At 65.8% G+C, this 40,902-nt stretch carries 40 protein-coding genes; 28 read left to right on the forward strand and 12 right to left on the reverse strand.

All coding sequences use genetic code 11. The features are described 5' to 3' along the window. Window positions 1-100: 100 nt before the first annotated feature. Window positions 101-775: a cutinase family protein gene (locus tag A5648_RS12930; RefSeq protein WP_082947178.1), complete on the reverse strand. Its 675-nt coding sequence runs from the start codon at window positions 773-775 to the stop codon at window positions 101-103. Between the two features lie 430 nt (window positions 776-1,205). On the opposite strand from A5648_RS12930, the gene A5648_RS12935 reads away from it, so the two are divergent. Further along, a complete protein-coding gene (locus A5648_RS12935; protein WP_065024935.1) occupies window positions 1,206-2,735 on the forward strand; it encodes an Hsp70 family protein in 1,530 nt (509 codons plus the stop codon). A 2-nt stretch (window positions 2,736-2,737) separates the two neighbouring features. Here A5648_RS12935 and A5648_RS12940 read toward each other — a convergent pair whose 3' ends face one another. Beyond that, window positions 2,738-3,817, reverse strand: a complete 1,080-nt coding sequence (locus A5648_RS12940; protein ID WP_082966470.1) for an SAM-dependent methyltransferase — start codon at window positions 3,815-3,817, stop codon at window positions 2,738-2,740. Between the two features lie 108 nt (window positions 3,818-3,925). Here A5648_RS12940 and A5648_RS12945 point away from each other — a divergent pair, with 108 nt between their 5' ends. Beyond that, on the forward strand, window positions 3,926-4,615 hold the full coding sequence (locus A5648_RS12945) for an SHOCT domain-containing protein (protein ID WP_065024936.1): 690 nt from the start codon (window positions 3,926-3,928) through the stop codon (window positions 4,613-4,615). Between the two features lie 62 nt (window positions 4,616-4,677). Here the strand turns inward: A5648_RS12945 and A5648_RS12950 are convergent, their stop codons facing one another. The 3 genes from A5648_RS12950 to A5648_RS12960 are packed head-to-tail and all read right to left on the reverse strand — an operon-like array spanning window position 4,678 to window position 8,193. Then, window positions 4,678-5,304 (reverse strand): MBL fold metallo-hydrolase, encoded by a 627-nt coding sequence (locus A5648_RS12950; RefSeq protein ID WP_065024937.1) that lies wholly within the window; start codon window positions 5,302-5,304, stop codon window positions 4,678-4,680. Next, on the reverse strand, window positions 5,301-6,386 hold the full coding sequence (locus A5648_RS12955; protein WP_065024938.1) for an S-(hydroxymethyl)mycothiol dehydrogenase: 1,086 nt from the start codon (window positions 6,384-6,386) through the stop codon (window positions 5,301-5,303). Before A5648_RS12955 ends, A5648_RS12950 begins: the two co-directional genes overlap by 4 nt. A gap of 4 nt (window positions 6,387-6,390) precedes the next feature. After that, window positions 6,391-8,193 (reverse strand): N-acyl-D-amino-acid deacylase family protein, encoded by a 1,803-nt coding sequence (locus A5648_RS12960; RefSeq protein WP_065024939.1) that lies wholly within the window; start codon window positions 8,191-8,193, stop codon window positions 6,391-6,393. Window positions 8,194-8,288: 95 nt separating this feature from the next. On the opposite strand from A5648_RS12960, the gene A5648_RS12965 reads away from it, so the two are divergent. From A5648_RS12965 to A5648_RS12975, 3 genes are all read left to right on the forward strand, one after another. Continuing rightward, complete coding sequence (locus tag A5648_RS12965) at window positions 8,289-9,320, forward strand: AraC family transcriptional regulator (protein ID WP_065024940.1); 1,032 nt, start codon at window positions 8,289-8,291, stop codon at window positions 9,318-9,320. A gap of 11 nt (window positions 9,321-9,331) precedes the next feature. Beyond that, complete coding sequence (locus A5648_RS12970) at window positions 9,332-10,174, forward strand: serine hydrolase domain-containing protein (protein ID WP_065024941.1); 843 nt, start codon at window positions 9,332-9,334, stop codon at window positions 10,172-10,174. A 126-nt stretch (window positions 10,175-10,300) separates the two neighbouring features. Then, on the forward strand, window positions 10,301-10,813 hold the full coding sequence (locus A5648_RS12975; RefSeq protein WP_064855248.1) for a DUF3145 domain-containing protein: 513 nt from the start codon (window positions 10,301-10,303) through the stop codon (window positions 10,811-10,813). 73 nt (window positions 10,814-10,886) lie between these two features. Here the strand turns inward: A5648_RS12975 and A5648_RS12980 are convergent, their stop codons facing one another. Together A5648_RS12980 and A5648_RS12985 are read right to left on the reverse strand one after the other, a co-directional pair. After that, on the reverse strand, window positions 10,887-11,783 hold the full coding sequence (locus tag A5648_RS12980) for a diacylglycerol kinase (protein ID WP_065024942.1): 897 nt from the start codon (window positions 11,781-11,783) through the stop codon (window positions 10,887-10,889). Continuing rightward, window positions 11,780-13,360, reverse strand: coding sequence for an FAD-linked oxidase C-terminal domain-containing protein (locus A5648_RS12985; RefSeq protein ID WP_207511695.1), 1,581 nt, complete (start codon window positions 13,358-13,360; stop codon window positions 11,780-11,782). Before A5648_RS12985 ends, A5648_RS12980 begins: the two co-directional genes overlap by 4 nt. Window positions 13,361-13,416: 56 nt before the next feature. Here A5648_RS12985 and A5648_RS12990 point away from each other — a divergent pair, with 56 nt between their 5' ends. Both A5648_RS12990 and A5648_RS12995 read left to right on the forward strand, forming a co-directional pair. After that, window positions 13,417-13,995: a TetR/AcrR family transcriptional regulator gene (locus tag A5648_RS12990; RefSeq protein ID WP_065024944.1), complete on the forward strand. Its 579-nt coding sequence runs from the start codon at window positions 13,417-13,419 to the stop codon at window positions 13,993-13,995. After that, entirely contained in the window at window positions 13,992-15,530 is a 1,539-nt protein-coding gene (locus A5648_RS12995) for a glycerol-3-phosphate dehydrogenase/oxidase (RefSeq protein ID WP_065024945.1), read from the forward strand. Before A5648_RS12990 ends, A5648_RS12995 begins: the two co-directional genes overlap by 4 nt. A 66-nt stretch (window positions 15,531-15,596) precedes the next feature. On the opposite strand, the gene A5648_RS13000 is transcribed toward A5648_RS12995, so the two are convergent. Continuing rightward, entirely contained in the window at window positions 15,597-16,163 is a 567-nt protein-coding gene (locus A5648_RS13000; RefSeq protein ID WP_065024946.1) for a methyltransferase family protein, read from the reverse strand. 542 nt (window positions 16,164-16,705) lie between these two features. Between A5648_RS13000 and A5648_RS13005 the strand changes: the two genes are divergently transcribed. The 19 genes from A5648_RS13005 to A5648_RS13095 all read left to right on the forward strand — a co-directional run bounded on the left by A5648_RS13005 (window position 16,706) and on the right by A5648_RS13095 (window position 35,323). Then, on the forward strand, window positions 16,706-17,473 hold the full coding sequence (locus tag A5648_RS13005) for an MlaE family ABC transporter permease (RefSeq protein ID WP_065024947.1): 768 nt from the start codon (window positions 16,706-16,708) through the stop codon (window positions 17,471-17,473). Continuing rightward, window positions 17,470-18,321 carry an ABC transporter permease gene (locus A5648_RS13010; protein WP_065024948.1) on the forward strand — a complete coding sequence of 284 codons (852 nt, stop codon included), beginning with the start codon at window positions 17,470-17,472 and terminating at the stop codon, window positions 18,319-18,321. The genes A5648_RS13005 and A5648_RS13010 overlap by 4 nt, the downstream gene beginning before the upstream one ends. Window positions 18,322-18,323: 2 nt before the next feature. Continuing rightward, complete coding sequence (locus A5648_RS13015; RefSeq protein WP_065024949.1) at window positions 18,324-19,688, forward strand: MCE family protein; 1,365 nt, start codon at window positions 18,324-18,326, stop codon at window positions 19,686-19,688. A gap of 62 nt (window positions 19,689-19,750) precedes the next feature. Continuing rightward, window positions 19,751-20,779, forward strand: coding sequence for an MCE family protein (locus tag A5648_RS13020; protein ID WP_065024950.1), 1,029 nt, complete (start codon window positions 19,751-19,753; stop codon window positions 20,777-20,779). Next, on the forward strand, window positions 20,764-22,143 hold the full coding sequence (locus tag A5648_RS13025) for an MCE family protein (RefSeq protein ID WP_082966471.1): 1,380 nt from the start codon (window positions 20,764-20,766) through the stop codon (window positions 22,141-22,143). Before A5648_RS13020 ends, A5648_RS13025 begins: the two co-directional genes overlap by 16 nt. After that, on the forward strand, window positions 22,140-23,465 hold the full coding sequence (locus tag A5648_RS13030) for an MCE family protein (RefSeq protein WP_065024951.1): 1,326 nt from the start codon (window positions 22,140-22,142) through the stop codon (window positions 23,463-23,465). The genes A5648_RS13025 and A5648_RS13030 overlap by 4 nt, the downstream gene beginning before the upstream one ends. Then, window positions 23,462-24,616 (forward strand): virulence factor Mce family protein, encoded by a 1,155-nt coding sequence (locus A5648_RS13035; protein ID WP_065024952.1) that lies wholly within the window; start codon window positions 23,462-23,464, stop codon window positions 24,614-24,616. The genes A5648_RS13030 and A5648_RS13035 overlap by 4 nt, the downstream gene beginning before the upstream one ends. Before the next feature lies 1 nt (window position 24,617). Beyond that, window positions 24,618-26,075, forward strand: a complete 1,458-nt coding sequence (locus tag A5648_RS13040) for an MCE family protein (protein ID WP_065024953.1) — start codon at window positions 24,618-24,620, stop codon at window positions 26,073-26,075. Continuing rightward, on the forward strand, window positions 26,039-26,635 hold the full coding sequence (locus A5648_RS13045) for a mammalian cell entry protein (protein ID WP_065024969.1): 597 nt from the start codon (window positions 26,039-26,041) through the stop codon (window positions 26,633-26,635). Before A5648_RS13040 ends, A5648_RS13045 begins: the two co-directional genes overlap by 37 nt. Before the next feature lie 76 nt (window positions 26,636-26,711). Next, window positions 26,712-27,362, forward strand: a complete 651-nt coding sequence (locus A5648_RS13050; protein ID WP_234787418.1) for a hypothetical protein — start codon at window positions 26,712-26,714, stop codon at window positions 27,360-27,362. A 90-nt stretch (window positions 27,363-27,452) separates the two neighbouring features. After that, window positions 27,453-27,788 carry a DUF732 domain-containing protein gene (locus tag A5648_RS13055; RefSeq protein WP_082966474.1) on the forward strand — a complete coding sequence of 112 codons (336 nt, stop codon included), beginning with the start codon at window positions 27,453-27,455 and terminating at the stop codon, window positions 27,786-27,788. Window positions 27,789-27,949: 161 nt separating this feature from the next. Next, a complete protein-coding gene (locus A5648_RS13060) occupies window positions 27,950-28,576 on the forward strand; it encodes a CAP domain-containing protein (RefSeq protein ID WP_065024971.1) in 627 nt (208 codons plus the stop codon). A 236-nt stretch (window positions 28,577-28,812) separates the two neighbouring features. Beyond that, complete coding sequence (locus A5648_RS13065) at window positions 28,813-29,724, forward strand: alpha/beta hydrolase-fold protein (RefSeq protein ID WP_065024955.1); 912 nt, start codon at window positions 28,813-28,815, stop codon at window positions 29,722-29,724. A gap of 193 nt (window positions 29,725-29,917) precedes the next feature. Next, on the forward strand, window positions 29,918-31,102 hold the full coding sequence (locus A5648_RS13070; RefSeq protein WP_065024956.1) for a lipid-transfer protein: 1,185 nt from the start codon (window positions 29,918-29,920) through the stop codon (window positions 31,100-31,102). A 2-nt stretch (window positions 31,103-31,104) separates the two neighbouring features. Then, a complete protein-coding gene (locus tag A5648_RS13075) occupies window positions 31,105-31,563 on the forward strand; it encodes a MaoC family dehydratase N-terminal domain-containing protein (protein WP_065024957.1) in 459 nt (152 codons plus the stop codon). Continuing rightward, the gene (locus A5648_RS13080; protein ID WP_065024958.1) at window positions 31,560-31,970 is read left to right on the forward strand and encodes a MaoC/PaaZ C-terminal domain-containing protein; all 411 of its coding nucleotides are present in this window, start codon (window positions 31,560-31,562) and stop codon (window positions 31,968-31,970) included. Before A5648_RS13075 ends, A5648_RS13080 begins: the two co-directional genes overlap by 4 nt. A 25-nt stretch (window positions 31,971-31,995) precedes the next feature. Next, on the forward strand, window positions 31,996-32,826 hold the full coding sequence (locus tag A5648_RS13085) for an SDR family NAD(P)-dependent oxidoreductase (protein ID WP_065024959.1): 831 nt from the start codon (window positions 31,996-31,998) through the stop codon (window positions 32,824-32,826). A gap of 1 nt (window position 32,827) precedes the next feature. Beyond that, a complete protein-coding gene (locus tag A5648_RS13090; RefSeq protein ID WP_065024960.1) occupies window positions 32,828-33,607 on the forward strand; it encodes an enoyl-CoA hydratase/isomerase family protein in 780 nt (259 codons plus the stop codon). Between the two features lie 165 nt (window positions 33,608-33,772). Then, the gene (locus A5648_RS13095) at window positions 33,773-35,323 is read left to right on the forward strand and encodes an acyl-CoA synthetase (RefSeq protein WP_065024961.1); all 1,551 of its coding nucleotides are present in this window, start codon (window positions 33,773-33,775) and stop codon (window positions 35,321-35,323) included. Window positions 35,324-35,342: 19 nt separating this feature from the next. On the opposite strand, the gene A5648_RS13100 is transcribed toward A5648_RS13095, so the two are convergent. The 4 genes from A5648_RS13100 to A5648_RS13115 are packed head-to-tail and all read right to left on the reverse strand — an operon-like array spanning window position 35,343 to window position 39,740. Further along, window positions 35,343-36,650, reverse strand: a complete 1,308-nt coding sequence (locus tag A5648_RS13100; RefSeq protein WP_165607342.1) for a PucR family transcriptional regulator — start codon at window positions 36,648-36,650, stop codon at window positions 35,343-35,345. A gap of 35 nt (window positions 36,651-36,685) precedes the next feature. Beyond that, window positions 36,686-38,062 (reverse strand): flavin-containing monooxygenase, encoded by a 1,377-nt coding sequence (locus A5648_RS13105; RefSeq protein WP_065024963.1) that lies wholly within the window; start codon window positions 38,060-38,062, stop codon window positions 36,686-36,688. Then, window positions 38,059-38,961: an alpha/beta hydrolase gene (locus tag A5648_RS13110; RefSeq protein WP_065024964.1), complete on the reverse strand. Its 903-nt coding sequence runs from the start codon at window positions 38,959-38,961 to the stop codon at window positions 38,059-38,061. The genes A5648_RS13105 and A5648_RS13110 overlap by 4 nt, the downstream gene beginning before the upstream one ends. Beyond that, window positions 38,958-39,740, reverse strand: a complete 783-nt coding sequence (locus A5648_RS13115; RefSeq protein WP_165607343.1) for an enoyl-CoA hydratase/isomerase family protein — start codon at window positions 39,738-39,740, stop codon at window positions 38,958-38,960. The genes A5648_RS13110 and A5648_RS13115 overlap by 4 nt, the downstream gene beginning before the upstream one ends. A gap of 177 nt (window positions 39,741-39,917) precedes the next feature. On the opposite strand from A5648_RS13115, the gene A5648_RS13120 reads away from it, so the two are divergent. Both A5648_RS13120 and A5648_RS25095 read left to right on the forward strand, forming a co-directional pair. Then, entirely contained in the window at window positions 39,918-40,754 is an 837-nt protein-coding gene (locus tag A5648_RS13120; protein WP_065024966.1) for a mycofactocin-coupled SDR family oxidoreductase, read from the forward strand. A 73-nt stretch (window positions 40,755-40,827) separates the two neighbouring features. Continuing rightward, window positions 40,828-40,902, forward strand: a 75-nt coding sequence (locus A5648_RS25095) for a hypothetical protein (RefSeq protein WP_428844308.1), incomplete at its 3' end; no start/stop codon positions are given.

Consider the following 40,902-nt stretch of genomic DNA (forward strand, 5'->3'; position numbering starts at 1 on the left):
CATGCCGCCGGCTCGCGACGGGCCCGCGGGTCGAAATTCGGTGCGACCCGCAGGCCCGACAGCAAACCACCGCGGCGGTGCTGCATGGCAAACACAGTGGTTACAGCCGGTTTGCCGCGTAGGCGGCGCCTTCCTCGACGATCCCGTCGTAGGCGCCCGGGTAGTGCGCCGAGAAATTCATTCCCTCGGAGCAGACCGGGTCTTCCGGCACGCACAGCTGGATGGTCTTCGCGGCGTACGCGGGACCGATGACCAGAGGCGGCTGGCCCAGGAAGTTCATCGCCCGCTCATTGGGCGTGCCGAAGAGCACCACCGCCGCGACGTGGTCGGCCACCTCGGGGGCCATCGGCCGTGGTACATCCACGCCGACGACGCCGTCGGGGATGGCATTGGCGGTGGAGAATCCCATCACCGCGGCGCCCTGCGAGAAGCCGCTGAGCACCATCTTGGTCTTGGGGCAATTCGCCGCGGTGGCCTCGATGTGGGCGGTGGCGTCGCGGATGCCCTGAATACCGGTCGGCCAGTCGTTGGTGGCCGGGTAGTCGACTGCGTAGACGTCCATCGAACGCTCGCCGATCCGGGGCCGCAGCGCGTCGACGAATGCTTGCCCGGTCTCACCGACCCCGATGGCCTCGTCGGTGCCTCTAGCAAACAAGACTTGGACGTCGGGACAGGGTTCGGCGAAGGCTGAGGGAGGGGTGACGGCGGTGCTCTGCAGCAGCCAGGTCAGCGCTAGCACCACACCGAGGGAGCGAAGAATCCGACGTGTGTTCACCCGTACATGGTGGCATAAGTCGTGGCGCGACGTAAGCAGATAGTGGTGGGAATTCACGCATTCGATGAATCGCGAGCGATCGTGCGACGCGCCGCTGTGCAGGTCATATCGAAGATATGAATTTGGACTGAGTTCCGCTGCGGTGAGCGTGCGGTTACCGTGAGGTGTCTGCCGGGTGTCGTCGGGGCGAGCACCCGGTGGCGGCACCGGAGCAAACTCACACCCGGACGGCCCGGCCGGCGCCGCTGCCCTGGTCCGGGCGAGGCGCCACCGGGTACCGGCGCGCGCCGGCTCTCAGGCGTTCGACGCCCGTCGCGGGCCGTTCGGCGCACCAATGCCGCTGCAATGCCGGGTAAACAGGACACTCCTCGATAAAATTGCCTACGATCCGGTGCGTTCGATCGCCGGTAAACATCGTGGACGGGACAGCATGGCGCATGACACGGGCCCCGCGATGGGCATGTCCGTCGGAGCGACCACCCTGGCGGCGGTCACCGCCGATCGTGCGATCACCCGGCGGCCGGTGCTGACGCTGTTCCGCGACCGCCCCTCCCAGATCGGCATGCCCTCGGAGAATTCGGCGGTCAACGCCGCTCTCGACGAACGCGGCCTGGTGGTGACCGATTTCGTGGACCGGGTCGGCGGCGGCGGGCCGGTGGTGGCCGGCGACGGGTCCACCCACCGCGCCGAGCAACTGCTCGGCGACGGACTGCACGCACTGGCCTACGCCGCGACCGAGGGGCGCCCGATACCGCCCGCGGTGGCGGTCAGTCACCCCGCCCACTGGTCGCGGGAGGCCGTCGGCGCGCTGCGCACCGCGCTGGGCCGGGTCTCGGAGTGGGCGCAGCATCCGGTGACACTGATCTCCGACACCACGGCGGTGCTGACCGCCCTGCAGTCCAATCCGGGTCTGCCCGACCACGGCACCATCGCGGTGTGCGACTTCGGCGGCAGCGGAACCACCATCAGCCTGGTCGACGCCGGGCGTGGTTTCGAACCGGTCGGCGCACCCCGCCGCGTCACCGCGTTCTCCGGTGATGTGATCGACCAGGCGCTGCTGGACCATGTGGTGGCCGATCTGGGCGGCAACGGCGACGGACCCCCGACCGTGGGGTCGCTGACCAGGTTGCGCAGCCAGTGCCGCGACGCCAAGGAGCAACTGTCAACCGAGACGGTCGCCGAGCTGGCGGGATTCCACGGCGGCGTCTGGCTGACCCGCGCCGAACTCGATGAAGCGCTGCGCCAGCCGCTCGACGGCTTCTTCACGGTGTTGCAGAACACCTTGGACGACAACGATATTGTGCCCGACGACCTGTCGGCGATCGTGTCGGTCGGTGGCGGGTCCAACATGCCGACCGTCACGACCGGCCTGTCGCAACGCTTCGGGGCCCCTGTCATCAGCTCGCCGCGGCCACAGCTGACGGCCGCCATCGGTGCCGCGCTGAGCGTCGCGGGCAACGTGGTGGCCACCCCGAAGAAAGCACCGCTGCCGGCCGAGCCACCACCGTTCCCCGAGCCCCCCGCGCCGCCGGTGGAGCCACCGCCGCCGGCAGACACTCCGCCGAACGCGGCGTTGAAACCACTGATCACGCCGCCGCCGGTCCGCCCGGCGCCGGTATCGCCGCGCCAACCGGCCGCGCCGGAGCCCGACGAGATCGACGGCCGTGGTGACGTCCAGTGGTACCGGCGGCCGGTTCCGGTGGTCATCGTGGCCGCATTGGTCGCCATGCTGTTGGGCACGGTGGCCGTGCTGGTGCTGCGGCACGCCGCCGATGGCGAACCGGATTCCGGTGTGCCGGTGTCGGCCACCACGACCACCGTGTCGCCGACCGTTGAGCTGCCACCGGCGTTCGCGCCCCACCCCGCGCCGACTCCACCTGCTGCGCCGGCGGTTCCGGAGGCTCCGGCAGGCCCGGCGTACCCGGCTCCCGAGCACCCCGAGACCCCGGCTAGCCCGTAGCGTTACGCCGCTCGTTTGGCCAGCACCACCAGCGCCAGCGGAATCTGCACCTGTTGTGGGCTGCTCGCCAGCCGAGCGGCGACCCCGGCCTCCAGGCGCTGCACGAACTCGGCCGCCCGCGGGTCGCCGGCCCCACCGGCCAAAGCGGCCGCCAGGGCCGGAAAGACCGCGGCGCTGGTGAAGGCGGACCACTGGGCGCCGAGAGCGCCCGCGTCGCCGTCGAGCAGATAGCGGTCCCAGAACCGGTCCTCGGCGTCGAACACGTCCAACCGCTCGATCGTCAGCGCTTCGAATCTTCCAGCGGGGGCGAACGGTGCGCGCAGTTCCTTCTCGCTGCGCGCGAGCACGGGGATGGTCATGTGGGTGACCTCGTCGCGGCTCATGAAGCCCTCGCCGACCAGTTCGTCGAGCACCGCCACGATCGCGTCGAGCACGGGCCGGTAGCCCGACCGGCCCTGCGCGTCCACCGCAGCGGTCAATACCAGCAGCTTGCCGCCCGGGGCCAGTTCCCTTCCGCGGAAGGCCAGGAAGTCCTGCCAGTCCTGGGCGGCCCGACGGGCGTACTCCTGCCGGGCGGCCGCGTCGTCGCTGTGCTCGACATGGACGTGATCGTCGAATTCGGGCAGTTCCGCTGCCGGCCGGCGCAGCCACATCGTCGCCCAGGACGTCCAGGCCAGGTTGACGCTTTGCGACGGCAGGATCTGGGCGTAGAACGAGCGGCCTATCGCCGACGGGAAGCTGGCCGCGTCCTTGCGGGTGTAGCTATCCGGATCATCGGCCAGCGTGCGGAACAGTGCGGTGAAGTCGTTGTCGGGCAGGTCGGTGTGGGTCACCAGGACGGCGTGGTCGGGCCGGGTGCGCCGGCGGAAGGCCGCGATAGCGGCGCCGATGGGGAGCAGCGAGTTGTAGCCGGTGGCGGCGCCGTAGTCGGCGACGACGATCGGACGCGGCGCGGGAGGCAGCGGAACCGTCGCCGCCAGCTGCTCGAACACCGCGGTGGCATGGCCCAACCCGGCCGCTTGCAATCGCCGCGAGGGGGTTCCGGCGGGCTCCGGGCGGACGACGATGCTCGACTCTGGCATGGACACCTCCGACCGGTTTCGGCGATACCTCCGACGGTAGCGAATGCGGCGGCAGCCGGTCCGGCGCCGGCGGGATCGGCTCGGGGCCAGGCATGGCACACTGCCCGAATGAGCGCGGCACGGCCGGTCCGACGGCTTGCGGTCCTGGTCTCGGTGGCCCTGATAGTGGTCGGGGTCGTCGGTTTCGTGGGCGCGCTGGTCCTCAACGTGTTCGTGCTCGACCGCTACAACGCCTACGGCGAGGTGCCGATCCCGGGGACCGGCACTATCAGGCTGCCGGCCGGGGAGGTGACGGTGAGCCTGCATACCCGGGTGATCTCCAGTCCCAGCGGCGGTGGCCTGCCGGTCCCGCCGCTGAGCCTGCGTCTCGAGCCGCCGGCCGGGGTGGCCGACCCGGAGTTCACCGAGAGCATCGGTGGCACCACGACGGTCAACAACGACGCCCGGCGGCGGTTGTGGCGGATGCGAGTGGCGGCGGCGGGCGACTATCAGATCAGCACCGACGGGCAGGTCGGCGGCTTCATCGCTCCGCGACTGGCTTTCGGGGCGCCCAGTGCCTACGGGTCGCTGGTGTGGGTGTTCCCGGTGGTGTTCGCGATCGGCATCGTGGGCCTGATCGCAGCGCGGTACGGGCCGGTCCGTGGTCGCAGCCCCGCGCCGGCCGGCGCGGAGTTCATCCCCGATGGCGAGGGCGTTCGTATCGAGCAGCTCAAAACCATTACGGCACTGCGCGACTGCGGGGCGTTGACACAGGCGGAGTTCGAGGCCGAAAAGCGGCGAATCCTCAACGAACGCTGAGGGTCAGTGGCTGGGCTGGATTGGCCACTTCCTCCGCACCGCTCGTTCCTCGCGGTGCATCGTCAGTGGCCGCGCGCCACCCACTCGTCGTAGTTCACCAGCTCATCCCCGATACGGGTGCTGTCGCCGTGGCCGGTGTAGACGACGGTGTCGGCCGGCAGTTTTCCGAGCTGCTCGGAGATCGACGCCAGGATCGTCGGGAAATCCGAGAACGAGCGTCCGGTGGCTCCCGGGCCGCCGGAGAACAGCGTGTCGCCGCTGAACACCGCGCCCAAATCCGGTGCGTACCAGCATACCGAGCCCGGCGAGTGGCCCGGAGTGTGCAGTGCCCGGATCTCGGTACCGGCCACCTGCAGCGTCTGGCTCTCCGAAATCGGCTCAAAGCTCTTGTCCGGGTGCGTCATCCGCCACAGCATCTCGTCGGCCGGGTGCAGCAGCACCGGCGCATCGAGGGCTTCGCCGAGCTGCGGCGCCACCGTGATGTGGTCATTGTGGCCGTGCGTACACACCACCGCCGTCACCTTGCGACCGCCGACCGCGTCGAGGATCGGGGCCGCGTCGTGGGCGGCGTCGAAGACCACCACCTCGGAGTCGTCACCGACGATCCAGATGTTGTTGTCGACTTCCCAACTGCCGCCGTCGAGTTCGAAGGTGCCGCTGGTGACCACACGCTGGATCGGGCTGCTCACAGCACCACCACCGAGCGCAGCACCTTGCCGTCGTGCATCTTGTGGAATGCCTCCTCGACGTCGTCGAGGCCGATGCGTTCGGAGACGAATCTCTCCAGCGGCAGCCGGCCCTGCAGGTACAGGCTGATCAGGGTGGGGAAGTCGCGTTCGGGCAGGCAGTCGCCGTACCAGGACGACTTCAGCGACCCGCCGTGCGAGAAGAAGTCGATCAGCGGCATCTCCAGGCGCATCTCCGGTGTCGGGACGCCGACCAACACCACGGTTCCGGCCAGGTCGCGGGCGTAGAACGCCTGCTTCCAGGTCTCGGGTCGCCCGACCGCATCGATCACCACGTTCGCGCCGAAGCCGTCGGTGAGCTCTTGGATGGTCTCGACCGGGTCCTGGGTGCGGGCGTTGATGGTGTCGGTGGCGCCGAAGTCGCGGGCCCAGGCCAGCTTGGTGTCGTCGGTGTCGACGGCGATGATCTTCTTCGCACCGACCAGGGCAGCGCCGGCGATCGCGGCATCACCCACACCGCCGCAACCGATCACGGCCACGGTGTCATCGCGCGTCACCGCGCCGGTGTTGACCGCCGCGCCCAGACCGGCCATCACTCCGCAACCCAGCAACCCGGCCACCGCCGGATCGGCGGCCGGATCGACTTTCGTGCACTGGCCTTCATGCACCAGGGTCTTCTCGGCGAAGGCGCCGATGCCCAGTGCCGGGGTGAGCTCGGTGCCGTCGGTCAGCGTCATCGGCACCGAGGCGTTGAAGGTGTCGAAGCACAGGTGCGGCCGGCCGCGTTTGCAGGCCCGGCACTGCCCGCACACCGCGCGCCAGTTCAAGATCACGAAGTCGCCGGGAGCGACCGCGCTCACCGCCGAGCCGACCGCCTCCACGGTGCCGGCGGCCTCATGGCCCAGCAGGAACGGGTAACTGTCGTTGATGCCGCCGTCGCGGTAGGTCAGATCGGTGTGGCACACCCCGCAGGCGCTGACAGCGACGACGACGTCGTTCGGCCCCGGATCGGGAATCACGATGTCGGTCACCTTGACCGGCTTGCCCTTTTGCCGCGAGATCACCGCGCGCACCGTCTGACTCATGGGCTCAACCATAGGTGGCCGGGGCGGCGCCCGGCGCGGTGGCTTGCGCGGCGACTGCGGGGGTGCGGGTATCGGCGCGCAGGAAGCTGCCGGTGCGTTGCGTGCCGAGCACATCGGTGGGCCGGCCGTCCAAGACCACCGCGCGACCCGAGATGAACACGGCCGCGACGGTGTCGTCATTGCGGTTCACCATGCGTGACATTCCGCCGTACTGCGCGAAAGACTCCTCGGCGTAGGCGTCCAACGTGGCGTCGAGGCGGTCGGGGTCGACGACCACGACGTCGGCGCGGTCGCCGACCCGCAGATGGCCGGCGTCGATCCGGTACCAGTCGGCCAGTTCGCCGGTCAGCCGGTGCACCGCCTGCTCGACGGTCAGAAACGCCTGCCCCGCTCGTTGGGCGTCGACGACGTGGCGCAGCAGCCGCAGGCCCATGTTGTAGAACGCCATGTTGCGCAGGTGCGCGCCCGCGTCCGAGAAGCCCATCTGGATGCCGGGTTCTGCGGCAAGTTGCTTGAGCACCTCGGGCCGGTCGTTGGAGATCGTGGTGTGCCAGCGCAGCGCGGTCCCGTGTTCGAGCACCAGGTCGAGGAACGCGTCGACGGGATGCACCCCGCCGCGCTCGACCCCGACCTGCCCGAACGACTTTCCGATCACCGAGGCGTCGGGGCAGTCGACGATCTCGGCGTCGAAGAAGTCGCGGTGCCAGACCCGGGGCCCGTACTTGTTGGCGTAGTCCTTGCGGAAGCGCCGCCGGTAGGACTCGTCGCGCATCAGCTCGTCACGCTCGACCGACTCCCGCAGATGCAGCGCTTCAGCGCCCGCGCCGAACTCCTCGAAGATCACCAGGTCGATGCCGTCGGCGTACACCTCGAACGGCACCGGCAAGTGCTGCCAGCGGAAATCGGCGCCCAGCTTGGTCAGCATGCGTGACGCCTTGACCATGGCCGGAATCGCCAGCCGGTTGCTCTTGACGTCGGCGGCGGCCAGCAGCGTGGTCTTGAGCGGCCGGCGGAAGATCCCCAGGGCCTGCGCCAGTTGCGAGATCACGTCGAACGGGTTCTTGACGTCGGGGCCGGCCTGCAGAATCCGTCCGCTGCGGCGCAGCTTCGACTTGAGCCGGCGCAGTTCTTTCGCCTTGGCATAGGTCGACGGCAATGTCCGTGACCGGCATACGTCGCCGTCCATCTTGTCGAAAAGCAGCTGCTGGGAAGACATTCCGACGAATCCCGCCTGCAATGCCTCGTCGAGCATCTGTTCCATCCGGGCCTGTTCGGCCGCGGTGGGCCGGACATCGGAGCGGGTGGCGCGGTCCAGCCCCATGGTCGCCGAGCGCATGTCCGAATGTCCGATGAACGCAGTCACGTTCGGGCCGAGCGGCAGTTTCTCGAGGCTGGCGATGTAGTCCGCACAACTCGACCAGGTCTTGAACCGGTCGATCGTGTCGACCACGTACTGCCGCGGGATGGCCTCCACCCGCCCGAACAGGTCGCCGGCATCCGGGCCGTCGACGTGGATGGTGGACAGCGAACAGGAGCCCACCAGCACGGTGGTCACGCCGTGGCGCACGGATTCCGAGAGCGATGGTGCGGTGAGGATCTCGACGTCGTAATGGGTGTGGATGTCGATCAGGCCGGGCAGCACCCATTTGCCCGCCGCGTCGATCACCTGGGGGCAGCCGGTCTCGTCGAGCGGTTCGGCGCTGATGGCGGCGACGTGCCCGTCGCGGATGCCGATGTTGCGGATCGCCGAGGGGGCGCCGGTGCCGTCGAACCACCGGCCGTCGCGGATCACGGTGTCAAAGCTCACGGGGAGGTCCTTTCAAGCGGGATGCTGTTCCCAGCATGGCCCTCGGCCGGCCCGAAGTCTTGACAACAGCGGACATTTCTTTGACAGTTGCGGACATGTCGGTGGTGCGCGGGACGGCGCTGTCCGGTTACCCGGAACTGGTCAGCGAACTCGGCGGTGATCCGGCCGAGTTGCTCGCCGCTGCCGGGGTGCCGCCCGCGGCGGTCGGGACACACGAGGTGTTCGTGCCGTACCGCGCGGTGATCCTGGCCGTTGAAGGGGCGGCAAGTGCGACCGCCACACCGGATTTCGGGCGGCGGCTGGCGCTGCGCCAAGACATCGGCAACTTCGGGCCGCTGGGGGTGGCGGCGCGCACGGCCGCCACCGTCGGTGCCGGCTTCGCGATCGTGGAACGCTTCCTGTCGGCCTACAGCCCCGCGATCTCGGCGCGGATCCAGCCGGGTGCGAGGCGCACCGAGTCGTTCTACGCCTTCGAGGTGCTCATCGAGCGGTCGCCGCCGCACCCGCAGACCACCGAGCTGTCATTGGGGGTGTCGCTGGGCATCATGCGGATGATGTTCGACGCCCCGTATGCGCCGCTGTCGGTGCACCTTCCGCACGAGCCGCTGACCCCGGTGCGCGAGTACCTGGCCTACTTCGGCTGTCGGCCGTACTTCGCCCAACAGGTCGCGGGTTTCACGTTCCGCACCGCCGACCTGGACCGCCCGCTGCACCGCGACGACCACGCCCATCAGGCCATGGTGCATTACCTGCGCGGCATCACCGCCGAGTCGTCGGGCCTGGCCGCATCGGTACGCGCCATCACCCGGCAGCTGCTGCCCACCGGCACGGTGACCCTGGAGCTGATCGCGGGCGAACTGGGCTTGCACCCCAAGGCGTTACACCGGCGGCTGGCCGCCGAGCAGACCACGTTCGCCGCCCTGGTCGACGGGGTTCGCCGGGATGCCGCCGACCGCTACCTGCGCGACACCGACATCAGCCTGTCGCACCTGACCCGTGAACTCGGCTACGCCGAACAAAGCGTGCTCAGCCGGTCCTGCCGGCGTTGGTTCGGGTGCAGCGCGACCGGTCACCGCAAGGCGGTTCGCGCCGCGATACGTGCGGAGGCCGGGCTCGGCAGGCTCTAGGCTGGCCTGCGATGTCCGCCCTCGACGCTCCCGGAGCCCTCGCTACCCTCGACGACTGGCCGGTCGGTCACGCGGCCGCCGCGGTGATCGGCCCGCAAGGCGTGTTGGCCACCCACGGCGACACCGAGCGGCCGTTCTATCTGGCCTCGGTGACCAAACCACTGGTGGCCCGCGCGGTGCAGGTCGCGGTCGAGGAGGGGGCCGTCGAACTGGACACGCCGGCCGGGCCGCCCGGGGCGACGGTGCGGCATCTGCTCGCGCACGCCTCCGGGCTCTCGGCGGACTGCGACCGGGTACTGGCCAAGCCGGGCACTCGGCGGGTCTACTCCAACCACGGCTTCGCGGTACTGGCGGCGGCGGTGCAGGACGCGTCGGGCATCGAGTTCGGCCGCTACCTGGCCGAAGCGGTGTTCGAGCCGCTGGGGATGGCGGCCAGCCGGCTGGACGGCGGTGCCGCGGCGGCCGGTTTCGGGGTCACCTCGACCGTCGCCGACCTGGCCGCCTTCGCCGGTGACCTGCTGGTACCGGCCACGGTGTCACCGCAGCTGCACGCCGAAGCCACCAGCGTGCAGTTCCCGGGACTGAACGGCGTGCTGCCCGGTTATGGGCCGCAGCGGCCGAACGACTGGGGGCTGGGGTTCGAGATCCGGGACGGCAAGTCGCCGCACTGGACCGGCGCGGCCAACTCGCCTCGGACCTACGGTCATTTCGGCCAGTCAGGTACCCTGATCTGGGCAGATCCGGCGATCGAGCGGGTGCTGGTGGTGCTCACCGACCGCGACTTCGGCGACTGGGTGACGGGCCGGTGGCCCGAGCTGGCTGACGCCGTCGTATCGGAGTACGCCCGGGACTAGCCAACAGGCGTCTCACAAGGCACAATAGACCCATACGACACTAGAATATGCAGCAGTATCACTGCTCAGCTCGGTTCCGCCAGGCCGTTGGGGAAGACGTCCCTCGTGGATCCGAAGGAGCAACTGATGCGCGCGACGAATCAATTCGCCGACGTGACCAGCGGCGTGGTGTACATCCACGCGTCGCCCGCGGCGGTGTGCCCGCATGTCGAGTGGGCGCTGACCTCGACGCTGAATGCCCAGGCCAAGCTCAATTGGACGCCGCAGCCGGCCATGCCCGGACAGCTGCGCTCGGTGGTCAACTGGGTCGGGCCGGTGGGCACCGGTGCCCGGCTGGCCAGCGCGCTGCGCTCCTGGTCGGTGCTGCGCTTCGAGGTCACCGAGGACCCCAGCGCCGGGGTCGACGGCCAGCGGTTCAGCCACACCCCGCAACTGGGGTTGTGGAGCGGGGCGATGAGCGCCAACGGTGATGTGATGGTGGGCGAGAATCGCCTGCGCACGATGATGGCGGCCGGCGCCGACGCGTTGGCCGCCGACCTGGAAACCGTGCTGGGCACCGCCTGGGACGAGGCCCTGGAGGCCTTCCGCGACGGCGGCGACGGCGCCGAGGTGTCCTGGCTCAGCCGCGGCGTGGGCTGAGTTCTCCTTCCGCGAGCAGACGTGAAAGCCCCCTTTTGAGCACGTAATTGGGGGCTTTCACGTCTGTTCGGCGTTATTGGGGCCGCAGGATCTGCAGCGCGCCCGGCACCGCCGATACCGTCACCGGCAGTGGGGCGACGAAGTCGCCGTCGGCGTAGGCGTTGATGCCCGGGCACTCCACCCGAATTGAGGCGGCCCGCCGGGTGCTCACCTCGTCCAGGCTCACATGGGTGCCCTTGAACACGGTGGGGAACAGCCGGATCAGCTTCGTGCGCGAATCCGAGTGCACCATGGTGACGTCCAGCAAGCCGTCGGAATGATCGGCGCCCGGGCAGATCTGCATGCCGCCGCCATAGCTTCGGGTGTTGCCGAAGGCCGCCAGCGTCAGATCGATGTCGAGCGGCTCGTCGTCGTCGAAGGTCAGCCGGAACGGCAGCAGCCGCAGCTTGGAGATCTCCGCCACCATGGCCACGTTGTAACGCATCCGGCCATGCGGCCACCGCATCCGGTTGACGCGGTCGCTGACCAGCGAATCGAAGCCGGCCGCCATCACGGTGCCGAACCAAGACGGCCCGGCACCGTCCGGGACGATCCGGCCCAAATCGACCGTCTCGGTCCAGCCGTCGGCGACGACGTCGGCGGCGGCCTCGGGATCACCGGTGGGCAAACCGTATTCGCGGGCGTGATCGTTGCCGGTGCCGGCCGGGATGATGCCCAGCGGTACGTCGCCGAGGGCCAGCGCCTGCAGCGCCAGTGAGATGACGCCATCGCCGCCGGCCACCACCACCGCGTCGGTGCCCGCGGCCAGCGCCTCGTCGAGCAACTGCCGGGCGTGCCGGGCATCGGCGCCGACGATGTGGTTGACGTCGACGCCGCGCTGCTGGAAACGGGCGAGTGCCCGCTCGGCGGCGTGCCGGGCGTTGCCGTGCCCGGCCGCCGGGTTGGTCAGCAGCGTGATCCGCTTGTTCACGGGATGAGTTTGCCGGGATTGAGGATTCCGGCCGGGTCCAGGGTGGCTTTGACCGCCCGCAGCACCTGCACACCGAGTTCGCCCACCTCGTCGCGCATCCAGGGCCGGTGGTCGGCGCCGACGGCGTGGTGGTGGGTGATGGTCCCGCCGGTGCGCGTGATCGCTTCGCTGGCAGCGGTTTTGGCGGCCCGCCACTGCTCGATCGGGTTGCCGCGCTGGCCGGCGACGACGGTGAAGTACAGCGAGGCGCCGGTGGGGTAGACGTGCGAGATGTGGCACATCACCAACGCCGGGGTGCCGCTGTCGGCGAGCGCGGTGGTCAATGCCTCGGTGACGGCGGCCTTGAGGGTGGGCAGGTTGGACCAACTCGTGGCGGTTTCCAGCGTTTCGCACAGCGCCCCGGCGGCCAGCAGTGAATCCCGCAGGTATGGCGCCGAGAAGCGGCCGTGTTCCCAGGCGCGTGCCGGTTGCTCGCCCAGCGAGGTGCCGCCCTGGGCGGCAAGCAGCGCCCGGGTTTCGGCGTGCCGGCTCTCGGTGTGCTCGGCGGTTCCTTCGAACAGCGTGATGGCCAGGCAGCCGCCGGTAATCTGCTGTTCGCCGATCTGCTCGGTGCTCGCCAGGTTGACACCGGTCTCGGCTTCGTCGGAGAGGCGGACGACGGTGGGGCCGGTGCCGGTCTGGGTGATCGCCCGCAGGGCCGCGGCGCCGGTGGCGAAGTCGGGGAACGACCACGCCTCATAGCGGGTGGTCGCCGGCACCGGGTGCACCCGCACCCGGACGCGGGTGATGACGCCGAACACGCCCTCTGAGCCGATCAGCAATTGACGTAGGTCCGGGCCGGCGGCGGAGGCCGGGGCGCGGCCCAGATCCAGCACGCCGGCCGGGGTGATCGTCCGCAGGCCGCGGACCATGTCGTCGAATCGGCCGTAACCGGCCGAATCCTGGCCGGATGACCGGGTGGCGGCAAATCCGCCGAGGGTGGCGAACTGGAAGCTCTGCGGGAAGTGACCCAGTGAGAAGCCGTGCTCGCCGAGCAGGCGTTCGGCGTCGGGACCGGTGACGCCGGCGCCGAATTCTGCTTCGCCGGAGATCTTGTCGAGGCTGATCAGTTCATCGAAGCGCCGCAAGTCCAGTGAGATCACCGCGGCGAAGTCGCCACGGATCGGGTCGAGGCCGCCGACGACGCTGGTGCCGCCGCCGAACGGCACCACCGCGATCCCCTGTTGGGTGCAGTAGCTCAAGATCGCGGCGACTTCGTCGTCGGTCGCGGGCAACAACACGGCATCGGGCGCATCCTGGGACCCGGAGGCGTTGCGCCGCAACAGGTCCAGGGTGGACTTGCCTCCGGCGCGCAACAGCCGGCCGGCCTGATCGATCCGGCAGAACTCCTCGCCGACGATCGCGGCCAGTGCCTGGTGGTGGGTATCGGTAAGCGTCGACGGGCGCAGCGGCACCTGATCGGGGGCGACTTCGGCGACCGGGGTTCCCTCGATGCCGAGCGCCGCCTTCAGCAGCTGGCGGATGCCGTCGGACAGCGGTATGGCGGCCGACGGGTCGCCCCAGGCGTTCCACTTCATCGGGGGAAGGAGGGCATCCTGGGCATCGGGCGCAGTCATGCGTTACAGTATTACATATGCTGTCAACTAGTAATGATGAGCAGCTCGATGTGGGGGAGCGGATCCTCGACTCCGCGGCGAGTTGTCTGCTCGCGCTCGGCGTTGAGCGGGTGACTTTGGCGGCGATCGCGCGCCGCGCCGGGGTCAGCCGTCCGACCGTCTACCGGCGCTGGCCCGACAGTCGATCGGTGATCGCCGCGCTGCTCACCGCGCGGGTCGCCGAGGCCTGGACGGACCTGGCGCGCCCCGGAACCGGACGTGAGGCGCTGGTGATGCGGATCGTCGCGGTGGCCGCACGGCTGCGACGCGACGAGGTGGTCATGCAGGTGCTGCATCACGCACCGGACCTGGCGATGGTCTACATCGCCGAGCGCATGGGAGCCAGCCAACAGCGGCTGATCGACCTGGCGGCCGCCGAGCTGGCCGATGCCCAGAAGACCGGCAGCGTACGGGCGGGTGACCCGCGTCAGCTCGCCGCGATGTGCCTGCTGATCACCCAGTCGGCGATCCAGTCCGCCCAGATCGTCGCGCCCCTCTTGGATGAGGATGCCCTGGCCGCCGAACTGTCCTACACGCTGAACAGGTACCTGTCGTGACAGCCAATGCGGCCCTCAACGCCGCGCGCCGCACCGCCGAGCTGACGGCCCTGGCGGAGGGCCCGGCTGTTGATGTCGTCGTGGTCGGCGGCGGGATCACCGGCGCCGGAATCGCCCTGGACGCCGCCACCCGGGGCCTGCGGGTGGTGCTGGCCGAAAAGCAGGACCTGGCGTTTGGCACCAGCCGGTGGAGCTCCAAACTGGTGCACGGCGGGCTGCGGTACCTGGCGACCGGCAACGTCGGCATCGCGCGGCGCAGCGCGATCGAGCGCGGAATTCTGATGACCCGCAACGCACCTCATCTGGTGCGGGCGATGCCGCAGCTGGTACCGCTGCTGGGCTCGATGCGCGGGCGCGACCGGGCCCTGGTGCGCGCCGGGTTTCTCGCCGGTGACGCCCTGCGCCGGCTGGCGGGCACCCCGGCGACGGTACTGCCGCGCTCGCAACGGATCTCGCGCGAACAGGTCATCGACTTGGCGCCGACCGTGCGCCGCGACGGACTGGACGGTGGGCTGCTGGCCTACGACGGACAGTTGATCGACGACGCCCGGTTGGTCACGGCGGTGGCCCGCACCGCGGCCCAGCACGGCGCGACGATCCTGAGCTATGTGGCCGCCTCGCAGGCCACCGGCGAGTCGGTTCGCCTGACCGACCAGCGTTCCGGTGAGTCCTTCGACGTCGCCGCGCGGGCCGTCATCAGCGCGGCCGGGGTGTGGGCCGCCGACCTCGACCCGGCGCTGCGGCTGCGGCCGAGTCGCGGCACCCACCTGGTGTTCGACGCGGCGGCCTTCGGCAACCCGACCGCCGCGCTGACCGTGCCGATACCGGGCGAGCTGAACCGTTTCGTGTTCGCCATGCCCGAACAGCTCGGCCGGGTCTATCTGGGTCTCACCGACGAAGAGGCTCCGGGGCCGATTCCCGATGTCCCACAACCCACTTCGGCGGAGGTGTCCTTCCTGATCGACACCGTCAACACCGCGCTGGGGACCACCCTGGGCGCCGGTGACGTCATCGGCTCCTATGCGGGTCTGCGGCCGCTCATCGACACGGGGGAGGGCCGCACCGCCGACGTCTCGCGCAACCACGCCGTCGTCGAATCGGAGTCCGGGGTGCTCAGCGTGATCGGCGGCAAACTGACCGAATACCGGCACATGGCCGAAGATGTGCTGGATCGCGCGGTGCGATTGCGGGCGCTGAGCGCCACATCCTGCCGTACCCGCGACCTGCCGCTCGTCGGCGCGCCGGATAACCCGGGATCGCAACTGCCGCTGACGGCCGACCTGCCCGAGTCGCTGGTGCTGCGCTACGGGGCGGAGGCGGCCAACGTGCTGGCCACCGCCACCTGCCGGCGGCCGCAAGATCCGGTCGTCGACGGGATCGACGTGATCCGCGCCGAATTCGAGTATGCGGTCAGCCACGAGGGTGCACTGACCGTGGAGGACATCGTGGATCGGCGGACCCGTATCGGGCTGGTGGCCGGAGACCGGGAGCGCGTAGTCGAGGTGGCGCGGGAGTTTCTCGCCGCGGCCGATTGAGCCGAGCTGAGACCGACACCGAGCTGCAGCGGGTGCTGTCGGCGATTCTCGCCCACAGCTGAGCGCCTACAGGTACCGGCGAACCCGGCCGCAATACTCGGCATATTCGCGGCCGTAGTGCTCACGCATGAAGGCTTCCTCCCGCAGTACCTGACGGTTGAACAGCCACGTCGCGGCGAGCAGGTAGAGCAACGGGATCCAGGTTGGAAACACCAGGAACTGGCCGAGTAACACCAGGGCGAATCCGACGTAGATGGGGTTGCGGCTGATCGCGAACACACCCGAGGTCACCAGCTTGTCCGGGTGATCGGTGTCGATACCGACGCGGAAGCTGGTGCCGAAGGCCAGCAGGCTCAGTAGGACGAACAGCAGGCCCCCGAAGCAGAGCGCGACACCGGCCCAGGCGATCGGAGCGGAGTTGAAGAACCGGTCGGCGGCGACCAGCGGCCAACCGAACGCACCGGCAAAAATGACGTAGAAGTAGATCAGCGCAAAGGGCGGGATCAAGAAGTCCTTCTTGTCGATATTCCCGAAGTGCAGCGCGTCGGTTCCGCTGCGCCGCAGCATGATCAGGCGAGCGGCAACGAGCACAGGACACAGCGCGAGCGCCAGGGCGGCCAGATATCCGGGCATCGCAATCCCTCCGGTTCCGTGCGTTGGAAGACAGGTAATTCATCGTCTGATGAATTGTCTCGGGTTGGGTGTGAGTTGTCAAGGGCGTCGACGGGATGGCGATACCCGCGCCGCGGCGCGCGGACCCGGTTGCTGTGTGCGCCCATGTCTAAATTTGATTTTAGCGGCCTTGAATGGATCCGTCTGACCGACAGCGGATGACGGAGTGGCCGGAGCGAAAGCATAGCGAAAAGTGAGAACCGTTGGCATACAAGGCTATACAAGCATATCGCTAGCGACGCCGCCCAACATTTTTAATCGCGGATCTGGCGATCCTTGCCAACCCTGCAGGAATATAGTTTAATCTCGATTCGAACGCTGAACCGCGCCGCTGGTCCGCAGCGGCAAAGGCAGTCCGACGGCTGGGGGAAGTGGCTTGGACGCTCCGAATCCTGCGAGACGGCTGACTCGGCCCTGGGCGAAGCGGATTTCCCTCATGGATCGACCCGTGGTGTGCGCGGTACCTCGTCAGGCGAGCCCGTCCGATCGGTGGGGAAGGCGCGATGCGTGACGTAGCGGTCGTCGGCAAGCCGATGCGGGCGCTCGGAGGATTCTTCGCGATGGCGCTCGACACTGTCGTTCAGACGTTCAGGGGACCGTTTGCCTGGCGAGAATTCTTGGCACAGGCGTGGTTCGTTGCACGGGTCTCACTCGTGCCGACGCTGGTCCTGTCGATCCCGTTCACCGTGCTGGCGGTCTTCATGTTCAACATCTTGTTGACGGAACTCGGGGCGGCGGACTTCTCGGGTACCGGCGCAGCTCTTAGTGCTGTGTTGCAGATCGGCCCTGTCGTCACGGTGTTGGTGGTGGCGGGCGCGGGAGCAACTGCGATGTGCGCGGACTTGGGGGCGCGCACTATTCGCGAGGAACTTGACGCGTTGCGGGTGATGGGCATTGATCCCATTCAGGCGCTGGTGGTTCCGCGCGTGTTGGCAGCGACCCTGGTCGCCTTCCTGTTGTCCCCCCTTGTGGTGTTGGTCGGCCTGGCCGGTGGGTTCGTCTTCTCGGTCTACTTCCAGCACGTCACGCCCGGGGCCTTCGTCGCCGGCCTCACCTTGATCACCGGGCTCGCCGATGTGGTCATTTGCCTGGTCAAAGCCACGCTGTTCGGTCTCACCGCCGGCCTGATCGCGTGTTATATGGGTATCTCCGTCGGCGGTGGTCCCGCGGGAGTCGGTAACGCGGTGAACGAAACCGTGGTGTTCTCGTTCTTGGCACTGTTCGTCATCAATACGGTGGTCACCGCTGTCGGATTCCGAGTGACGCTATGAACCGCGTGGCGAAGTTCAGGTCTACCGGTTTTGAGCAGAAGATCAACCAATGCGTGGCCGGCTGGGATCGGATCGGCAGCCAGATCCAATTCCACGTGAAGACGCTGACGTCCATCCGAGAGGTGTTTCTCTACTATCGCGTCGAGTTGATCCGCCTCGTCGCCCAGATGAGTATGGGTGTGGGTGCGTTGGCGATGATCGGGGGAACGGTCGCGGTCATCGCAATCTTGACGCTGTCCACAGGTGCGCTCATAGCAGCGCAGGGCTTCAGTCAGCTCGGTCAGATCGGCGTGGAAGCACTGACCGGGTTTGCATCGGCCTACTTCAACGTTCGGATCCTTGCTCCGCTGACCGCCGAATTCGCCTTAGCGGCGACCATCGGTGCCGGTGCGACGGCACAGCTTGGAGCGATGCGGATCAATGAAGAGATCGATGCGTTAGAGGTAATCGGGGTACGGGCGATCGCGTACCTGGCATCGGCAAGGGTATTGGCGGGCCTCGTCGTCGTGGTGCCCTTCTACTGCGTGGCCGTGGTCATGACGTTTTTCGCCGCTCGTTTCGGGACAACGGTGGTCTACGGGCAGTCGTCGGGCGTTTATGACCATTATTTCCATACATTCTTGAGCCCCACCGACCTGATCTGGTCGTTCGCGCAGGTTTCCATAGCCAGCGTCGTGATCATGGTGATTCACACCTACTACGGGTTCACCGCTTCTGGCGGGCCCGCTGGTGTAGGCGAGGCGGTGGGAAGGGCTACGCGGGCCTCGGTGCTCGCGGCAGTGCTGGTCACAGTGGCGATCACATTGGCCGTCTATGGCCAATCGGGCAACTTCCACCTGGCGGGGTAGCAATGGAGATCGGGCACGAACGGACGCGTGTTCACCCGCGTTGGTGGACACTGATATTCACCATCGTCGTGATGTTGGCTGCCTGGCTGGTGGGCCAATCGTTCAACCGATCATTCCGGTCCTATGTACCGGTGACCCTGATGTCGGATCGGACCGGCCTGGTCATGGAGACAGGCGCCAAGGTGAAGCTGCGCGGTGTCCAGGTGGGCCGCGTCGGTCAGATCTCGGGCGGCAAGCAGCCGGCGAGCTTGAAACTCGAAATCGATCCGGACAAGGTCGCTCTCATCCCCGCCAATGTGGGGGCGCGAATCGCCGCTACCACTGCGTTCGGCGCCAAGTATGTCGAGCTCGTCTACCCGGTGGATCCGAGCAGCAAGTCGCTGACGACCGGTCTCGTACTCCGGTCGGACAATGTGACGACTGAGGTCAACACGGTTTTCCAGAATCTGGTCGGCGTCATTCGGCAGGTGGATCCGACAGAGCTGAATGGCGTCCTCTCGGCGCTTGGCGAGGGCCTGGGCGGACAGGGTGCGCGCATCGGTGAGGCGATCAGCGGTGCAAATACCGTGCTGGTGGCACTGAACGCGCGCAGCAAGGCGATTCGCGACGATTGGCGAGCATTGAAAGACGCCAGCGATACCTACGAGGCCGCGGCCCAAAATATCGTGAATATCTTTTCATCCGCGAGCACCACCAGCACCACGATCATCGACAATTCGCGGGATCTCGATGCACTGATGCTCACGGTCGCCGGGTTCGCCAACAGCGGGATAAGTTTGATCGGCCCGAACAGGGAGAATTTCGTCCGGTCGGTCAACGATCTCCAGCCGACCACGGCATTGCTGATGAAGTACAACCCGCAACTCACCTGCACTCTGGTGGGGGCGAAGACGGCCCTGGACGACTATGGACTGGCCGACTACATGGGCGGCGCCAATGGTTCATCGCTCATCGTGGATGTCGCGTTGCTCCTGGGCGACGACATCTACAAATACCCGGATAATCTGCCGATTCACGCCGCCAAAGGCGGCCCGGGCGGAAAGCCGGGTTGCGGATCCCTGCCTGACGTGGCGGACAACTTCCCGGTGCGTCATTTGATCACGAATACCGGTTGGGGCACGGGACTCGATGTCCGGCCGAACCCGGGAATCGGGCAGTCCTGTTATGCCGACTGGTTCCGCGTCACGCGTGGCGTGCCGTTACCGCCGGCCATCCGCCAGTGTCTGCCCGGTCCGGCGGTCGGACCCCAGCCTGAACTCGGATTCGGGACACCGCCGTATGGAGCGCCGCAGTACGGGCCGGGAGGTGTGCCGCTGTTTCCGGGTGTGCCTCCAGCGCCGCCACCACCCACACCGCCGGAACCGTGATCCGCTGTGCCGCCGTGCCGCCGTGATGGAAGAACGAGACAGTCAGGAAGGGGTCGATCGCGATGAAAGTCAATCTGCGACACACCGTGTGGCGACTCGGTGTCTTTTTGATTGTCACGATGCTGGGGTTGTTCGCCCTGCTGACGATATTCGGGCAGTTTCGGTTCGACACGGCCCGCAACTATAGGGCCGAGTTCCTCGACGTTACTGGATTGGCGAACGGAAATTTCGTGCGGATCGCCGGCGTAGAGGTCGGAAAGGTCAGGAATATCTCGCTGAAAAGCGATGGGAACGTGGAAGTCGAGTTCAGCGCCGATGATTCGGTCGTGCTGACGGAAGGCAGTAGGGCAGTGATCCGGTGGGGAGACGTAATCGGCGGCCGCTACCTTGCCCTCGAGGAGGGCGCCGGTGGCATGAAGATATTGGGTGCGGGCGCAACCATCCCAGTGGACAGGACCGAGCCCGCGTTGGACTTGGACGTCCTGATCGGCGGTTTCCGGCCGCTGTTTCGAGCCCTGGATCCTGAGCAGGTCAACGCATTGGCGGGTCAACTGATCGCGGCGTTCCAAGGGCAAGGCGTCACCATTGGCTCGTTTCTGAACCAGACGGCCGCCCTAACCGCCACGCTGGCCGACCGTGATGTGCTGATAGGTCAGGTGATTGCCAACTTGAGCACCGTCCTGGGGTCCTTGGGAGACCGAAGCGACCAGTTTGCGACCGCAGTTGATTCGCTGTCGGAACTGATGAGTGAGCTGGCGGCCCGAAAGGAAGACATCAGCAACGGTGTAGCGCATATCAATGCGGCGACGTCCACGATCGCCGACCTGTTGCAGCAGTCGCGTGCGCCCATGAAAAAGGCCGTCCAGGAAGCGGATCGCACTGCCGCCACCGTGTTGGCCGATCAGCAGTACGTCGACCAGGTGCTAGAGAATCTTCCTGCGGCCCTGCGCATCCTGAACCGGCAGGCGCTTTACGGCGACTACTTCACGTTCTACTTCTGTGAAGTCGCCCTCAAACTGAATGGCAAGGGCGGTCAGCCGATGTACGTGAAGGTGGCCGAGCAGACTTCGGGGAGGTGCACACCGAAGTGAAGCCCTTTCAAGAACGCAATCTGCTGACGATAGGAATCGTCGGGTCAGTGTTGACGGCCGGCATCGCTGTCGGCGCCTGGTACTACGACGAACTTCCATTCGTTTCGCCCGCTGAGTCCTACTCGGCGTACTTCGCCGAGGCGGGCGGCCTGACCGCTGGTGCCCAGGTACAGGTTTCGGGAATGCGTGTCGGCAGCGTCAACAGCGTCACGCTTGACGAAGGGCGGGTGCTGGTCAGGTTCAAGGTAGACAGCAAGATCCGGCTCGGGGATCGAACTGAGGCGGCGGTGAAGACAAAAAGTCTGCTGGGCACCAAGATGCTCGGTGTCACCCCACGCGGTGACGGCCGGCTGACGGAGACCATTCCGCTGCAGCGCACCACACCCGCCTACCAGTTGCCCGACGCGCTCGGAGACCTGACCGCGACCATCAGCGGCCTCGACACCGAGCAGTTGTCCGACTCGCTGCAGACACTGGCGCAGACATTCCAGGACACCCCGCCGGATCTGAGGATCGCCGTAGCCGGTGTAGGGCGCCTCTCCAAGGTCCTCAACAAACGTGACGCCCAGCTCCGGAATCTGCTTTCCAACGCCCGAAAGGTGACATCGGTACTTTCTGCGCGAAGTGACCAGATTGTGCATCTGGTCAACGACACGAACGAACTGCTGAGCCAGTTGAACAGCGAAAGTGCGGCGCTGGACCAGATTTCGACCAATATCTCTCATGTCAGCCGGCAACTCAGCGGAGTCGTTGCCGACAACGGGCAGACCCTGAAGCCGGCGCTGGACAAGCTGAATGGCGTACTGGCCACCCTCGACAATCGCAAGACGGAGGTGCAGGAGTACCTCAAGAGGTTCAGCTGGTATGCGATCGGATTGGGGGAGTCGCTGTCGTCGGGTCCGTTCTTCAAAGCCTATGTCGCGAATCTGGTTCCGGGACAGTTCATTCAGCCCTATATCGACTCGGCGTTCTCCGACCTGGGTCTCGATCCGAATGTCCTGTTGCCGTCCGAGCGCACCGATCCACAGATCGGCCAGCAGGGGACCCCGGCCTTGCCGATACCGTATCCACGGACCGGCCAGGGGGGCGAGCCGCGGCTGTATCTCCCGGATGCGATCACCGGTAACCCCGACGATCAGCTGTGCGGTTCGCCCGGCAGCGCGCTGCCGGGCACCGGGTGCTACCCGTATCGGGAACCGCCGCCCGCGCCGCCGCGCGCCGGACCGCCTCCGGGACCGCCGGCGCAGGCCCCGGCTGGTTCGGAGTCGGTTCCCGAACCCACGCCGAGCCCGGTTTTCGTGCCGGCGCCCGGTGAAGTACCCGCGACCGAAGGGGCACATACCGAATCGGGGGCGGGAAGATGACTGTCGAGCGAATCCTGAACCGGTGGTTGGCTATTGTCCTGGTGGCCGTGCTGGCCGGCGGCGCTGTTGTGTTGACGCAGTCGGGTCTCGGCGGCGGTCGGACGCACGTAGTCGCCTACTTCGAGAACAGCAACGGAATCTTTGTGGGCGACGAGGTCCGCATCCTGGGGGTGCGGGTCGGCGAGATCGATGCCATCGAGGCACAACCCGAGCGGGTGAAGATCAGCTTCTGGTTCGACGACCACCACCGGGTGCCGGCCGACGCCAAGGCGGTGGTCCTGTCGCCATCGCTGGTGACCGCCCGCGCCGTCCAGCTGACACCGGCCTACGCCGGTGGTCCTGTCCTGACGGATGGAGCGACCATTCCACGAGAGCGAACCGCTGTACCTGTCGAGTGGGATGACTTTCGCACCCAGCTGCAGCATCTCACCGAGATGCTGGAGCCCACCACGCCCGGCGGGGTCAGCACACTGGGGCAGTTCATCAACACCTCGGCCGACAACCTACGCGGTCAGGGCATGAATATTCGCGACACGATCCTCGAAGTCTCCGAGGCGATTTCAGCGTTCGGTGACCACAGCGGCGACATCTTCAGCACGGTGAAGAGTCTGTCGATGCTGGTGACGGCGCTTCAAGGCAGCGACGAAGTGTTACGACGCCTGAACCAGAACCTGGCTTCCGCGTCCTCGTCATTGGCCAATAGTCCCAATGAGGTTGCCTCTGCAGTCGTGGATCTCAACACTGCGGTGAAGGAGGTCAAGACTTTCGTTGCCGACAACCACGAGGCGTTGGGTACCACGTCGGACAGGTTGGCGTCGGTGTCGCAGGCCTTGGTGGACAGTGTCGATGACCTCAAACAGATCCTGCACGTGATACCCACCGCCGCGCAGAACTTTGTCAACATCTATCAGCCCGCTCAGGGGACTCTGACCGGTGCCTTGTCGACGAACAATCTGAGTGATCCCATCTCCTTCGTCTGCGGAGCCATACAGGCCGCGTCGCGACAGAATGCCGCGCAGTCGGCGAAGCTCTGTGTGCAGTACCTCGCGCCGATTGTGAAGAACCGCCAGTACAACTTCTTCCCGTTGGGAGAGAACCTTTTCGTCGGAGCCAGCGCCCGGCCGAATGAGGTCACCTACAGCGAGGACTGGATGCGCCCGGACCATGTTCCACCGTTGCCCGATGGCAATCCGTCCGCCGGCGCTTCGGCGCCGGAGGCCGACGCGCGACCGCCCGCGGCTGCCGGTCCGGCGGCAGCCCAGGCCACCGACCCTGGCGCAGGCCTGCCCGGGCTCATGCTGCCCAGTGGGGCGGGATCATGAGCAGGTGGTGTCGCCGCGCGGCGGCTGCAATGGCGCTGGTAGTTGTGGCCGTCACTGCATCGGGCTGCGGATGGCGCGGGTTGAACACACTGCGCCTACCGGGCACGGAGGGTCGAGGCCCCGGGGCTTACACGATCCTCGCGCAGTTGCCCGAGGTGAACCGCCTCGAGCCGAACTCGCGGGTGCGAGTCGGTGACGTCACAGTGGGCACCGTGGCCAAGATCGAGCGCCAGGGCTGGCACGCGCTGCTGACGATCAGGCTCAACGGCGACGTCGACTTGCCGGCCAACGCCACTGTTGGGCTAGGCCAGACCAGCCTGCTGGGGTCGCTGCACATCGAACTGGCGGCTCCGGCGAACGCGGCCCCGGAGGGGAAGCTCGGCCAGGGATCACTGATCCCGCTGTCCTCCGCGAGCAGTTATCCGACCACAGATCAAACCCTTGCCGCGGTCTCGATGTTGCTCAACGGAGGTGGGATCGGCCGGATTCAGGAGATCACCACGGCCCTGGGCACCGCATTCGCCGGACGCGAGAAAGACCTGCGGAGCCTCATCGCGCAGCTGGACACGTTCATCGCCGACGCGAACGAGCAAAGTGACGACATCATCGCGGCAACAGACAGTTTGAACAACGTCGCCCGCAAGTTCGCCGAGCAGAAGCCAGTGGTGGATCGGGCGCTGCAGACTCTTCCCAAGGCGCTTTCGGTGCTCAAGGACGAGCGTGATCAGTTGGCGGATGCCGCGGACCGGCTCGGGAAGTTCGGCGCCTTGGCCACCGACTCGATCAACCGGACCAAACACGCACTGGTCCAAGAACTGAAGGACATCGGACCAGTGCTGGAGTCGTTGGCCAACGCGGGCCCTGCGCTCACCCGCGCACTGGGCTTGTACCCGACGTATCCGTTCGCGACCGAGACAATCCCGAAATGGTTTCGCGGCGACGCCGCCAACCTCACGGCGGTTATCGACCTCACCCTGAGCAGATTGGACTCGTCGTTCTTCACCGGGACCAAGTGGGAATGCGATCTGACCGAACTCGAAATGCAATGGGGCCGGACCATCGGCCAGTTCCCCAGCCCGTGTACGGCGGGCGGCCCGTTCAATCCGGGTAATCCACTGGTAATTCCCTACCGCTTCGATCAGGGGCCGTGACATGTTGAACAGACGGATCCTCAGTCAGTTGGCGATTTTCATCGTCATCAGTGTGACCGGCGGCTCGATCATGGCCTTCGGCTACATGGAACTGCCGAATCTCTTGTTCGGCGTCGGGCGCTACCAGGTGACCATGCAGCTGCCCGAGACCGGTGGCTTGTACAAGAACGGCAACGTCACCTACCGCGGCGTCGAAGTCGGTCGCATACAAGACGTCTCACTGACCCGCGGAGGAGCTGTTGCGGTGTTGTCGTTGAAATCCGGGATCGACATTCCCGGCGATCTCGACGCACAGGTACACAGTCAGAGCGCGATCGGCGAGCAGTTCGTGGCGTTGGTGCCACGCAATGGTGACAGCCCACCGCTGAAGAACGGCGACGTGATCCCGATCGAGCGGACGGTCATCCCGCCGGACATCAGTGATCTGCTGGATGCCACAAACCGCGGGCTGCAGGCGATCCCGGGTGATGCCCTGCGTACCGCAGTCGGTGAGGCATTCGTCGCGGTCAGTGGCCTCGGTCCGGAGATCGCGCGCATCGTGAAGGGTTCGAATAGCCTGGCCATCGAGGCAGGCGAGAATGTCGGATCGCTGACCACCTTGATCGATCAGTCCAAACCGTTGCTCGACACCCAGATCGAGACCGGCGACGCGATCCAACGGTGGGCGGCAAACCTGGCCGGCGTCACCGAACAACTTCACGCCCAGGACGCTGCGGTCGCCGAGCTGATCAGAACCGGGCCCTCGGGCGTTGATCAGGCTCGCCAGTTGTTCGACCGCCTGCAGCCGACCCTGCCGATCGTCTTGGCGAATCTGGTCAGCGTCGGAGGTGTTGCCGTCACCTACCAGCCCAACCTCGAGCAGCTCCTGGTGTTGCTGCCGCCGCTGACCGAAATCCTCCAGGGGGCGGGACTGGCCAATCGGAACACCAAGCAGGGATACCGCGGCGCCTACCTGAGTTTCAACTTGAACGTCAACCTGCCACCACCGTGCCTGACGGGATATCTACCGGCCCAGCAGGTACGAGCGGCCAGCTTCGAGGACTTCCCGGAACGTCCGGAGGGCCAACTGTACTGCCGGATTCCGCAGGACGCGATGTTCAATGTCCGCGGCGCTCGCAACCTGCCCTGCGCGACCCGGCCGGGCAAACGTGCACCGACGGTGAAGATGTGCGAGAGCGACGAGGAGTATGTGCCGCTCAACGAGGGATGGAACTGGAAGGGCGACCCGAACGCCACCATTACCGGCCAAGACATCCCACAGCTGCCGCCGGGCGCGCTCAGTTCTACCGAGGTGCAGCCGGACCCAACGCCGGCACCAATGGTTGCCGCTGAGTACAACCCGAGCACGGGCCGCTATATCGGTCCCGACGGACAGGTATACACCCAGACCAACTTATCCCGTCCCGCGAATCAGGAGCAGACATGGCAATCGATGATGATGCCCCCGAACACCAACTGAGCACGGCACCCGAATCGGGAGACCTCGACCAGGAGGGCTGCCCGGAGGAGGACTCCGTGCCGACCGCGGCGAGGTCGGCAATACCGGGCCGGGCGGCGATGCTGGTCGGATTGGCCATCGTCGTGGCGTTGGCGGGGCTAGGTGGCTGGTGGGGAATCCGGTCGTACCAGGCACATCAGGCTGAGCTGCAGCGAGGGATCCTGCTTCAGGCGGCGCGGCAGGGCGCGGTCAACCTCACAACCATCGACTACGAGCAGGCCGAATCAGACGTTCAACGTGTCCTGGACTCGGCGACAGGCAACTTCTACGACGACTTCAGCCGGCGTTCACAGCCGTTCATCGAAGTCGTCAAGGCTGCGCAGGCGAAGTCAGTCGGCACGGTCACCGAGGCCGGGATCGAGATCGATGGCGCCGAGGAGACGAATGTACTCGTCGGCGTCACGGTCAAGACCACTAATGCCAGTGGGGCAGACCAGGTTCCGCGTTCGTGGCGAATGCGCATCTCGCTGACGCGGGTCGACTCGCAGCCAAAGATCTCGAACGTCGCATTCGTGCCCTGACGAGAAGCCGGACCATTGAGCAGCTCAACCGTTGTACCCGACAGTAGATCGACGACAGCACAAGGAAGTGATTACCGTGACGGTCCTCACCGACGTCGTCTCCGACGACCCCGGCTTGGATGCTGCGACGCCGCCTGCGGCCGAGAAGGACAATTCCGAAGGGGGTGCTGCGGAGGCCGTGCAGCTCGAGGATCCTCCGGGTCAGCCTGAAACTGTCGCCCGGCCGAACCCCGCAGAAAGGGGCAACGCGTGGCGACCGATACTTGCCTACGGAGTTCTGCCCGCGCTGGTGATGATGTTTGCGATGGCGGCGGGGCTGCTCAAGTATTGGGATGCATCGGCCACTGCTTCCGCGGTTGCTCGCGTTGAATCAGTTCAGGCGGCCAAAGATTCCACGATTGCCATGTTGTCGTACCAACCCGACAGTGTCGAAGCTGATCTGAAGGCGGCCCAAGAACGTCTCACCGGAGATTTCCGGGACGCATTCATCGAGTTGACGAACAATGTCGTCATTCCGGGCGCCAAGGAGAAGCGGATCTCGACGGTGGCGAGCGTGCCCGGCGCCGCCTCAGTGACGGCTACTCCCAACCACGCGGTAGTCGTGGTGTTTGTCAACCAGTCCGCGATCGTCGGCAGCGACGCCCCTACCGATACCGCATCCAGTATCCGAGTGGCTTTAAACAAAGTCGACGGCCGGTGGCTCATCTCCGGTTTCGATCCGATCTGACGCACCGCGATGAGGGACAAGCTGTTGCCGCCACATCGTGGGCCGCGGATATGGCCGATCAGAACGGGATTCGCCTGCGCGGTGCTACTGATGGTCGCGGCCGGAGCCGCCAATCCCTGTGCTCGGGCCGATGTGGAGCCGGACAAGGAGCTGGCATACCTGATCGGTGTGACGACAAGACCGGGCTACAACTTCACCAGCGCGGATGAGGCACTCGACTATGGGTATGGCATCTGCGCGAAGGTGTCGCGCGGCCTCGGCTACGCCCAGCTCATCACCGAGGTACAGGGCGACTTCAACACCTCCGACGATTACCAGGCCTCTTACCTGATCTCGCAGGCAGCCAACGAACTGTGTCCCGAGTTGATCTGGCAGTTGAGGAATTCCGCCGCGCATTACCGCCCGCCGGCCAGCGCGGGCCCCTAGGCATAAGGAGACTCGTCATGTCCAAGCGAAATTGGGTGTTGGATGTGCTGCTCCACCAGCACCCTGCGGGGGGCGTCATCGATGTGGGGGACGGCGCTCCAGATCAACGGATGGGCGCTTGGTGGCTGCGACGGCGGCGGCGTGGGGCCCTGCCAGTCTCGATGATTGTCATCGCTCTGGCTCTGGTGGGCACTCCCACCGGTCGGGCCGACAATGACAACAACACGCTGATACCGAACAACAAGCGTCTCAACGACGGGGTCGTCGCCAACGTTTATACGATGCAGCATCAGGCTGGGTGCACCAATGACATCAGGATCGACCCGCGGCTGCAACGTGCGGCTCAACGGCACACCGACGACGTCTTGAACAACCGGCATCTCGATGGAGATATCGGTTCAGACGGATCCAACCCACAGCAGCGTGCTGACGCCGCGGGCTTCCGCGGTCAGGTGGCCGAGACGGTGGCGATCCATCCAGCGCTGGCAATCAGCGGCATCGAGTTGATCAACCAGTGGTACTACAACCCGACGTACTTCGAGATCATGTCGAAATGTGCCCACACTCAGATCGGTGTGTGGTCGGCGAACAGCCCGGACCGAACCGTCGTGGTGGCAGTCTACGGTCAGCCTCTGGACCCGATCGATATGTCTCAGAGGGGAACTCATCCAGTACCACTGGATCCGAGCCCCGACTATGACGCCAGCGACGAGGTTGAGTTCGGAAACAACTGGTGGGCGTGGATTCTGCGGGGGGTCTATCCGCCGCCCGGCTATCCGGCGAGTTGACGGGTGTGCGGTGCTGCACGTGGCAACGGGCATCACCACCGCGCACAGGCACGGAACGCAGGTCCCGGACATCCGGTGCCTGGTTCGGGGGAGCCCGCGAATCTCCGGGGGCGGCCGTCGAACTGTGGCCGGCCGGCTGCCCGGCTGCCAGCTATTGAATATTGATTAAAAAATGGGTAACGTCGTCGACGAGGAGATGCGATACCGATGAGCGGCGTTCGCGGACAAGGAAAATCATGCTGATTCAGAGGCGCGAAGGCGGGGCTGAGCGTCAAGTGTCCGGCCTGAGTGTCGTCCTTGCCTTCGTGCTGGCGACGTGTCTGTGGAACGCGACACCGGCTCGTGCCGCCGCCACCGAGTATCTGATGGTGCCGTCGGCGGCGATGGGCCGTGACATCCCGGTGGCATTTCTGGCAGGCGGCCCGCACGCGGTGGTCCTGCTGGACGCCTTCGACGCCGGGGCCGAGACGAGTAATTGGCTGACGGTCGGGGACGCCATGAACAGTCTCGGGGGCAAGGGGATATCAGTTGTGGCGCCCGCAGGAGGGGCGTGGTCCCTCTACACCGACTGGGAGCAGGACGGGGGCCGTCAGTGGGAAACCTTCCTCTCCCACGAGCTACCGGATTGGATGGCTGCCAACAAAGGTCTGGCTCCGGGCGGACACGGCATCGTCGGCGCCGCGCAAGGCGGGACCGGTGCTCTGACCATCGCGACATTCCACCCCGATCGATACCGCTACGCGGGTTCGTTGTCGGGCTTCCTGACCCCGTCCAAGACGAATGTATCCGGCGCGATCGCAGCGGGCCTCTCGGAGTTGGGCGGCGCGGATACTCAAAGAATGTGGGGACCACAGCAATTCGGTCGATGGAAGTGGCATGACCCAGACGTGCACGTGGCAATGTTGGTCGCCAACAAGACCCGACTTTGGGTCTACAGCCCGGCGACGCCGGTGTGCAGCAACCCTGCTGCGATGCTCGGCTACTGCGACCTGGCCCACGGCAGCAATCTGACCTTCTATCGGCACTATCGCGCGGTCGGTGGCGACAACGGGCACTTCGACTTTCAGGAGGGTGGAGACCACGACTGGTCGACGTGGGGTCCGCAGCTGCGGGCCATGTCGGGCGACCTGAGCGCCAGTATCAAGTGAGAACTCGATGCCCAGACAGCGCTGGTCGCAGCTCCGAGCTTTGCCAGACATGAACGAAGTCTGGGCGGCCAGCGGCCGTTCACATCGCCCAGCAGGGCGCCGAAAGAGTTTGTGCCCGGCCGATATCAGGCCGGCACGGAGACGCGGGCGTACCACCATGGCGCGCGCACCAAAGTTGAGGAGTTGAACACACATGAGTCCTTCCGCCTTGATCGCGGGAGTCGGGATGATCCCCTTCACTACTCCACGCAATAGCGAGACCTACGATGTGATGGGGGAGTTGGCGACTCGGGCCGCATTGAAGGATGCGGGCCTGTCGTATGAGTCGGTACAGCAGGCCTACGTCGGGTACGTCTACGGTGACTCGACCTCCGGTCAGGCAGCACTGTATAGGGTTGGGGCCACCGGGATACCGGTGGTCAACGTCAACAACAACTGTGCCACCGGGTCCTCGGCACTGTTTCTGGCGCGCCAGGCGATCGAGTTCGGTGTCGCTGACGTTGTGGTGGCACTGGGCTTCGAGCAGATGCAGCGCGGCGCCCTGGCGATGTCCTACACCGACCGGCCGACGCCGTTCGCCAGCTTCGACACGGTGGTACACGGGATCCAGGGCGAGAGCGACGCCCCCTTCGCCGCACAGTACTTCGGCGGAGCCGGCCGTGAGTACTGCGACCAGTACGGGATGGATCCGGCCGTCTTCGCCCAGATCGCCGTGAAGGCGAGGGCACACGCCGCGCACAACCCGTATGCGGTGTTTCGGGATCCGGTGTCGGCCGAGGAGGTGCTTGCGGCGCCGGTGATCTACGGGCCGTTGACCAGGTTGCAATGCTGCCCGCCCACCTGTGGCGCGGCCGCGGCCGTCCTCGTCAGCAGGAGCTACGCGCGAAGGCACGGGCTGCAACCAGCGGTCGCGGTACGCGCTCAAGCGATGGCGACCGATCCGGAATCGACCTTTGCGGACCGCTCGATGATGAAGATCGTCGGCTACGACATGACCAAGCTCGCAGCTCAGCGGGTCTACGAGACAGCCGGTGTCGGACCGGAGGACATTGCGGTGGTGGAGTTGCACGATTGCTTCACCACCAATGAACTGCTCAGCTACGAGGCCCTCGGACTGACGCCGGAGGGAACCGCGGAGAAGTTCATCGCCGATGGGGACAACACCTACGGCGGACGCGTGGTCACGAACCCGTCCGGCGGGCTGCTTTCCAAGGGACACCCCCTTGGCGCGACTGGCCTGGCGCAGTGCGCGGAATTGGTCTGGCAGCTGCGTGGAACGGCAGGACCGCGACAGGTCGACGGTGTCCGACTCGGCCTGCAACACAACATCGGGCTCGGCGGTGCCGCTGTCGTCAGCCTCTACGAGAAGGTGAGCTGACCATGGCGGTGGACCAATCCGTGATCGGAACCGAGCTGTCGCCTACTCGGCTGGTCGTCGATGCGGGACGGCTGAGGTTCTTCGCCAAATCCATCGGAGAGACGAATCCCATTTTCACCGACCTGGAAGCAGCGAAGGCTGCCGGCTACCCGGCTTTGCCGGTGCCGCCCACCTTCCTGTTGGCGATCGAGCTCGACCGTCCAGACCCTTTCGACTGGGTCAGTGACCTGGGTATCGATCTGCGCCATGTCCTGCATGGCGAACAGCGATTCGCGTACCGATCCCAGGCGTACGCCGGAGATGAGCTCATCGCGAGGCCAAGGATTGTCGACGTCTATACGAAGAAGGGAGGCGCGCTGGAGTTCGTGGTAAAGGACACCAGCGTCGTCCGCCCTGACGGCGAGAGAGTCGCCGACCTGAAATCCGTTCTGGTGGTGCGGCACCCGGAGGAGCAGCAATGACAAGCGAAGTACTTGCCGAAGTAGGGGCGGAACTTGATCCACTGCGGCTCGCAGGGATCAGTCGAACCACGCTGGCGCTGTTCGCCGGCGCCTCCGGTGACCACAACCCGATCCACATCGACATCGATGTAGCACAGTCCGCCGGTTTGGCCGACGTCTTCGCCCACGGCATGCTGTCGATGGCATACCTGGGCCGAATACTCACCAACTGGGTCCCTCCCGAGTCGATTCGGGAGTACGGAGTGCGTTTTGCCGCGGTCACTCCAGTGAATTCGGAGCCCACGGCGCGAGCGCGGATCGTCGCGGTCGACACGGTCGACGGCGAAGCGCGAGCGACGCTTTCGCTGACGGTCACCCTTGCCGACGGAACAGTCACGTTGTCGGGCGACGCCGTCGTGGCGATCTGACATCAACACTCAACAGGAGGACGTCATGGGAAAGTTGGACGGAAAAGTAGCGCTGGTCACCGGGGCCGGCCGCGGCATCGGGAGCCACATCGCGATGAAACTGGCCGCGGAGGGTGCGGCCGTCGTCGTGAACGATCTGGACGATGAACCGGCTACCGAAACAGCGGGCGCCATCTGTGATTCGGGTGGCCGAGCTGTCCCGGTCTCGGGCAGCGTCACCGACGATGGCTTCCCGGAGCGGTTTGTCAACACCGCGGTGGACACCTTCGGCGGCCTCGACATCATCATCAACAACGCGGGTTACACCTGGGATTCGGTCATCCAGAAGATGAGCGATGAGCAGTGGGAGGCAATCCTGGACGTTCACCTGAAAGCACCCTTTCGGATCCTGCGGGCGGCGCAGCCGGTGATCTCCCGACTCGTCAGATCGGCCAAAGATGCCGGGTTGGCGACTCCCTGCCGCAAGGTCGTGAACATCTCCTCGGTGGCGGGACTGGGCGGAAACCCAGGGCAGGCGAACTACGCCGCAGCCAAAGCCGGAGTCGCGGGTCTGACCAAGACGATGTCCAAGGAATGGGGGCGTTACAACGTCACCGTGAACACCGTCGCTTTTGGCCTGATTCGAACTCGGCTCACCAGCACCGCAGGAGATGAGGACGGCAGTATCGACATTCAGGGCCGGGAGATCAGGGTTGGCGTGAATCCGGATCTCCTGGTGCAGATGGAGAAGTCGATCCCCTTGGGTCGCAGCGGCACTCCGGAGGATGCGGCCGGCGCCGTGTACCTGCTGTGCGCACCGGAATCCGACTACATCAGCGGCCAGACTCTGGTCTGTTCCGGCGGGTTCAACATTTGACATGATCGGCGCCACGATCGACGCGGGGACTGCCACCATCACCCTGGACCGCCCGGGCCGGCTCAACGCGCTGACCTGGAGTGTCATGGACCAAATCCGTGCCGCGCTGGTTGAGCTCGGTGGACGTGATGACGTACACGCACTGGTGATAACCGGTGCCGGCGCCGGGTTCTGCGCCGGATACGACCTGATCGACCTGGACTGCGCCGGCGGGGACCTGCCCGCTGCGGTGCAGAGCGGTATGGCGGCAAGCCTGAACCCGTTGTGCCAGGCCATCATCGATGCTCCGGTACCGGTGGTAGCCGCGGTCAACGGTCCCTGTGCGGGCGGCGGCTTGGGGTTGGCGTTGCTCGCCGACATGGTGGTCGCGGCGGAGTCGTCATACTTTCTGGTGCCCCAGGTAAGTGCCCTCGGCATTGTTCCCGACGCGGGGGCTAGTTGGATCCTGGCTCGTGTGCTTGGCCGGGCGAGGGCACTCGGGATGATGCTCACCGGCTGCCGGGTCGGGGCGGCGCAGGCCGAAGAGTGGGGTTTGATCTGGCGTTGTGTCCCCGACAATGACCTGATGCAGGAGGCCGCAGCACTCGCTCGGGAGCTGGGCCGGCGGCGGGGTCCGGTTGTGGCAACCCGGAAGCTCGTCGACTCGGCGGTTCAGTCGCCCCTCGGTGAACAGCTTGTCTGCGAGACGCGCGAGCAGTCGATCGCCCTGTGTGACCCCGGGGTATCGGAGCGAATTCGAGGATTCGCCATCAGGTCCCGTCGGCATGGCCGGCCGAACTGAGGCGCGGGATCAACGGGATGCGAATTGTGCGGTGTACCAAAGTGATCGACAGGAATGCGGCGATCGCACAGTGTCGAAACAACTGCGCCAGCGGACGTTTCTGCTTATCTATGGTTGTTTGCGTATCTGTTACGTGATTGAGGCGAGGGGCTCGGAGGCCAGAAGATGTACATGACGCAGGGACTCCATCGCGGGCGCCAACAAGCCCCTGACAAGACGATGATCGTCGGGGGCGGGCGAGCCCAGAGTTTTCGGGAGGTGACCCGGCGGGTCGAGAAGCTGGCCGGTGGATTCGGTGAACTCGGGGTGGTATCCGGCGATCGGATCGCGATCCTGGCCCTGAACTCGCATTGCTATCACGAGTACCTACTTGCCGTTCCGTGGGCCGACGCCGTGCTCAATCCGCTCAATATCCGGTGGAGCGCGTCTGAGATCGGCTATGCCCTACGGGATTCCGGCACCAAGTGCCTCATCATCGACGACGCGCACCGGGAAATGCTCCCCGCGATCCGCGCGAACTGTGAGGATCTGTCGACCGTGATCTACTGCGGCGAAGATGCGCCCCCTGAAGGAACAGTCGGGTACGAGCAGCTGATCGCCGACGCCAGGGGAGTACCCGATGCGCGTCGTGGCGGCGGCGAGCTGGCCGGGATCTTCTACACCGGTGGAACTTCCGGGGAACCCAAAGGCGTGATGCTGTCGCACGGCGCGATCATGACTTCGTGGCTCGGCGCGGTCGCATCAGGCCATGTTTTCCGATCGCGGCAGGACAGCCGTTGTCTGCATGCCGCGCCGATGTTCCACCTGGCGGGCTTAACCGCTTGGGGTGTGACGACATTGCTCGGTGGTACCCATGTGGTGGTCCCGCGCTTCGAACCGAACGCGGTGCTGTCGGCCGTCGAATCCCATCAAGTAACCGACATCGCGCTAGTGCCGACCATGGTTCAGGCGATCGTCGACTACCCGGGGTTGGCCGCACTGGACCTGTCCAGCCTCCGTGCGATTCTCTATGGCGGATCTCCGATCCCCAAGCCGCTACTCGAGCGTGCCGGCGTCGCGATGCCGCGGGTCGCGTTCACCCAGGCCTACGGAATGACCGAACTGGCGCCGATTGCAACGTTGCTCGGACCCGAGGATCACGGCATTGCGGGGTTGTTGCAGTCGGCCGGCCGGGCCGCTCCCAACTGCGAGGTCTGCATCGTCGATGAGGCTGGGGAGGAAGTGCCGCGGGGAACCATCGGTGAGGTCGTCGTCCGTGGCGGCAACGTCATGCTCGGCTACTGGAACAAGCCCGATGAAACTGCCAAGGCCCTTCGCAACGGCTGGATGCACACCGGCGACGGTGGCCGCATGGACGAAGACGGCTACGTGTTCATTGTTGACCGGATAAAAGACATGATCGTGACCGGTGGCGAGAACGTGTATTCGGTCGAGGTCGAAAGCGCGATCGCCCGGAATCCGGCAGTGGCTCAGTGCGCGGTCATCGGGGTCCCCGACCCGGATTGGGGCGAACGGGTTCATGCGGTGGTCGTTCTGCAACCGGGGAACACGGCAACGCCGGAGGCTATCAGGGAAGATTCCAAACGGTACATCGCGGGCTACAAAGCCCCGCGCAGCGTCGATTTCGTCGAGTCGCTGCCGATGTCTGCGGCCGGCAAGGTCCTCAAACGCGAACTTCGCCAGCGATACCGGGCTGCGGTCGACTGCGGAGCCTAGCTGCGATCTACCACCGGTCTCAGATCCGTTCGATGGGAGCGTTCGCTGAGTCATCAGGGCCGTCAACGAAGTTAGCCTCGAATGGGGAATCCGGCGGCAACATGTCGTCGCCGAACATCTCGACAAAGAGCAGTGCCAGTTCCACGGCCAGGCGCCGCTTGTCTAGTGGAACACCGATCAACTCCTCGGCCCGCCGCAACCGGTACAGCACGGTATTCCGGTGCATGAAGAGTCGTTCGCTCGCCTGACGAGTATTGCCGCCCTCCTGAAGGAAGACCCGCAGAGTTTCCCGCAACTGGGCAGCAACTGCATTCCGGCAGGCAAGGTTGCCGAGCGTGCGGCTGACGAAGCGACGAGCCTCGTCGTAGTCGTTGGCCAGCAAGGCAACCGTGGCAACATCCGCATGCAGCGTGAGCGGAGGTGGCGAGGTCATGTGTGATGCGACGTGGCGGGCGCGCAGGGCCTGCTCGTGGCTGACCCGGAACGCGTCGTCGCCGTGGATGGTCTGCCCGGCGGCGACCAGGACCTCGGGGTTGTCGGGCTTACCGCCGGCATCGGCGAGCTTCTCGGCATCAATGTCGCCGGCGATCCATGCCCACATCGTGCAGGTGCCGGCCGGCAACATCAGCATCCGCGAAACGCCGGCGCCCGACGCCACAGCGGCCAGGCGTGTTTCGAGGGCTGCCAGCTGCCGCTCGACCTCACCATGCGAGGCCGTCCATGCCACTAGAGCCGTCTGTCGAGCGCGTAGGTCGTGGTCCAGCTGGCGGCTGGCATGGTCGATCGGTATGCGGTCGCCGCGTAGCAGGCGACCGACCAAGGCGGCACGGCGTGCGGCTTCGCCGCGCAGCCAGCGTTCTCGCTCCCGCTCGTAGTCGCCGACGAGTTGTGCCACGACGCGATCAAGGTAGATGTTCAATTCGTCGAAGCTGCGATGCAATGCCTCGATGAACACGAGCTGATCGCTGATGTGTTCGGCCAGGACATCCATCCACAGTCGCGAGAACAGGGTCTGCCCCACCCGGTAGGCCTGGATGAGTGACTCCAACGGAATCTGGCGGCGGGCGACTGCGGAGGCGAATGCCGTGACCTCCGCGCGGATCGGCACGTCTTCCGCGGTGTTCTCGGCCCTGAACACCGACAACATCGCTGCAACATTGCCGTAGGCGCTAGCCTCGACCTCCCGAACGAGGTCCTCGTCCTCGAAGAACTCGGGTACGGATCCGGCGAGCTGCTTGGACAGCTGCACTGTCACATCATCGAGGCGCGCCAGAAGATCTTGTGCGCAAACAATGATGGCCTCGTTAGCGGGGAGCCGGTCGACCACCGAAATCATCTTACCGGCCAACGAATCCCTGTCGGTCAGGTTGAACGATTCGTGGTAGCTGCCAGTCGTGGGGCCTGTCCGATATCCAGGCTTGTACGTGGCCGGCGTGCACGTCGCCGGCCCACACCGATCTCGCGCCGCAATGCCTTGAGGTAGTGATTGTGGTCGACTTGAACCGTGTGACGAGTGGAGTCGACAAAGCGCTTCCGCAGGGCGATCTGGTCTGCTGCGATTGCCCGGCGCATGTCTTCCGGGCTGGGCAATGCGCAAGTACCCGACAGCAGCTCGCCGATCCATTTGCCCTGCAACTCGGCGAGTGGCTGGATGGCGCCCAGCGGCTGGCAAAGCCCGACGAAGAACAGTCCGGGCCGGTCGGGATGCACGACTCGGTGGTAGAGCGCGATCTGATTGTCGGGCGCACAGACGTACGATTCATCGAAGAAGGGGAACGTGATGTTGTATCCCGTGGCGCAGATGATCAGGTCGACCTGCTCAACCGAGCCGTCGACGAACCGAACCTGATCACCTAGAAGTTCGGCGATTTGAGGCTTGGGCTGGATTCTTCCCAGTCGCAGTTCATCCATAATGCCGGCAGACATCGTCGGGTGCGCGTTGCCGAATGCATGATCGGGTACCGGGAGCCCGTAGTCCTGGCCGCGCCCGTTCACCAGCCGCATGAGTGCCCCGAGCATTATGCGTCCGAGTTTGTGTGAGGCAGAGTTCAACAGCCAATTGGGTGGTGCCATCCCGAAGGCGTACTTGGGCATGATGTGGGCGCCGCGCCGTACTGACAGATAAGTCTTGTCGGCGACATGGGCCGCCTCGCAGGCTATATCGACGGCGCTGTTGCCGATACCAACCACGGTGACCCGCTTGCCCGCCATGAATGCTGCGTCGCGGTACTCACGAGAATGCATGATCGTTCCGTCGAAGGTCCCGGGGAACATCGGTTCCGGCATTCGCGGATCCCAGTGGTGGCCGTTTGCGACCAACACGTAGTCGTAGTCTTTGGTACTACCATCGGACAGGTTCACCGAGAAGCCTCCGTCGGCGAGCGGGGCTACATGGGTGACCTCGGTTTGGAAGCTGATGTGCTTGTGCAGACCGAAGTGTCGCGCATAGTCGTCGAAATAGCGGGCGAAGTCCCAGTGGCTAGGGTAAGCGGGTAGGTCCGCGGCCATGGGGAAATCGTGATAGCCCATGTACGCCTTGGGTGCGTTGGAACTGAGCGTGCGGTACGCGGCAGCCGTCCCGCTGGGATTGTCGAAAACCCACAGGCCACCGACCCGGTCACTCTTCTCGTAACAGTCGAAGGCGATGCCCGCCCCCTTGAGACCGGCGCACGCGGCGAGGCCGGCCGAGCCGGCTCCGATTACGCAGGCGCGGGGATGACTGTTGGTCGGGTCGATCATCGTGCGGTCCTTTCAGAGAGAGACGCGAGGAACGAAATCTGGTCTGTGACCACGGCGTCGAAGGCCGAGCCGGTGTCGTAGACATCGAAGTGGCCGGCACCGGCATATTCATTCACCACAGCGTCGGCACGCCGGGCGGCCGCCTCCGCCAGGTCGGGTGGTGCGTTGCGATCGGCGGCTGCGATCTGCACGAGCATGCGACAGGTGATGCGGTCGGCATGCAGACCCGGTCGGTAGCGCGGTATCGCCAGCAGTACGCGTGCTGCGAACTCGTTGCGCCACAGTGGTGCATGCACTGCGATAGCCAGGTAGCCGGGAAGCGCGTCCGGCGTGGTGAGCATCGCGACACTGCGCGGCGTACCTGCTGCGGGTACCAACAGGGGAGGACGTCCAGTACGAGCCCTGATCGCATCTCGGATCGCGCTTGTGCCCAAGCGAATCGCGGCACCGGGCGGAACAGATCGGCGCATCCGCAGTGCCGACTTGCGTCCGTCGACGATCGGAGTCAAGGCGATGGCCCCGATGAGGTCGTGGCGTTGGGCGGCGACCGCGAAGACGTGGCCTCCCGAAAGCGAGGTACCCCAGACCGCAACGCCGCTAATGTGCGCCAGCCGTTGCGCGGAATCAATGGCCGCGTGGTAGTCCCGGAGCTGGTCGGGGAAGTCCACGACTTGCCGTGCTCGTCCTCCCGAAGCGCCGAACCCGCGGTAGTCGAAACACAAGGTGTCGATGCCGGCTTCGGCGAATCGCTCGCCGAAACCCACCAACCCGGCGTCCCGGGTGCCGCAGAAACCGTGGGCCATCACCACGCACGGTCGTGAGTCGGCACCGTCTGCGGCGTAGTGCCACGCCGCGATCGTGGCTCCGCCCACTGGAATCTGGATCTCGAAGCGCTTCATCGTCGCGCCTGGGGAGTGTTGGCGCCCGGCGAGGCGAGGAATCGGCCACAGGCCGCGCTGAACTCTGGTGTCCCGATGCAATGCAGTTGGGCGTCGAGCTCCGCGTCGAGGGTGTCCTCCCACGTCGGCCGCGCAGAGCCATCGATGATGCGTTTGGCCAGTCCATTCGCCGTGCGCGAACAAGTAAGCAATTCGTCGGTCAACGCCGCGGTGACTGCCGCCAGTTTGGTGACGGGTGCGACGCGGTTGGCGATACCGAGGCGGCCCGCGCGCGTCCCGTCGATCATCGCCGAGGTAAGGATCAGCTCCTTGGCTCTGCCAGCGCCGACGAGCGATGTCAGCCGGCCGGTGCCGCCGACGTCGGGCACCACGCCCATCCGGGTCTCGGGCAGACCAAGTGTCGCATCGGCAGCGACTACGCGCAGGTCGCACGCCAGCGCAAGCTCGAATCCCGCTCCGATTGCCCAGCCGTGCACGCTCGCGACGGTCGGAATCGGCAGCTGCTCGAGTCGGTCATAGGCCGCCACAAACGCGGAGCGGATCCGCCTGAGACCCTCGGGGGTGCTCAGCCGGGTCAGGGTGGAGGCGTCGATGCCCGAACTGAAGCCTGGGCCGTCGCCGCGGACCACGACGCACCCGATCTCACCGTCGGCCTCTAGTTCGGCGATCGCCGTGGTGAGGTCCTCGATGAGTTCCTCGTCAAGAGCGTTGCGCCGCTCCGGGCGGGCGAGCACTAGTTGCGCGACACCCTTGCTGCGTTCTAACCGGACGAGAGCCATGAGAGTAGCTAAGCGGGCAGATCCTCTGCGGGCCATGTCATGTGGCACAGAGATCGCCGGCGGTGTTGTGCAACCTCAACGAAGGCCCTCGTTGGCCTTCCCATTCTGGCGATGAACACCACAATGAGGCAGGACGGGCAGATATGTTCGGCGACAATTCGTTCCGCGAGAGGCGACATGATATCTGGCCGATTCGAAGGCAAGGTGGCGTTCATCACCGGTGCCGCCAGGGGGCAGGGCCGTGCTCATGCCGTGCGCTTCGCCCAGGAGGGTGCTGACATCATCGCGATCGATCTGTGCCGGCAACTCGACAGTGTCGCGTACGCGCTGAGCACGCTGGAGGACCTGGACGAAACCGTCAGGTTGGTCGAAAGTACCGGGCGGCGGATCATCGCGGAGCAAGCTGATGTACGAGACCTTGCACAGCTGGAAGTGGTGGTGGACAACGCGGTCGGCGAGTTCGGCCGGATCGACTATGTACTGGCCAACGCCGGTATCGGACCGGTGTTCGGCGACGAATCACGGCAGCTGGCTGCCTATCTGGATTCCATCGGTGTGATGCTCAACGGGGTCTACTTCACCATCGAGGCAGCGTTGCCGGCGTTGCTCCGGCACGGCGATGGGGGTGCTGTGGTGATCACGAGTTCAGCGGCCGGCCTCAAATCGGTCGGACGTGGATTCGCGACGAAGAGCCACGGCGGCGCCGGATACACAGCAGCCAAGCATGGCGTTGTCGGGCTGATGCGTTACTACGCAACAACACTGGCTGAACGTGGGATCCGAGTCAACTCGGTACACCCGACCGGGGTCGCCACACCGATGATCCAGAACCCCGAGGTTGAGCAGTACATCACCAAACACCCCGAGTTCGGTGCGGCGCTGGAGAATCTGCTGCCGGTGCCGATGGTGGAGTGCCTCGATGTGACCGAGGCGATGGTGTATCTGTGCTCGGACGCGGGCCGCTACCTCACCGGCGTCACGCTGCCGGTCGATGCCGGCCTGACGGCGAAATAGCTATGGGTCTGGGCGCGTACACCACACGCAATCTGTCCGACGAGTGTCGGCCGAGGGAGATGGAGCAGCTTCGATGACCGTTTTCGCACGCCCGGGGTCCGCGGGGGCACTGATGAGTTACGAGTCCCGCTACGGGAACTTCATCGGC

Origin of the sequence: Mycolicibacter sinensis (assembly GCF_001673565.1) — a bacterium.
GTDB lineage: Bacteria > Actinomycetota > Actinomycetes > Mycobacteriales > Mycobacteriaceae > Mycobacterium > Mycobacterium sinense_C.

Bases quoted from the DNA above. Each gene is read 5' to 3' on its own strand.
- A5648_RS13045 (WP_065024969.1), top strand. From the start codon at position 26,039: ATGGCAATCGATGATGATGCCCCCGAACACCAACTGAGCACGGCACCC.
- A5648_RS13055 (WP_082966474.1), top strand. From the start codon at position 27,453: ATGGTCGCGGCCGGAGCCGCCAATCCCTGTGCTCGGGCCGATGTGGAG.
- A5648_RS13070 (WP_065024956.1), top strand. From the start codon at position 29,918: ATGAGTCCTTCCGCCTTGATCGCGGGAGTCGGGATGATCCCCTTCACT.
- A5648_RS12955 (WP_065024938.1), bottom strand. From the start codon at position 6,386: ATGAGTCAGACGGTGCGCGCGGTGATCTCGCGGCAAAAGGGCAAGCCG.
- A5648_RS13040 (WP_065024953.1), top strand. From the start codon at position 24,618: ATGTTGAACAGACGGATCCTCAGTCAGTTGGCGATTTTCATCGTCATC.
- A5648_RS13015 (WP_065024949.1), top strand. From the start codon at position 18,324: ATGGAGATCGGGCACGAACGGACGCGTGTTCACCCGCGTTGGTGGACA.
- A5648_RS13075 (WP_065024957.1), top strand. From the start codon at position 31,105: ATGGCGGTGGACCAATCCGTGATCGGAACCGAGCTGTCGCCTACTCGG.
- A5648_RS13065 (WP_065024955.1), top strand. From the start codon at position 28,813: ATGCTGATTCAGAGGCGCGAAGGCGGGGCTGAGCGTCAAGTGTCCGGC.
- A5648_RS13105 (WP_065024963.1), bottom strand. From the start codon at position 38,062: ATGATCGACCCGACCAACAGTCATCCCCGCGCCTGCGTAATCGGAGCC.
- A5648_RS12975 (WP_064855248.1), top strand. From the start codon at position 10,301: ATGCGCGCGACGAATCAATTCGCCGACGTGACCAGCGGCGTGGTGTAC.
- A5648_RS13030 (WP_065024951.1), top strand. From the start codon at position 22,140: ATGACTGTCGAGCGAATCCTGAACCGGTGGTTGGCTATTGTCCTGGTG.
- A5648_RS12935 (WP_065024935.1), top strand. From the start codon at position 1,206: ATGGCGCATGACACGGGCCCCGCGATGGGCATGTCCGTCGGAGCGACC.
- A5648_RS13120 (WP_065024966.1), top strand. From the start codon at position 39,918: ATGATATCTGGCCGATTCGAAGGCAAGGTGGCGTTCATCACCGGTGCC.
- A5648_RS13035 (WP_065024952.1), top strand. From the start codon at position 23,462: ATGAGCAGGTGGTGTCGCCGCGCGGCGGCTGCAATGGCGCTGGTAGTT.
- A5648_RS13110 (WP_065024964.1), bottom strand. From the start codon at position 38,961: ATGAAGCGCTTCGAGATCCAGATTCCAGTGGGCGGAGCCACGATCGCG.
- A5648_RS13005 (WP_065024947.1), top strand. From the start codon at position 16,706: ATGCGTGACGTAGCGGTCGTCGGCAAGCCGATGCGGGCGCTCGGAGGA.
- A5648_RS12945 (WP_065024936.1), top strand. From the start codon at position 3,926: ATGAGCGCGGCACGGCCGGTCCGACGGCTTGCGGTCCTGGTCTCGGTG.
- A5648_RS13095 (WP_065024961.1), top strand. From the start codon at position 33,773: ATGTACATGACGCAGGGACTCCATCGCGGGCGCCAACAAGCCCCTGAC.
- A5648_RS13085 (WP_065024959.1), top strand. From the start codon at position 31,996: ATGGGAAAGTTGGACGGAAAAGTAGCGCTGGTCACCGGGGCCGGCCGC.
- A5648_RS13080 (WP_065024958.1), top strand. From the start codon at position 31,560: ATGACAAGCGAAGTACTTGCCGAAGTAGGGGCGGAACTTGATCCACTG.
- A5648_RS12970 (WP_065024941.1), top strand. From the start codon at position 9,332: ATGTCCGCCCTCGACGCTCCCGGAGCCCTCGCTACCCTCGACGACTGG.
- A5648_RS13000 (WP_065024946.1), bottom strand. From the start codon at position 16,163: ATGCCCGGATATCTGGCCGCCCTGGCGCTCGCGCTGTGTCCTGTGCTC.
- A5648_RS13020 (WP_065024950.1), top strand. From the start codon at position 19,751: ATGAAAGTCAATCTGCGACACACCGTGTGGCGACTCGGTGTCTTTTTG.
- A5648_RS13010 (WP_065024948.1), top strand. From the start codon at position 17,470: ATGAACCGCGTGGCGAAGTTCAGGTCTACCGGTTTTGAGCAGAAGATC.
- A5648_RS13060 (WP_065024971.1), top strand. From the start codon at position 27,950: ATGATTGTCATCGCTCTGGCTCTGGTGGGCACTCCCACCGGTCGGGCC.
- A5648_RS12940 (WP_082966470.1), bottom strand. From the start codon at position 3,817: ATGCCAGAGTCGAGCATCGTCGTCCGCCCGGAGCCCGCCGGAACCCCC.
- A5648_RS13090 (WP_065024960.1), top strand. From the start codon at position 32,828: ATGATCGGCGCCACGATCGACGCGGGGACTGCCACCATCACCCTGGAC.
- A5648_RS12985 (WP_207511695.1), bottom strand. From the start codon at position 13,360: ATGAAGTGGAACGCCTGGGGCGACCCGTCGGCCGCCATACCGCTGTCC.
- A5648_RS12990 (WP_065024944.1), top strand. From the start codon at position 13,417: ATGCTGTCAACTAGTAATGATGAGCAGCTCGATGTGGGGGAGCGGATC.
- A5648_RS13115 (WP_165607343.1), bottom strand. From the start codon at position 39,740: ATGGCTCTCGTCCGGTTAGAACGCAGCAAGGGTGTCGCGCAACTAGTG.
- A5648_RS12965 (WP_065024940.1), top strand. From the start codon at position 8,289: ATGTCGGTGGTGCGCGGGACGGCGCTGTCCGGTTACCCGGAACTGGTC.